General features: G+C 29.5%; 56 protein-coding genes (2 of these 56 cut by a window edge). 28 read left to right on the top strand and 28 right to left on the bottom strand.

The window, feature by feature from the left end:
* The 3 genes from ABNT14_RS06445 to ABNT14_RS06435 form a co-directional block, all read left to right on the top strand.
* Positions 1-326: the 3' portion of an LptF/LptG family permease gene (locus tag ABNT14_RS06445; protein ID WP_101901533.1), read on the top strand. It extends 760 nt beyond the left edge of the window; 326 of the gene's 1,086 nt are visible here — the last part of the coding sequence; its start codon lies off the left edge, out of view; its stop codon occupies positions 324-326.
* The gene (locus tag ABNT14_RS06440; RefSeq protein WP_101901535.1) at positions 313-1,212 is read left to right on the top strand and encodes a DMT family transporter; all 900 of its coding nucleotides are present in this window, start codon (positions 313-315) and stop codon (positions 1,210-1,212) included. Before ABNT14_RS06445 ends, ABNT14_RS06440 begins: the two co-directional genes overlap by 14 nt.
* A 90-nt stretch (positions 1,213-1,302) precedes the next feature.
* The gene (locus tag ABNT14_RS06435; RefSeq protein ID WP_101901536.1) at positions 1,303-2,259 is read left to right on the top strand and encodes an acetyl-CoA carboxylase carboxyltransferase subunit alpha; all 957 of its coding nucleotides are present in this window, start codon (positions 1,303-1,305) and stop codon (positions 2,257-2,259) included.
* 74 nt (positions 2,260-2,333) lie between these two features.
* Here ABNT14_RS06435 and ABNT14_RS06430 read toward each other — a convergent pair whose 3' ends face one another.
* Positions 2,334-2,966, bottom strand: coding sequence for a 7-carboxy-7-deazaguanine synthase QueE (locus ABNT14_RS06430; RefSeq protein WP_180947666.1), 633 nt, complete (start codon positions 2,964-2,966; stop codon positions 2,334-2,336).
* Between the two features lie 119 nt (positions 2,967-3,085).
* On the opposite strand from ABNT14_RS06430, the gene ABNT14_RS06425 reads away from it, so the two are divergent.
* Positions 3,086-3,646, top strand: a complete 561-nt coding sequence (locus tag ABNT14_RS06425) for a hypothetical protein (RefSeq protein WP_101901538.1) — start codon at positions 3,086-3,088, stop codon at positions 3,644-3,646.
* A gap of 59 nt (positions 3,647-3,705) precedes the next feature.
* Here the strand turns inward: ABNT14_RS06425 and ABNT14_RS06420 are convergent, their stop codons facing one another.
* Both ABNT14_RS06420 and ABNT14_RS06415 read right to left on the bottom strand, forming a co-directional pair.
* Complete coding sequence (locus ABNT14_RS06420; protein ID WP_101901540.1) at positions 3,706-4,383, bottom strand: ZIP family metal transporter; 678 nt, start codon at positions 4,381-4,383, stop codon at positions 3,706-3,708.
* A 1-nt stretch (position 4,384) separates the two neighbouring features.
* Complete coding sequence (locus tag ABNT14_RS06415) at positions 4,385-5,110, bottom strand: class I SAM-dependent methyltransferase (RefSeq protein ID WP_101901541.1); 726 nt, start codon at positions 5,108-5,110, stop codon at positions 4,385-4,387.
* A 112-nt stretch (positions 5,111-5,222) separates the two neighbouring features.
* Between ABNT14_RS06415 and ABNT14_RS06410 the strand changes: the two genes are divergently transcribed.
* The gene (locus ABNT14_RS06410) at positions 5,223-6,401 is read left to right on the top strand and encodes a THUMP domain-containing class I SAM-dependent RNA methyltransferase (RefSeq protein ID WP_101901543.1); all 1,179 of its coding nucleotides are present in this window, start codon (positions 5,223-5,225) and stop codon (positions 6,399-6,401) included.
* A 45-nt stretch (positions 6,402-6,446) separates the two neighbouring features.
* Here ABNT14_RS06410 and ABNT14_RS06405 read toward each other — a convergent pair whose 3' ends face one another.
* The 5 genes from ABNT14_RS06405 to ABNT14_RS06385 form a co-directional block, all read right to left on the bottom strand.
* Entirely contained in the window at positions 6,447-7,025 is a 579-nt protein-coding gene (locus tag ABNT14_RS06405; RefSeq protein WP_101931004.1) for an NAD(P)H-dependent oxidoreductase, read from the bottom strand.
* A gap of 101 nt (positions 7,026-7,126) precedes the next feature.
* Positions 7,127-7,402, bottom strand: a complete 276-nt coding sequence (locus tag ABNT14_RS06400) for an HU family DNA-binding protein (protein WP_101901545.1) — start codon at positions 7,400-7,402, stop codon at positions 7,127-7,129.
* 183 nt (positions 7,403-7,585) lie between these two features.
* On the bottom strand, positions 7,586-8,530 hold the full coding sequence (fmt, locus tag ABNT14_RS06395) for a methionyl-tRNA formyltransferase (protein ID WP_200809362.1): 945 nt from the start codon (positions 8,528-8,530) through the stop codon (positions 7,586-7,588).
* A 24-nt stretch (positions 8,531-8,554) separates the two neighbouring features.
* On the bottom strand, positions 8,555-10,441 hold the full coding sequence (locus ABNT14_RS06390) for a RecQ family ATP-dependent DNA helicase (protein WP_101901547.1): 1,887 nt from the start codon (positions 10,439-10,441) through the stop codon (positions 8,555-8,557).
* Positions 10,442-10,444: 3 nt separating this feature from the next.
* Positions 10,445-10,975, bottom strand: a complete 531-nt coding sequence (locus ABNT14_RS06385) for an AAA family ATPase (RefSeq protein WP_101901549.1) — start codon at positions 10,973-10,975, stop codon at positions 10,445-10,447.
* Positions 10,976-11,086: 111 nt separating this feature from the next.
* On the opposite strand from ABNT14_RS06385, the gene ABNT14_RS06380 reads away from it, so the two are divergent.
* The 5 genes from ABNT14_RS06380 (at position 11,087) to ABNT14_RS06360 (ending at position 15,180) form a co-directional block, all read left to right on the top strand.
* Entirely contained in the window at positions 11,087-11,368 is a 282-nt protein-coding gene (locus ABNT14_RS06380) for a DUF493 family protein (RefSeq protein WP_101901551.1), read from the top strand.
* Positions 11,369-11,489: 121 nt separating this feature from the next.
* Entirely contained in the window at positions 11,490-12,341 is an 852-nt protein-coding gene (locus ABNT14_RS06375; protein WP_101901553.1) for a hypothetical protein, read from the top strand.
* Positions 12,304-13,683, top strand: a complete 1,380-nt coding sequence (locus ABNT14_RS06370) for a peptidylprolyl isomerase (RefSeq protein ID WP_234984966.1) — start codon at positions 12,304-12,306, stop codon at positions 13,681-13,683. Before ABNT14_RS06375 ends, ABNT14_RS06370 begins: the two co-directional genes overlap by 38 nt.
* Before the next feature lie 107 nt (positions 13,684-13,790).
* A complete protein-coding gene (locus ABNT14_RS06365) occupies positions 13,791-14,744 on the top strand; it encodes an AAA family ATPase (protein ID WP_101901555.1) in 954 nt (317 codons plus the stop codon).
* Between the two features lies 1 nt (position 14,745).
* The gene (locus ABNT14_RS06360) at positions 14,746-15,180 is read left to right on the top strand and encodes a nuclear transport factor 2 family protein (RefSeq protein WP_101901557.1); all 435 of its coding nucleotides are present in this window, start codon (positions 14,746-14,748) and stop codon (positions 15,178-15,180) included.
* Positions 15,181-15,260: 80 nt separating this feature from the next.
* On the opposite strand, the gene ABNT14_RS06355 is transcribed toward ABNT14_RS06360, so the two are convergent.
* The 4 genes from ABNT14_RS06355 to ABNT14_RS06340 all read right to left on the bottom strand — a co-directional run bounded on the left by ABNT14_RS06355 (position 15,261) and on the right by ABNT14_RS06340 (position 19,909).
* Positions 15,261-17,486 (bottom strand): M1 family metallopeptidase, encoded by a 2,226-nt coding sequence (locus tag ABNT14_RS06355; RefSeq protein ID WP_101901559.1) that lies wholly within the window; start codon positions 17,484-17,486, stop codon positions 15,261-15,263.
* A gap of 214 nt (positions 17,487-17,700) precedes the next feature.
* Positions 17,701-18,204 carry a DUF6702 family protein gene (locus ABNT14_RS06350; RefSeq protein WP_101901561.1) on the bottom strand — a complete coding sequence of 168 codons (504 nt, stop codon included), beginning with the start codon at positions 18,202-18,204 and terminating at the stop codon, positions 17,701-17,703.
* A 62-nt stretch (positions 18,205-18,266) separates the two neighbouring features.
* A complete protein-coding gene (locus ABNT14_RS06345; RefSeq protein WP_101901562.1) occupies positions 18,267-19,079 on the bottom strand; it encodes a carboxypeptidase-like regulatory domain-containing protein in 813 nt (270 codons plus the stop codon).
* The gene (locus ABNT14_RS06340; protein WP_348719325.1) at positions 19,076-19,909 is read right to left on the bottom strand and encodes a carboxypeptidase-like regulatory domain-containing protein; all 834 of its coding nucleotides are present in this window, start codon (positions 19,907-19,909) and stop codon (positions 19,076-19,078) included. Before ABNT14_RS06340 ends, ABNT14_RS06345 begins: the two co-directional genes overlap by 4 nt.
* 126 nt (positions 19,910-20,035) lie before the next feature.
* Here ABNT14_RS06340 and pepE point away from each other — a divergent pair, with 126 nt between their 5' ends.
* From pepE to ABNT14_RS06315, 5 genes are all read left to right on the top strand, one after another.
* Positions 20,036-20,749, top strand: a complete 714-nt coding sequence (pepE, locus tag ABNT14_RS06335) for a dipeptidase PepE (protein ID WP_101901566.1) — start codon at positions 20,036-20,038, stop codon at positions 20,747-20,749.
* A 39-nt stretch (positions 20,750-20,788) separates the two neighbouring features.
* Positions 20,789-21,343, top strand: a complete 555-nt coding sequence (locus ABNT14_RS06330) for an RNA polymerase sigma factor (RefSeq protein ID WP_101901567.1) — start codon at positions 20,789-20,791, stop codon at positions 21,341-21,343.
* Complete coding sequence (locus tag ABNT14_RS06325; RefSeq protein ID WP_101901569.1) at positions 21,340-21,624, top strand: hypothetical protein; 285 nt, start codon at positions 21,340-21,342, stop codon at positions 21,622-21,624. The genes ABNT14_RS06330 and ABNT14_RS06325 overlap by 4 nt, the downstream gene beginning before the upstream one ends.
* A gap of 85 nt (positions 21,625-21,709) precedes the next feature.
* Entirely contained in the window at positions 21,710-22,768 is a 1,059-nt protein-coding gene (gene msrB, locus ABNT14_RS06320) for a peptide-methionine (R)-S-oxide reductase MsrB (protein ID WP_101901570.1), read from the top strand.
* A 594-nt stretch (positions 22,769-23,362) separates the two neighbouring features.
* The gene (locus ABNT14_RS06315) at positions 23,363-25,090 is read left to right on the top strand and encodes a thiol-activated cytolysin family protein (RefSeq protein ID WP_101901572.1); all 1,728 of its coding nucleotides are present in this window, start codon (positions 23,363-23,365) and stop codon (positions 25,088-25,090) included.
* A 70-nt stretch (positions 25,091-25,160) separates the two neighbouring features.
* On the opposite strand, the gene folD is transcribed toward ABNT14_RS06315, so the two are convergent.
* The 4 genes from folD to ABNT14_RS06295 all read right to left on the bottom strand — a co-directional run bounded on the left by folD (position 25,161) and on the right by ABNT14_RS06295 (position 28,617).
* On the bottom strand, positions 25,161-26,036 hold the full coding sequence (gene folD, locus ABNT14_RS06310) for a bifunctional methylenetetrahydrofolate dehydrogenase/methenyltetrahydrofolate cyclohydrolase FolD (protein ID WP_101901574.1): 876 nt from the start codon (positions 26,034-26,036) through the stop codon (positions 25,161-25,163).
* Between the two features lie 81 nt (positions 26,037-26,117).
* The gene (gene ffh / locus ABNT14_RS06305) at positions 26,118-27,446 is read right to left on the bottom strand and encodes a signal recognition particle protein (protein WP_101901575.1); all 1,329 of its coding nucleotides are present in this window, start codon (positions 27,444-27,446) and stop codon (positions 26,118-26,120) included.
* A 175-nt stretch (positions 27,447-27,621) separates the two neighbouring features.
* Positions 27,622-27,975 carry a hypothetical protein gene (locus tag ABNT14_RS06300; RefSeq protein ID WP_101901577.1) on the bottom strand — a complete coding sequence of 118 codons (354 nt, stop codon included), beginning with the start codon at positions 27,973-27,975 and terminating at the stop codon, positions 27,622-27,624.
* A 75-nt stretch (positions 27,976-28,050) separates the two neighbouring features.
* Positions 28,051-28,617, bottom strand: a complete 567-nt coding sequence (locus tag ABNT14_RS06295) for an RNA polymerase sigma factor (RefSeq protein ID WP_101901579.1) — start codon at positions 28,615-28,617, stop codon at positions 28,051-28,053.
* Between the two features lie 164 nt (positions 28,618-28,781).
* Here ABNT14_RS06295 and ychF point away from each other — a divergent pair, with 164 nt between their 5' ends.
* The 6 genes from ychF (at position 28,782) to ABNT14_RS06265 (ending at position 34,242) form a co-directional block, all read left to right on the top strand.
* A complete protein-coding gene (gene ychF / locus ABNT14_RS06290; protein ID WP_101901580.1) occupies positions 28,782-29,873 on the top strand; it encodes a redox-regulated ATPase YchF in 1,092 nt (363 codons plus the stop codon).
* Positions 29,874-30,059: 186 nt separating this feature from the next.
* Positions 30,060-30,731, top strand: coding sequence for a DUF2461 domain-containing protein (locus ABNT14_RS06285; RefSeq protein WP_101901582.1), 672 nt, complete (start codon positions 30,060-30,062; stop codon positions 30,729-30,731).
* Between the two features lie 499 nt (positions 30,732-31,230).
* Complete coding sequence (locus ABNT14_RS06280; RefSeq protein WP_101901584.1) at positions 31,231-31,623, top strand: acyl-CoA thioesterase; 393 nt, start codon at positions 31,231-31,233, stop codon at positions 31,621-31,623.
* Positions 31,624-31,652: 29 nt separating this feature from the next.
* A complete protein-coding gene (locus ABNT14_RS06275; RefSeq protein ID WP_101901586.1) occupies positions 31,653-32,771 on the top strand; it encodes a DEAD/DEAH box helicase in 1,119 nt (372 codons plus the stop codon).
* A 12-nt stretch (positions 32,772-32,783) separates the two neighbouring features.
* Positions 32,784-33,410, top strand: a complete 627-nt coding sequence (locus ABNT14_RS06270) for a trimeric intracellular cation channel family protein (RefSeq protein WP_101901587.1) — start codon at positions 32,784-32,786, stop codon at positions 33,408-33,410.
* A gap of 46 nt (positions 33,411-33,456) precedes the next feature.
* Positions 33,457-34,242, top strand: coding sequence for a LysM peptidoglycan-binding domain-containing protein (locus tag ABNT14_RS06265; protein WP_101931015.1), 786 nt, complete (start codon positions 33,457-33,459; stop codon positions 34,240-34,242).
* A 76-nt stretch (positions 34,243-34,318) separates the two neighbouring features.
* On the opposite strand, the gene ABNT14_RS06260 is transcribed toward ABNT14_RS06265, so the two are convergent.
* The gene (locus ABNT14_RS06260) at positions 34,319-35,530 is read right to left on the bottom strand and encodes an RsmB/NOP family class I SAM-dependent RNA methyltransferase (protein WP_101901590.1); all 1,212 of its coding nucleotides are present in this window, start codon (positions 35,528-35,530) and stop codon (positions 34,319-34,321) included.
* A gap of 89 nt (positions 35,531-35,619) precedes the next feature.
* Here ABNT14_RS06260 and ABNT14_RS06255 point away from each other — a divergent pair, with 89 nt between their 5' ends.
* Together ABNT14_RS06255 and ABNT14_RS06250 are read left to right on the top strand one after the other, a co-directional pair.
* Positions 35,620-36,414, top strand: coding sequence for an SH3 domain-containing protein (locus ABNT14_RS06255; protein WP_101901592.1), 795 nt, complete (start codon positions 35,620-35,622; stop codon positions 36,412-36,414).
* Between the two features lie 10 nt (positions 36,415-36,424).
* Complete coding sequence (locus ABNT14_RS06250; protein ID WP_101901594.1) at positions 36,425-39,001, top strand: DEAD/DEAH box helicase; 2,577 nt, start codon at positions 36,425-36,427, stop codon at positions 38,999-39,001.
* A gap of 72 nt (positions 39,002-39,073) precedes the next feature.
* On the opposite strand, the gene ABNT14_RS06245 is transcribed toward ABNT14_RS06250, so the two are convergent.
* From ABNT14_RS06245 to ABNT14_RS06225, 5 genes are all read right to left on the bottom strand, one after another.
* A complete protein-coding gene (locus ABNT14_RS06245) occupies positions 39,074-39,922 on the bottom strand; it encodes a DUF7281 domain-containing protein (protein WP_101901596.1) in 849 nt (282 codons plus the stop codon).
* Between the two features lie 11 nt (positions 39,923-39,933).
* The gene (locus ABNT14_RS06240; protein ID WP_101901598.1) at positions 39,934-43,668 is read right to left on the bottom strand and encodes an ATP-binding protein; all 3,735 of its coding nucleotides are present in this window, start codon (positions 43,666-43,668) and stop codon (positions 39,934-39,936) included.
* On the bottom strand, positions 43,652-44,233 hold the full coding sequence (locus ABNT14_RS06235) for a condensin complex protein MksE (RefSeq protein WP_101901600.1): 582 nt from the start codon (positions 44,231-44,233) through the stop codon (positions 43,652-43,654). The genes ABNT14_RS06240 and ABNT14_RS06235 overlap by 17 nt, the downstream gene beginning before the upstream one ends.
* A gap of 45 nt (positions 44,234-44,278) precedes the next feature.
* On the bottom strand, positions 44,279-45,475 hold the full coding sequence (locus tag ABNT14_RS06230; protein ID WP_101901721.1) for a hypothetical protein: 1,197 nt from the start codon (positions 45,473-45,475) through the stop codon (positions 44,279-44,281).
* 615 nt (positions 45,476-46,090) lie between these two features.
* Positions 46,091-46,450 (bottom strand): hypothetical protein, encoded by a 360-nt coding sequence (locus tag ABNT14_RS06225; protein ID WP_101901602.1) that lies wholly within the window; start codon positions 46,448-46,450, stop codon positions 46,091-46,093.
* A gap of 131 nt (positions 46,451-46,581) precedes the next feature.
* Here ABNT14_RS06225 and ABNT14_RS06220 point away from each other — a divergent pair, with 131 nt between their 5' ends.
* Positions 46,582-47,259 (top strand): class I SAM-dependent methyltransferase, encoded by a 678-nt coding sequence (locus ABNT14_RS06220; protein WP_101901604.1) that lies wholly within the window; start codon positions 46,582-46,584, stop codon positions 47,257-47,259.
* 190 nt (positions 47,260-47,449) lie between these two features.
* Here ABNT14_RS06220 and ABNT14_RS06215 read toward each other — a convergent pair whose 3' ends face one another.
* Positions 47,450-48,739 (bottom strand): exo-beta-N-acetylmuramidase NamZ family protein, encoded by a 1,290-nt coding sequence (locus ABNT14_RS06215; protein ID WP_214985912.1) that lies wholly within the window; start codon positions 48,737-48,739, stop codon positions 47,450-47,452.
* Positions 48,740-48,879: 140 nt separating this feature from the next.
* Between ABNT14_RS06215 and ABNT14_RS06210 the strand changes: the two genes are divergently transcribed.
* From ABNT14_RS06210 to ABNT14_RS06200, 3 genes are all read left to right on the top strand, one after another.
* Positions 48,880-50,115, top strand: coding sequence for an ABC transporter permease (locus ABNT14_RS06210; RefSeq protein ID WP_101901606.1), 1,236 nt, complete (start codon positions 48,880-48,882; stop codon positions 50,113-50,115).
* Positions 50,116-50,473: 358 nt separating this feature from the next.
* Complete coding sequence (locus ABNT14_RS06205; protein ID WP_101901608.1) at positions 50,474-51,097, top strand: hypothetical protein; 624 nt, start codon at positions 50,474-50,476, stop codon at positions 51,095-51,097.
* Positions 51,098-51,349: 252 nt separating this feature from the next.
* The gene (locus ABNT14_RS06200; RefSeq protein WP_101901610.1) at positions 51,350-52,708 is read left to right on the top strand and encodes a pyridoxal-phosphate dependent enzyme; all 1,359 of its coding nucleotides are present in this window, start codon (positions 51,350-51,352) and stop codon (positions 52,706-52,708) included.
* 244 nt (positions 52,709-52,952) lie between these two features.
* On the opposite strand, the gene lipA is transcribed toward ABNT14_RS06200, so the two are convergent.
* The 4 genes from lipA to ABNT14_RS06180 form a co-directional block, all read right to left on the bottom strand.
* A complete protein-coding gene (gene lipA, locus ABNT14_RS06195) occupies positions 52,953-53,822 on the bottom strand; it encodes a lipoyl synthase (RefSeq protein ID WP_101901612.1) in 870 nt (289 codons plus the stop codon).
* Positions 53,823-53,873: 51 nt separating this feature from the next.
* Positions 53,874-55,094 (bottom strand): Nramp family divalent metal transporter, encoded by a 1,221-nt coding sequence (locus tag ABNT14_RS06190; protein ID WP_101901613.1) that lies wholly within the window; start codon positions 55,092-55,094, stop codon positions 53,874-53,876.
* 78 nt (positions 55,095-55,172) lie between these two features.
* The gene (locus ABNT14_RS06185) at positions 55,173-55,736 is read right to left on the bottom strand and encodes an RNA polymerase sigma factor (protein ID WP_101901615.1); all 564 of its coding nucleotides are present in this window, start codon (positions 55,734-55,736) and stop codon (positions 55,173-55,175) included.
* 84 nt (positions 55,737-55,820) lie between these two features.
* Positions 55,821-56,027: a membrane or secreted protein gene (locus tag ABNT14_RS06180; RefSeq protein WP_101901617.1), complete on the bottom strand. Its 207-nt coding sequence runs from the start codon at positions 56,025-56,027 to the stop codon at positions 55,821-55,823.
* A gap of 131 nt (positions 56,028-56,158) precedes the next feature.
* Between ABNT14_RS06180 and aqpZ the strand changes: the two genes are divergently transcribed.
* Complete coding sequence (gene aqpZ / locus ABNT14_RS06175; RefSeq protein ID WP_101901619.1) at positions 56,159-56,845, top strand: aquaporin Z; 687 nt, start codon at positions 56,159-56,161, stop codon at positions 56,843-56,845.
* Positions 56,846-57,186: 341 nt separating this feature from the next.
* Here aqpZ and murB read toward each other — a convergent pair whose 3' ends face one another.
* On the bottom strand, positions 57,187-57,671 hold the 3' end of the coding sequence (gene murB / locus ABNT14_RS06170) for a UDP-N-acetylmuramate dehydrogenase (protein WP_101901621.1). Its footprint extends 523 nt past the window's final position; only the last 485 of its 1,008 coding nucleotides appear in the window; its start codon lies off the right edge, out of view; the stop codon is at positions 57,187-57,189.

Genomic DNA, 57,671 nt, shown 5'->3' with positions numbered 1-57,671 from the left:
TAATAGAATTTATAGAAATGTCTAAAAATAGAGGTATTAAAAACTTAAATATGTATTTGGTTGAACTGTATAAACGTACCAGTTTACCAATAGCCTGTTATATTTTAACCTTAATTGCGGTAGGCTTGGCATACAAGAAAACTCGAGGAGGAATAGGGGCTAATTTAGCATTAGGTATTTCGTTAATGTTTCTTTATGTATTCTTTTTAAAGGTCGCAGAGGTACTAGGAGCAGTGGCAGGAGCAAACGCCTTACTAAATGTGTGGGTACCAAATATGGTTTTTGGTGCGTATTCACTTTATTTATATTTGAATGGAAGAAAATAAGTTAAAAAACTATCTTCATTTACACTTCATTGTATTTATTTGGGGTTTTACCGCCATACTTGGTGCGTTAATTTCAATAGATTCAATACCCTTAGTTTGGTATCGAATGTGTTTGGCGGTGGTTTTTATAGCTATTTATTTTTTTTTTCAGAACATATCCTTTAAAGTTGATAAAAAAGGACTTTTAAAATTTGCTATTTCAGGCGTAATTATTGCCGTTCATTGGGTTACTTTTTTTGAAGCTATAAAGGTTTCAAATGTATCAGTAGCCTTAGTAACTATGAGTACAGGCGCTTTTTTTGCAGCACTGATTGAACCCTTATTTTTTAAAAGAAAAATAGCAATTCTTGAAATTGTATTAGGCTTATTAATTATAGGTGGTTTATACCTAATTTTTAATTTTGAAAGTCAATATACCTTAGGAATTATATACGCCTTGATATCTGCTTTCTTATCGGCATTATTTGCGGTTTTAAATGGCATTTTTATCAAAAAATATGAAGCAAATATTATTTCATTTTATCAATTATTATTTGGAGCTTTAGCCATCACTTTATATTTGATTTTTACCCAGGAATTTACTATTGATTTTTTTCAGATACCAACAAACGACTGGCTGTATTTAATACTTTTAAGTAGTGTTTGCACGGCGTATGCCTTTATTGCATCGGTAAAAGTGATGAAATATATAACGCCTTATACGGTGATGTTAACCATAAATTTAGAACCTGTTTACGCTATTATTTTAGCCTTAATAATATTTGGTGAAAAAGAACAAATGAGTGCTGCTTTTTATTACGGAGCAGTGGTTATTTTACTAATTGTTTTAGCCAACGGAATTTTAAAAAACAGGAGTGAAGTAAAAAAGAAACTCACTAAAAAATAATCTTTTTAAAAAAAGTAAAAAGCTAAAAATTACAATTTTTTAGTATGTTTGCTTTTACAAACAACAAAAAATATAATCAAACTATATATAATGGAATATTTAGATTTTGAACTACCTATAAAAGAACTAGAAGATCAGTTAGCAAAATGTATTGCTTTAGGAGAAGAAAGCGATGTTGATGTTACAGAAACGTCTAATAAGATTGAACTAAAATTAGCAGAAACTAAAAAAGAGATATATAAAAATATAACCCCTTGGCAGCGTGTACAATTATCACGCCATCCTAATCGTCCTTATACCTTAGATTATATTAAGGCTATTTGTGGCGATACTTTTATGGAATTACACGGTGACCGTAATGTTAAAGATGATAAAGCGATGATTGGTGGTTTAGGTAAAATAGGCGATCAGTCGTTTATGTTTATTGGTCAGCAAAAAGGATATAACACCAAAACACGTCAGTATCGTAATTTTGGTATGGCAAACCCTGAAGGATATCGTAAAGCGTTGCGTTTAATGAAAATGGCAGAGAAATTTGGTATTCCTGTAGTTACTTTAGTAGATACTCCAGGAGCATATCCTGGTTTAGAAGCTGAAGAACGTGGGCAAGGAGAGGCTATTGCTCGTAATATTTTAGAAATGACACGTTTAAAAGTGCCTGTTATTACCATTGTTATTGGTGAAGGAGCCTCAGGAGGTGCCGTAGGTATTGGTGTAGGAAATAGGGTTTATATGATGGAAAATACTTGGTACACGGTAATTTCACCAGAATCATGTTCTTCTATTTTATGGCGTAGTTGGGAGTATAAGCAAAAAGCTGCCGAAGCGTTAAAGTTAACAGGAGAAGACATGAAGCGATTAGAATTAATCGACGGAATTATTGAAGAACCATTAGGAGGAGCACACGTAAATAGAGAAGGTACTTTTAAAGCTGTACAAGCACAAATAGTAAGTGCTTTTGATGAATTAAAAGATTTAAGCGAAGCAGAATTAATTACCCAACGTATGGAAAAATACGAAGATATGGGAGTTTATAATGAGAAATAAAAATCTGTTTTTTAGTTATTATAATAAAAAAGCAACCTATTAAGGTTGCTTTTTTTATTGTTTTTATTAATTATTTAAGGAATGTTTAAAAATTTATGCGTTTGTAACGAAATACGCCATTTTGGATTTTTCATTACATAATCAATAATTAACGGAGTCATTGCTTCTTTTTTACTCCATTCAGGCTGTAAAAATAATTGGCATTTTTTTCCAACCTTATCAGCTTGTTCTTCCGCAAATTTAAAATCATTCTTATTATGAATAATCATTTTTAACTCATCGGCTTCTTTGTAGCATTGTTTTGTAGGTAATTTTGTTTTTTTAGGAGATAAGCAAAACCAATCCCAAACCCCCGAAAAAGCATAGGCTCCTGAGGTTTCGATATGTGTTTTCATGCCCTGATCCTGTAGTTGTTTTGTAATATAATCTAAACTCCACATTAAAGGCTCACCACCAGTAATTACTACGGTTTTAGCTAGTTTTTTAGCGTTTGAAACAATAATATCGGTTTTGGTTGGCGGATGCAAATTAGCATCCCAACTTTCTTTAACGTCGCACCAGTGGCAACCCACATCACAACCTCCGATTCTAATAAAATAAGCCGCAGTACCTGTGTGCGATCCTTCTCCTTGAATAGTATAAAATTCCTCCATTAATGGAAGCATTTGTCCTTTATCAATTAACTCTTGTACTTCTTTTTTCAACATAAGGATGCAAAGATAGTTAACATTAAAATTTTATGGATCATTTTTGTTACTTTTACGTTATTTATCAATAAAAAAATAAGGAAACCTAACTTTTAACTTTAAAAATTAACAAAAACTAGATGAAAAGTATAATCAAACCATTAATAATCGCTTTAATATCAGTAATATTTATACAGTGCGAAAATAATAAATATGATATTTCTAAAGGAAAAGTAGGTGAATTAACCACCAAAACAACCATGAAAGAGGTAGATGAAATTTTTAAAAATGATTCTATCGTAAAAGTTTTAAGCGAAGGAGCAAAGGGAAGCGACTTTTTTCAAGAAGATGATAAATATTTAATTTTTGAAAAAGGCGGGAAGCATTTATTAACAATTGTACCAAAAGAACAGTTAGATTCAGTATCAACAATTAAAAGTATTGAGGTTTTTGATAAACGATTTAAAACCGCTACTGACCTAAATGTAAATTCATCTTTTCAAGAAATTAATGCAAATAATACTATTAGTAAAGTAGAATCTTCATTTTTATCAGTAACCTTATTTATTGATGATTTAAACGCTACAATTTCTTTAGATAAGGAAGATTTAGGTTTAAAAGATTTTAGTACTCAAAAAGTAAGTATTGAACAAATACCTGATTTAGCAAAAATTAAATCATTTACAATCTGGTTTAATTAAAAACATAAAAAGTAGAGATGCGATTTATCGCATCTCTACTTTTATATATGAAATCAGAATTAAAGTGTAAAAATAGTAAGTAAAACACCTAAAATAATTGCTGTAAATTTCTTTATGTTAAATTTATGATTCTCAGAACTTTCAAAAAGTATGATAGTTGAAATATGAAGAAAAACCCCAATAATTAAAGCGGTAATTTCTGTGTGATAATCGCTAAAAACAGCTACTTTATCAGAAACTAAAACACCTAAAGGGCTCATAAAAGCAAAAATACTTAAAAAGAAAATAATTGTTTTTTTACTATAATTTGTTTGTAATAAAAAAGTTGTTAAAACAATAGCAATCGGAATTTTATGTACAATAATTGCCCCAAGTAAATTATCGCCAGCATGATGTATCGGCAAACCTTCCGAAAATGCGTGAATACATAAACTAATAAACAACAACCACGGAAATTGTGATTTATCGGAATGTACATGAATATGCCCATGTTCTGCTCCTTTTGAAAAAGATTCCAATATCGATTGAATAACAATTCCAACCAAAATTAAAATTCCAATTTTTTTAGCATTGTGCGTGTGCATATAAACCTCGGGAAGTAAATGTAAAATAGTTACCGACAATAAATAAGCACCACTAAAGGCAAGTAATAATCGAACGTGTTTATTGTTTGGTTTTAATATTAAAACGAGTAAAGCGCCAATTAAAACGGCAATAATTAATAATATATAACTCATGCTATTCTCCAATCAAAATTAATCTATCCGAAGTGTTTTTATCAAATTTATTTAAAGCATAATCACCAAAAACATGCTTTAATTTTAAGCCAGCTTCTTTAAAATACAGTTCCATTTTATCAAGGGTTAAAAATTTTACCTGCTCGGTGTAGTGGTGTTGTTTTTTATCAGCAATAAAAGAAATATGTTTTAAAATAAAACCATCTTTAATTTCTCTTTTAATATTGAATTCAATGCCATCAATGGTTTTTACCTCTGCACTAACCAATGATTTTTTTACTTTTTCAACATTTAAAAAGTCTAAAACGAATACACCTTGCTTCTTTAAGCCATTTTTAACACTTTTTAAAATAGCAATATCTTGCATGTCGTCATCAAAATAGCCAAAACTGGTAAATAAATTAAAAATAGCGTCGTATTTGTGTTCTAGAGTATCACGCATATCCCAAACTTCAAAATTGAGTGTTTCATTTTCAAACTGTTTGGCGTATTCAATACTATTTTTACTTAAATCACCACCTGTTACTTTGTAATTAAGCGAGTTTAAATAAACCGAATGTCGTCCTTTACCACAAGCTAAATCAGCAATATGGCTTGTTTTAGGGAGTTGTAAAAATGTTGTTATATTGCGCATAAAAAACTGTGCATCGGCATCGTTTCTGTGCTTGTATAATGTGTGATAATAAGTTGTGTCGAACCAAGAAGTAAACCAGTCTGTTGTTTTCATAAGTATAAAGTCTGCAAAAATACATAAATCTTATGTTTTTTAGATTGAAACAAGAAAAGATTCCTATCAACCCAAAATTAGCTGTACTTTTGTACCGAAATTTTACAATTATATGGAGAAAGATTTTAAAATGACTGCCGTTACAATGGCAGGTTTAGAAGGTGTACTAGCAGATGAACTAAGAAAGCTTGGTGCCCAAGACGTTAAAGAAGGAATACGTAATGTTTCTTTTAAAGGAGACACAGGGTTTATGTACAAAGCAAATATTGCGTTGCGTACAGCAATTCGTATTTTAAAACCAATTAAAAAAAGTAAAATTTTTGATGAGGAAGATTTATACGAGGCAATTCAGCGTGTAAAATGGGATAAATATATTGATGTTGATGGAACTTTTGCTATTGGAGCAGTTGTAAATTCTAGGAATTTTACAACAAATTCACATTATATTAGTTTAAAATCGAAAGATGCGATTGCTGATTATTTTGTGAATAAATATAAAAAGCGTCCGAATGTAGATTTAAAACATCCTGATGTTAAAATTCACATACATATTCATAACGAATGGTTAACAATTTCGTTAGATTCTTCTGGTGATTCATTACACAAAAGAGGATATAGAAGTGCTACCAATATTGCGCCAATAAACGAGGTTTTAGCAGCAGGATTAGTATTGTTATCGGGGTATAAAGGTGATGAAAACTTTATTGACCCAATGTGTGGTTCGGGGACTATTTTAATTGAAGCAGCAATGATTGCTAATAACATTCCTGCAAATATTAATCGTAAGCATTTTGCTTTTGAAAACTGGAAAGATTACGATGAAGATTTATATTTTGTAATTCAAGATGCTTTGTTGAAAAAAATTACAAGTTCTCATTTTAAAATAATGGGGTTTGACAAAGCACCTTCAGCAGTTACCAAAGCAAAACAGAACGTTATTAATGCCAATTTAGAAGAATTTATAGGAATTCACCACGTAAACTTTTTCAATTCTAAGAAAGAGGTATTTGGAAACACTACTATTTTATTTAATCCTCCTTATGGAGAACGTTTAAATATTGATACAGAGGAGTTTTATAAGAAAATTGGAGATACTTTAAAGCATAATTATCCAGGCTCAATGGCATGGTTAATTACTTCAGATATACAAGCATTAAAACATGTTGGTTTACGAACTTCAAAAAGAATACCGCTTAAAAATGCCGATTTAGATTGTCGTTTTGTAAAGTACGAACTTTATGAAGGAAGTAAAAGAATTAAAAATGATTTTGATTCTGAAAGAGAAGCTTAATATTATATAATAAATAAAATCCGAAGTAATTTTACTTCGGATTTTTTATTTTAGATTTTCACCTAACAGGGTTATTTTTTCTAGCCATTTTTTTCTAAACGAAATACTTGCATTTTTAATGGGTGAAATATAGGTTATTTTAACAGGGCTAATACCACAAAATTCTAAAGTTCCTTTTTTAAATTGACGTAGTGCAGGGCTTTTCATCACTAAAAAATCATACCATCGAGGCGTATCGGTTGTAATAATTATTCTTGCCGATTTTCCTTTTAACAATTTTTCAGGAAATGGTTTTCCTTCTATAGGTTGATAGGTAATACCAGGCAAAAATGTACGGTCAATAAATCCTTTCATAATAGCAGGAGCGCCTTGCCACCACATCGGGAATATCCATACGATATGGCTTGCTTTTTTTATTTTATCAATAGCGATTAATAAATCGGGCTCTAGTTCGGTTCTTTTACGATATCCAAAGGCTAAATTCGGGTTAAAATCTAAATCTGCAATATTAATTTGAGATAAAACCGCCGTTGTTTTACTAGCACCTTTTAAATAAGCTTCTGATAATGCGTAATTATAACTCTGTTTATCTGGGTGTCCGTTAATAATTAAAACATGTTTCATGATCATTGTTTTAGAATAATACTAAAGTATAAAAATCAATAACAAAAAAAACAGCATTTAGTTGCCTAAATGCTGTTTTAAAATATATTTAAGAAAAATTCTTAGTTGTTTACAGAATCGCTTAAACCAGCACCTGCCTTAAATTTCACTACATTTTTAGCAGCAATTTGAATTTCTTTTCCTGTTTGAGGGTTTCTACCAGTTCTAGCAGCTCTTTCAGAAACAGACCAAGTTCCCCATCCAACTAAAGCAACTTTTTCTCCAGCTTTTAAAGAAGTAGTAACGTTAGAAGTTAAAGAGTCTAATGCAAGTTTAGCAGAAGCTTTAGAAATTCCTGCATCAGCAGCCATTGCATCAATTAAATCTGATTTGTTCATAATTTTAATATTTTTAAAAATTAATTTTTGTTTTTCGCTTAATAGCTCAACAAATATAGTAGGAATGCAGTTCCTTGCAAGTTTTTAGAGTAAAAAAACAGTCGATTGTTAATAACATTCCTTAAATTGTTAATAACCCTACTTATTTTTCGTTAAAAATGGCTAAAGCCTATGTATAAAGGCTTACAGCGCTTTTGCATCTTCAGAAAATTGAAAACCATTTAATAAACTTTTAGCATCCATTAATTTTTTACCTGAAATTTTAATTTCATTAATAATAAGATACCCATCTTTTACAGCAATTTTTAATTCTTTTTTAGAAGAAACAAGAGTTCCATTGGCTAAATTATGCTCGGCAAATTCTTTTGTTGTTCCGTATATTTTAGTTAAAATTTCAGTATCGCCATTTTTTATGTTTGTCCAAGCGGCAGGATATGGGTTTAATCCACGGATATGATTGTAAATATCATTTAAAGATTTAGACCAATCTATTTTACAGTTATCAGGAAACAGTTTATGTGCGGGCTTTTCTTCTAATTCGGGTTGTTTTGTAGTAGGAACATTTCCTGTGGCAATTAAATCTAGGGTTTCAGCAACTAAACCAGCACCTAAATTCATCAATCGGTCATGTAGCTGTCCAACAATTTCATCATCTTTAATAGCTACCGATTTTTGTAAAATAACTTCACCTGTATCTATTTTATCATCAATAAAAAAAGTAGTAACACCTGTGGTTGTTTCGCCATTAATAATAGCCCAATTAATAGGAGCGGCGCCACGATAATCAGGTAATAAAGAAGCGTGTAGGTTAAAAGTACCAAATTCAGGCATTGCCCAAACTGTTTTTGGCAACATTCTAAAAGCAACGACAATCTGTAAATTAGCATTCCATTTTTTTAAATCAGCCTGAAAGGCTTCATCTTTTAAATTTGTAGGCTGTAAAATAGGAAGCTCTTGAGAAAGTGCATATTTTTTAACAGCAGATTGGTTTAGTTTACGACCTCTACCAGCAGGTTTATCTGCTGCAGTAATTACGCCAACTACATTATAATCATTTTCGATAAGGTGTTTTAAAATGGTTACCGCAAAATCAGGCGTTCCCATAAAAACGATGCGTAAATCTCTCATTTATAGTCAAGTTTATAGTGAAAATTATAGTAAAAAATATTTGTTGTTAGTAACGCTAATTTTTTCTTCGGATAAAAGCGTTCGTAAAAGTATTAAAATGTTAGCTTCTTTTTCATACAGCGCTGTAGCTATTTCATTAACAGTTAAAGCATCTTTTTTGTTTAATAAGTTTATAATTTGCTTCGGATTAATATAAAACGTTTGTTTATGTTGCAGACAAACATCGCAAATACCACACTTATTGGTTGCGTCTTCATTAAAATAATTTAATAGTTGTACGCTTCTGCAAAGGTCATTATTTTTTAAAAAATGAATTAAATCTTGCTGTTTTTTCTTTTTCTGAACTAAATACAGCTCAATATTTTTTAAAACTCTGTTAATTGTTTTATCATCTTCTCTTGGCTGTAAGAAAAATAATTCAGAATTATCACTTGCTTTTTTATATTCAAGTATATTTTTTTCAAGCATTCGTTCTAATTCTTTAATAACTTGCTCAGAGGTAATACCTATTTTTTTGGCGATATAAAATTCATTAATTTTTACAGGGTTTTCAAAAACTCCGCCGTATAAACGCAAAAGCGTTTGTACGAATTTTTTTGCTGATGGATTTTGTTGCAAATATAAAACTACCTGTTTGCTTGAAACGATAAAATAAATGCTTGATTTCTTTTGAAAATTAGTATTTAATTCAATAATGCCATTGCTATTTAATATTTGTAAAATAGTATATGTTTTAGTGGCAGTAAATGTATATTTTGTACAAAATTCTAGAAAATTAAAATCGAAAGGTGTTTCAATCAGTTCGCCTTTTGTAATTTGAAAATGCTGATATAATTTTCGATGAACCAATTTTATATCAGCAATATTAGGAAGTGATTTTTTTAATAAATCAGTGCTTTTTTTGATGTCATTCAGATTGTTTAAAACCACTGAAAAAGCTTTGTTTCCGTCACGCCCGCCACGTCCAGCTTCTTGAATATAATTTTCGATAGATCCAGGAAGGTTTAAGTGAATTACCACCCGAACATTTGGCTTGTCTATTCCCATTCCAAAGGCATTTGTGGCAACTATAATGGGTGTTTTTTCGGTCATCCAATTATCAAAAGCACGTTCTTTTTCTTGAATTGTTAAGCCTGCATGATAAAAAGAACTCTTAAATCCTTTTGCATTTAAATAGTTGGCAATATTTTTTGTTTTGGCTCTTGAGTTTACATAAATAATTGCCGAGCCTTTTGTTTTGGTAAAAATCTGATTTAGTTTGCGAAGTTTATCATCGGTTTGAAAAATTTGATAGGCTAAATTTTTTCGGTAAAATGATTTTTTGAAAATTTTAGGGGTATCAAGTTTTAACGAAACAATAATATCGTTCACCACTTTTTTAGTTGCCGTTGCTGTTAAGGCGATAAAAGGAACTTTTGGTTGTAGTTCTTTTAAAATAGCAATATTTTGATACGAAGGACGAAAATCGTGTCCCCATTCTGAAATACAATGCGCCTCATCAATGGCAATTAAATTAACATCTAGTTGTTTTATCTTTTCTTGAATAAAACGCGACTGTAAACGTTCGGGAGAAATGTATAAAAATTTCATTTTTCCGAAGCGAATATTGTCAAAAAGTGTAATTATTTCGTTTTGAGAACTTCCTGAAGGAATTATTGTAGCTTTTATACCTTTGTTAACAAGGCTATCTACCTGGTCTTGCATTAGGGCAATTAGTGGCGAAATAACAATGCAAACCCCATCGTTAATTAATGCAGGAATTTGAAAACAGATAGATTTTCCACCGCCCGTAGGTAACAAGGCGATGGTATCTTTGCTGTTTAAAACAGCCGTTATAATTTCTTGTTGAGGTGTTCTGAAAGATTTATGCTTCCAGTAATGCGTTAATATTTCTATCGATTTTTCATACATTTTTTAAATCGATTGTAAAATAAAATCGCAGCGTTCTTTTACAGTTCCAAAAGGAACAGTTATAATTTCATAACCAATTTCTAGGTATGATTTTTTTAAAAATTCATCAATCTCGACTGCTTGTTCAAAGGTTTCATATCTTTCATTATCAGATTTATAAATACTTTTCCATGGTGGGCACATAAATACTTTAGTATATAAATACTGACCACTTTTTTGTTTGAAAATAGGCGGATATTCACTTCCTAAATAATTCATGTACGCATGCACATCTGGTATTCCTCTGTCAAAAAAAATGACATCTGCATCATTCTTTTCAGCATCTAAATATTGTTGTTCTCTACCTTGTAGTAGCATTTCACTAAAAAGCAAAGGTTGTTCTAAAAACAATTGCTCTATTCCTTCTTTTTTGGCCCTTAGCGTTACTTCTCTCGAAATTTCAGGCATACAATTATAACCGAGATTTATAAACTCGTTTAAAATTGAAGACTTGCCTGTACCAGGACCACCTATTAAAACTATTTTTTGTTGCATGGTGCAAAAATATAAGTTTCAATTTATAAATGTAATAAATAGTGTAATTTTGTGCCATATCATTTTTAAATGATGAAAAATTAATTTTAAAAACTATAAAAGTTAAGTATTATGTCAGATAGAGAAGCATTCTATATTAAATTGAAAGGACAATTAGAAGACACAACAACATTTCCGAATAAATATTTATTCAAATTTATTGTACCTACAGATGAAAATCAGGCTGAAGAAGTAAAAGAAGTATTTAATAAAGGCGGTGCAGTAATTAAAACGAAACAGTCAAAGACAGGTAAGTATAACAGTCTTTCTATTTTTTTAAATGTTGAAAGTGCCGAAGAGGTAATAGCTTATTATAAAAAAGCAGACATAATTAAAGGTATAATTTCATTATAATATAAAAAAATAAGCGTTTAAGAATTTAAGGCAATAAATTGTTGCAAATCGTAAAATAAGTAAAAATAAAAGTAAGTGTATTTAAGTGAGTTTTAAAAAATATATAATCAGTAAAAAAATAATGCTATTTTTTTTTATAGCTTTATTTATTGTTTCTTGTGATTTTATTAGTTTAAAAACAAAAAAGGCATCACAAGAGTATAAACCTATAGCAACGGTTTACAATAAAAATATTTATAAAAAAGATATTGAAGAGTTATTACCAAAAGATATAAACCCTAAAGATAGTGTTGTTATGGCACGAGGGTTTATTTATTCATGGGCAAAAGAACAACTATTACTCGCTAAGGCAGAAGAAAATATATCGGAACTAAATAGTAAAAAAATAGCCATTTTAGTTCATAATTATAAAAATAGCCTATATATAAATGGATATAAAGAGCGTTTAATAAAACAACAGTTAGATACTGTTGTAGCTATGAATGAAATAGAATCGTACTATTATAAAAATAAAGATAATTTTAAATTAGATGAAGAAATTTTACAGTTTGAATATATTAACTTCGGAAAAGATTTTTTAGATAAATCAGAAGTTATTAAAAATTTTAAATCATCAAAACAAGCAGACCGAGAAGAATTAGAGCGTTATTTGTTAAACTTTAAATCATATCGATTACAAGACTCAACGTGGGTGCCTTTTTCATATTTACCTAAAATAATACCTCCTTTTCAGTTGCAAACTAAGCAAAGTTTGTTAAAAATTTCAAAATACATACAAAAAGAAGATAGTTTAGGAGTATATTTGGTGGCTGTAAAAAAGAGGTTGCCAAAAAATGCGAGTGCCCCTTTAATATTTGTAAGTCCTAGGATTAAGCAAATAATTTTACACAAAAGAAAATTAGAATTAATTAGAGAGATAGAAAAAACCTTGATAAATGATGCAATTCAAAATAAAAACTTTAAAGAATACTAGTCTATTATTTACCTTTTTCTTGGTAGGTTTAGGAACTGTAAATGCACAACAAAACAAAGTTGATGGTGTGGCTGTCGTTGTTGGTAAAAACATTGTTTTAGATTCTGATATTGATAAATTTAAACAAGAAGTTGAGGTTAGAAGTGAAGGGAAGATAAAAATTTCTAACTGTGAAATGTTAGAGGAATTAATGCAACAAAAATTATTAGCTCACCATGGAGTTATTGATAGTGTTGTCGTTGCTCAATCAGATGTTGATAGTAAAGTAGCCCGAAGTATTTCTTATTTTACCAACCAATACGGAAGTGAAGAAAAGGTAATTAAAGCCTATGGTTTTAACGATATAGAAGACCTTAAAAAAGAATTAGCTAGGGTACAAAAAGAAAATATTCTTATTGAAAAGGAGCAGTTAAAGATTACTGAAAAAGTAGATGTAACTCCAGAAGAAATACGTGTTTATTTTAAAGGATTAAATGATAAAAATGAATTGCCAGAAATTCCTGCGCAAGTATCCATAGCGCAATTAGTTTTAAATGCAGAACCAACACCGCAAGAAATAGAACGCGTTATTAATAAGCTTAATGAAATTAAAAAGCAAGTTGAAAACGGTGCTAGTTTTAAATTAAAAGCAATTATAAATTCTGAAGACCCAAGTGCTGCTCAAAACAGCGGAAACATGGGGGTTATTACCAAAGAAACTAACTTTGTAAAAGAATTTAAAGAAGTAGCTTTTTCATTAGAAGAAGGACAAATATCAGCACCTTTTAAATCACCTTTTGGATATCATATTATTTTACTAAATAAAATAAGAGGTAACGGACGTGAGGTTTCTCATATATTACTACAGCCAGAAATTGCTGATGAAAAATTAAAAGAAACAAAACAAGCTATTCAAAATATTGTAAAAGATATTAAAGAAAAGAAAATAACTTTTGAAGATGCTGTGAAAAAATATTCAGAAGAAGAAGAAACTAAAAACAATGGCGGGTTATTAATTAATCCATATACACAAGAAACTACTTTTGAATTAACTAGAATGGCACCAGAATTATTTGGTAGAATTAGCGAGCTTAATCAAGGAGATTTATCAGATATTCATTATGATGAAACTCGTGAGGGTAAAAAAATGTATAAAGTGATTTTATTAAAAACAAAAACACAAACACATAAAGCAAATCTAGTAGATGACTATGTAAAACTACAAGAATTTGCCTTGGCGAAGAAAAAAGAAGAAAAAATTACCAAGTGGTCTAAAGAAAAAATACAAGAAACCTATATCAAATTATCAGGTGATTATAAAAAGTGTGTCTTTAAAAAAGATTGGAAAAAAGAACATAAATAATCCCTATTAATTTTAGTAAAACAAGAATCCCGCCTTTAGCGGGATTCTTGTTTTTTAATAGTTTCTAAAACACTATTTTTGAAATACGTAAATTAAAAATTTATTCTATGTCAGATGTAGCCGCTGTAAATAATTTAGTTAAAAAATTCAGTCAATTACAACAAGAAATAGGTAAGGTTATCGTTGGGCAGCAAACCGCTGTTGATTATACGCTATTATCTGTTTTTTGTGGAGGTCATTCTCTTTTAATAGGTGTGCCAGGATTGGCAAAAACACTGTTAGTAAATACCATATCGGAAGTATTGGGTTTACAGTTTAGTCGTATTCAGTTTACACCCGATTTAATGCCTTCGGATATTTTAGGAAGCGAAATTTTAGATGAAAACCGTCAGTTTAAATTTATAAAAGGACCTATTTTTTCTAATATTATTTTAGCTGATGAAATTAACCGTACACCGCCTAAAACTCAAGCAGCTTTATTAGAGGCAATGCAAGAAAAATCAGTAACTATTTCTGGAAATCACTATAAATTAGACCTGCCATTTTTTGTGTTAGCCACCCAAAACCCGATAGAGCAAGAAGGAACATACCCGTTGCCAGAAGCCCAACTAGATAGGTTTATGTTTTCTATTCATTTAGAATATCCTACATTTGAAGAAGAGGTTCAGGTGGTAAAAAATACCACATCAACAAATAAACCAACCGTAAATTCGATTCTTTCTTCTCAAGAAATTATTGAAATGCAACACTTAATTCGAAAAATTCCAGTAGCCGATAATGTTATTGAATATGCCGTTGGTTTGGTGGCTAAAACACGCCCGAAATCGGAAAAAGCAATGCCATTAGTTAAAAAATATATCGATTGGGGAGCAGGACCAAGAGCTTCACAAAATTTAATATTAGCCGCTAAAGCATACGCAGCTATAAAAGGTAAGTTTTCGCCCGATATTGAAGATGTTCAAGCAGTTTCAGTACCAATATTATCGCACAGAATTGTTAAAAATTACAAAGCCGAAGCCGAAGGAATTACTATTGAACAAATTATAAAATCATTATTTTAAGATGAAAAAAGTACTTATAGCAACACTGTTATTACTGATTAGTTTTTCTTGTAAAAAGGAAGTGTCAGAAAAAGTAGAAAAAAAAGCAATTTTAGCCGTTATGAAAGCCCAAGAAACCGCTTGGTCAAACCATAATTTAGAAGGCTATATGCAGGGTTATTGGAAAAGTGATTCTCTAAAATTTTACGGCAGTAACGGGCTTACTTATGGGTGGAACAAAACCCTATCGAACTATAAAAAAGGCTATCCAACAAAAGCGCATTCAGGAGTTTTAAAATTTAAAGTAAATGATATTTCAAAAATAGCCAACGGTGCTTATTTTGTAATGGGCGAATACCATTTAACCCGAAAAGTAGGGAATGCCAAGGGTGTTTTTATGATTATTTTTAAGAAGATAAAAAATCAATGGAAAATTATAGCAGATACTTCTTGTTAATAAATTAGCTATTTATAAAATTAAAAACCCGCTTTAAAAGCGGGTTTTTAATTTTATAATATTTAAGAAAAATATCAAAATTATTTTTTAGCCTTATTTTTAAAGCGGTTAAATTTACTTGTTTTTTTCTTAGGCCAGCTGTTATTTGTAGTGTCAATATCAGCAGTCTCTAAATCAGGATCTATTACAAAGCTTTTTATTTCTTTATCCGAAGAAAAAACACGGAATGCTTTTTGATCATTATTCATCCAAATTTGAGCAGGAAAAGTTTCTCTTTTTTTACTGCCATCAGCGTATGTTAATTCGATAATAATTGGCATTGGTAAACCTCCTGGCTTTTCAAATTCAACCTGATACATATACTTTGGTAATGCTTTTAAACGTGCTTTTTTATCGGCAGATAAACTATTAATATAGTTTTCTACTTCCGATGAATTTGCAGTTTTTTTATCGGTAGTTAAAAAAACTAATTTACCTAAGCCTGCAAAGTAAGAAGGATATTTTTCTTGTAGTTTTTTCGTTTTTTCGTTTGGTTTGTTTGATAAAAACAACGATTTTACTTCTTTTATTGCAATATCAGTATAATCTGTTGAATAAAACCAACCTCTCCAAAACCAGTCTAAATCCATACCAGAAGCGTCTTCCATAGTTCTAAAGAAATCAGCAGGCGTAGGGTGTTTAAACATCCATCTTTTAGCGTAGGTTCTAAAAGCATAATCAAATAATTCAGGTCCCATAATGGTATGACGTAACATATATAAACCAGCGGCAGGCTTTGTATAAGCGTTTGGACCGAAGTTTTTTACGTAATCACCCTGCGACATAATTGGCGATAATCTGCTTTGATCTAAACTCATATAACGCACAATGTCTTTGGGTAAATTACCCGTATTGAAGTTTGGGTCGTAGTCTAATTCGGCTAAGGTTTCAACAAAAGAATTTAAACCTTCGTCCATCCAAGTCCATTGACGTTCATCAGAATTTACAATCATCGGGAAAAAGTTATGCCCAACTTCGTGGGTAATAACACCAATCATTCCGTTTTTAACTCTATCAGAATAGGTTCCGTCGGCATTAGGACGTCCGTAGTTAAAACAAATCATCGGGTATTCCATTCCTTGTTTTTTTGCATGAACAGAAATTGCTTTTGAATACGGATAATCAAAAGTCATTTTAGAATACTCTTCTAAAGTATTGGCCACAACTCTTGTTGAATGTTGCTCCCATAAAGGGTTTCCTTCTTTTGGATACAAAGAAACCGCCATAATATTTTTACCATTTATTTTTACAGCCATGGCATCCCAAATATATTTTCTTGAAGAAGCAAAAGCGTAATCACGTACGTTATTTGCCTTAAAGTGCCATGTTTTTGTTTTGGTAGATCTTCCTTTTTCGTTTGCTTCCGCTTCTTTTTGGGTAACAATAAAAACAGGGTTTTTATACGATTTTCTAGCCTTTGTAAAACGCTTACGTTGTTCTTTGGTTAGCACCTCTTTTTCATTTTGTAATTGACCAGTAGCATCTACAATATGATCGGCAGGAACGGTTAATTTAACGTCGTAATCGCCAAATTCTAGTGCCCATTCACTACGGCCCCAAAATTGCATGTTTTGCCAACCTTCAACGTTGTCATAAACCGCTAAACGAGGAAAAAATTGCGCAATAGTATAGTTTTTGTTTCCGTCAGGAAATAATTCAAAACCAGAACGCCCACCGTCATCAACAGAATTATTAATTAGGTAGTTCCATTTTATTTTAAAAGTAAAAACTTCGCCCGATTTTAATGCTTTTGGTAAATTAATACGCATCATTGTACGATTAATAGTGTATGATAAATCATTGCCATTTTCATTTTTTACTTCTTCTATTTTGAATCCAAAATCTTTAGAAATTTCTAAGTTTTTTGCTACAAATTTTTCAGGAGTTTGAAAAATACTTGCTCTTTTAGACTCCGAAAGCGGACTTTTAGAATCTGGAGCACGCATATTTTGATCTAATTGCACCCATAAATAGTCTAAATTATCTTTAGAATTGTTATGGTAGGTAATTGTTTGATCGCCATATAATTTATTAGCAGCTTCGTCTAAATGTAAGTTCATTACATAGTCAACTTTTTGCTGGGTATATTGATGTCCAGGAGCTCCTGATGCTGTGTGTTGGTCGTTTGGTGTAGCTAATACGTTTTTTAATTGACGAAATTTGTTCTGATCAATATGACCTTTTTGAGGCTCTTTATTTGTTGTTTGTGCAAATAGTGATGCAGATACAAAAAGAGCTGAAAATAGTAGTGTAGAATATTTTTTCATTTTCTTTTTTTAAATTATTAAATTTTAAATTATCGCGGTAAGTTACTGAAATTTGAGTAGTAGGAAAATTAGTTTTAAAACTTTAACAAACCTTTTATAGCCTGTTTAATTTGTATATAAAAGATGATTATTTGTTTTTTATCCGTATAAAATATTTAGATTATTAAAATCAAGCTATAAATAACTAAATTTAAGTCAAATACTAAAAATAATCTTAAAATTTTAATAAGCCTTTATTGTTTTTTTTATCTAAAAATAAACTTTTACGTTCTTTTTTTACAGAAGCTTTTATTAAATTTTGTTGTTCAGGAAAATACTTAACTAACATGTTATTTTCTATTTCAATAGTATTTATACTTGTTATATGTTCTGTTTCTAAATAAAAATATACAATATCACCATCGTATTCTTTACCAATAAAATTATAAGTAACCTGTTTTTTGTTAATTTTAATCTTAAAATTTTTTGTTAAATAGTTAACAAAAAGCGAGTCAACATTTTTTAACTCATTGTTTGATGTTAATTGTAAATCGACATTATAATCTTTGTTTATAGCTGTTTCTATGTCGTCCATAAAAACATTCATAATCATTTGTACTGATTTTGTTTCTTCTTGATAGCTAATTTCAGTTAATGAAATATAGTATTTATGAAGGCTAAAAGCGAGTAGTGGAAGGATAAAAAAAAGCAGGCTTATTTTTATGATATTTTTATTCATGTATCTTTTTAAGTTTATTTTTTGATGTTTTTATACTGATAAATGCGCCAAATTACTCTTTTTTACTCTTTGTAATCGTTTAAGTTTAATTTTTTAAATTTTTCGGCCTTCTTTTTTAAAAATAAAATCATATTTATTTCGCCAGCGTGATAGGTTTCTTCAAATTTTTCATCCGAAGTACAATAATAAATAAATTTATAAATGTCTGTTTTTTTTATCTTGTATTCTTGTACAATAGCCGCCGAATAGTTGTTTTTTATCTTATTTACTTTTACCTCTAAACTTTCGATGGCTTTTAGTTTTTTAAGCTTTTTTATTCTGCCAGAAGCGGTGTTTATAATGTAGTCTAACGAAATTACATTCGCCAAACCAAAGGTAAAAGGCTTACTTCCTCCCATAGCTGTTTGCAGCGTTCTTTCGGCGGGTGTTAGTTGTTTAGAGCCCGCATAAGGCAGGTTTAATGTTGTCGCATTTATTTGAGCTGTTGTTTTTATATTTTTAATATCGGAGGATAAAAAGCCTAGCAAATCATTTTTTTTAAGTGTTATTTCATCTAGTTCATAGGCTTGTTTATGTAGTTTAAAGCTGTTTTTTTGAATCCCGAAATGATTTGTTTTCACTTTAATATGGATTGATTTATAGCCAACAAACGATATTTTTAAAGAATCATTTACTTTAGCTAAAATTCTAAACTCCCCCGATTGATTGCTAAAAGTTCCTTGTTTTGTGGTTAAATTGATGATGTGCGCATTATAAATAGTGGTAATTTTATCGTTCACGCTTCCGTATAAAAATTTTCGAGGTATTTGTTGTTTTTGCGCCTGTATTTTTAAACAAAAAAGTACTAAAAACAAGATATAAACGATTTTTTTCATTCTGCTGAATTTAAAATTATTAAATAATTGTCACTTTGTTGTTGAAGTATTTTAAGCATTTCTAAAATCCTGCCTTTTTTGTATAATTCTTCAATACCTAAATAATTGCAATAATTTAAAAAGTGATGGTATTTTTCTTTGGGGATTTTCAACTCGATAAAAAAGAATTTTTCACCAAATTCCGATAGCAATATTTTAGGGAAATGCTCTTTAAATTGAATTTCTTTTCGAAGTCTTCTTTTTTCGGCGGCATATTGGTCAATTCCTGCTCCTGATTTAGTAGAAACACCTTCAAACCTTGCTGTAGGATCAACTTGCTTTCTCATGTCAGGCGCTTTGATACGCGCTGTTGCATCAATTTTTGAAATAACAATTTGGTTAAAATCAATCATTGAAAAATCTACTGCTTTTTTTGATTTTATCGCCTCAAAATTTGTAGGGATTTCTTTTAAATCGCTAAATAAACGCCCTTTTAATTGATGTCTTTTTAAGGTAACTTCGTCTAGTTCAAAAGTTTCTTTACTTAAAATAAAGCTGTTTTTTTGAATCCCAAAATGATTTGCGCTCACTTTAATACGGATTGATTTATAACCAACAAACGATATTTTTAAAGAATCATTTACGCTTGCTAAAACTCTAAATTCACCAGCTTGGTTGGTAAAAGTTCCTTGTTTTGTGGTTAAATTGATGATGTGCGCATTATATAGGTTTCCAATAGCATCTTTAAGGTTTCCGTATAAAAATTTTCGAACTGTTTTTTGCTGTTCTTGAGAAACAGCAACTTTAATAACACTAAAAAGGAATAAAATTAACAGGTATTTTTTTTTCATATATCTTTTTGAACACTGGTTATTTTTATCTTTAAAAATCATCAAAAACACTTCATATTACAAATAAACTACCTAATTGTCTTAAAAATGTTGTAATGCTATGGTAAATTTTTGTTAATTTGACTTATGAAAAACATGATAATAGCAAGCACATCGACTGTTCACGCAAGTGGATACCTAGAATATATAACACCAGCCCTTATTAATTTATTTAAAGATACCGATACTATTTTATTTATTCCTTACGCACGCCCTGGTGGAATTACTTATGACCAATATACCGATATTGCCAAAAAATATTTTGCAAAGCTTGATAAAAAAGTAAAAGGAATCCATGAATTTGAAAATCCGAAGGAAGCTTTAAAAGCAGCAAAAGGAATTTTTACAGGAGGAGGAAATACCTTTGAATTGGTAAATCAATTATATAAAAACGATATAATTGATACTTTAAAAAATGTTGTAGAAAAGGGAACAGCTTATTTAGGAACCAGCGCAGGAAGTAATATTTGTGGCGTAACAATGATGAATACCAACGATATGCCTATTGTATATCCGCCGAGTTTTAATACCTTAAATTTGATTCCTTTTAATATTAATGCTCATTATTTAGATCCTCTGAAAAACTCAACTCATATGGGCGAAACTCGTGAAACTCGTATCAAAGAATACCATGTTTTTAATGAAACACCCGTTTTAGGATTGAGAGAAGGAAGCTGGTTAGCGGTAATAGGAAATGAAATTATTTTAAAAGGAAATTTATCAGCACGCTTGTTTCAAAAAGATAAAGAACCAATAGAATTAAATACAAACACAAAGATTCATAGAATGAATTTATTTTAATAAATCACTTTTTATTCATTTTAGATGTGTACTTTAAATATGAAAGATAAAGAAATAGTAATTAACCAATGGGTAGATCTTTATTCAGAACCATTACTTAAAAGAGCTATATTTTTACTAGAAAATAGAGATGATGCGAAAGATTTAGTACAAGAAGTTTTTGTTTCTGCAGTACAAGCGTATCATCATTTTAAAGAAGAAAGTACTCCACTTACTTGGTTACAAACTATTCTTAAAAATAAAGTTGCCGATTTTTATCGAAAAAAATATCGTAATACTAAAAGCATTAATATAGTAAATTTTTTTGATTCGAAAACAGGTTCTTGGACAGATAATTCAATTCTTAATGATTGGGATCAAAATTTAAATGAACAAGAAAATCAAAATTCACTACATAGTACATTAGATAAATGTATTGAAGATTTACCTGCTCAATGGTTACTTGTTGTAAAACTTTATTATTTAAAAGAAAAAAAGAACAATGAGGTTTGCAGTGAATTGAATATTTCCCTAAATAACTTGTGGAAAATACTTCAACGAAGTCGTATGCAATTAAGGAAATGTATAGAATTAAATTGGTTTGAAAAATTATGAAAACAACGATTAATAAGTTAATTCATTTTATTATTAAGCCATGTGAAAAAATTCCAATTTTAATAGAAAAACAAAATACAGGAAATCTTTCATTTATCAATGAAAAATGGCTTAGTTTTCATTTATACGTATGTATATCATGTGCTTCTTATAAACGTAAATTTGAAAAAATAGATTCTCTTCTATCAAAAAAAATGATAGAAGAGAATAAAAAAATAAAAATAAATAAATCTGATATACAGGAGTTTAAGGGTTTAATTAAAAATAAAATAAATATTTAATTTTATTTTTTGTCAGTATTTATAAAATTTTTCGACTATATATATAAAGGTCACCAAAGTATCTTTTTTGTAAAAATTAATAAATATGAAAAAAATAAATTTTTTAATGTTTTTGTTTGCATTTACTGTAATTACACAGTGTTTAAATGCTCAAGTATCAGAAAAAATAATGATAAAAAATAAGGAAATTTATCTCGCAGGAGGTTGTTTTTGGGGAATAGAGCATTTTTTACAACAAATCGGAGGTGTTATAAATACCGAGGTTGGGTATGCTAATGGAAAAATTATAAATCCGACTTATAAAATTATATCTACTACGGAAACAGGTTTTGTGGAAACAGTGAAAGTAGAATATAATCCAGCTCAAATTACATTAAAAAAACTTTTAAAATTATTTTTTAAAATTATTGATCCAACAAAACTTAATCAACAAGGAAATGATATAGGTACACAGTATCGAACAGGTATATATTATACTGAAAAAATAGATGAAGCTATTGTAAAGTTAACTTTAAACGAACTTACTAAATTATATGATAACCCTATTGTGGTAGAATCTAATATATTACAAAATTATTATCGAGCAGAACAGTATCATCAAAAGTATTTAGATAAAAATCCTTCAGGATATTGTCATATTCCTAAATTCTTTTTTCAAATGGCGAAAGAGGCTAATCGAATATCAGATTCAAACAATCAGATTTATAAAAAACAAAGTGATACAGCGCTTAAAAATAAATTAAGTAATTTACAATACGAAGTAACACAAAAAAATGCTACAGAAGTGCCCTTTAAAAATGAATATTGGAATGAATTTAGAGAGGGGATTTATGTAGATATTACAACAGGTGAACCATTATTTATATCTACGGATAAATTTGAGTCTGGTTGTGGATGGCCAAGTTTTTCAAAACCTTTAAGTAAATCATCAGTTTATGAGAAAACAGATAAAACATTAGGTATGCTTCGTACTGAAATACGTAGTAAAACAGGAAATTCTCACTTAGGACATGTATTTAATGATGGCCCTGCTGATAAAGGAGGTTTAAGATATTGTATTAATAGTGCCTCTTTACGTTTTATTTCTAAAGAAGAAATGAAAAGAGGGAAGTATAAAAAATTTCTTTATCTGTTAGATAAATAAATAGAGACTTGTTTTGTGTAGGTTACTCATCATCTGTTAATAAAAATAAAGAGTGAGTTATCTAAACGAAAAATAATTATAATTATTAAGTATTTATGATTAAAAAATAGTTACAAAATTGTTATTAAATAAAATTTACCAGCCGTTTTATTCTATAAAAATTGTAAAATTAAACTCTTATAATTTTGATATTAAGGGATTTTTATAATTTCACTATATGTATCTACTTGAATATGAGTGTTTTCATTTTTGTTATAATTTATAATGATTATTAATAGTTTATTAATGATGAAAGTGTAAATTGCCAGTATGTAATTTAACCTTAATATGATATACTAGTCATTTGTAATTAATGGTCTTTTTACTAGAAATAAGAGATGGCATATCCCCCGAGTGCAATCGAACTGCGTGACAAATTACTTTTGTAATATGTCATTATAGCTGTTTAAAATCCTATATTTATATTTCATAATAAGAGATATGAAAATAAGGAGTGACTTCTTTGGTGTGATACTGTTCAAAAAACAATCGGTTAATCTGATTTGTTTCCTTATTTTAAATAAATTATAATTAACACATAAATATATTTTAAAAATGAAGAAATATAGAGGGTTTACAGTACTTGCATTATGTTTAACTATGCTAGTATCTTGTAATGAAGAAGAGACTTTTGATGGTAAAAATTTAAAAGCATCTAAAAGTCAATTTTTAAATGAAGATATTCCAGATGGAATTAGTAATTTAGTGATTAAAGATATTACCAAATACAATAGAGGTTTAAGATCTGAGGTTGAAACAAATTGTGAAGAGAAAGAAGTAAGTTTTGATAAAACAGATTCAGATTTTTTTCTAATTAATCCAAATGGAAGCTTGTTATGGCCAGGTAACTTAGTCGGAGCAAGGTCTATTCAAGATGGATCACCAACATCTGTTCCATTTTATGGTAGAGATAGAAATTCAATTGAGATAGGTTTAGATGTTATTTCAGGTACATCTGCATCTACATCTACAATTATTCCGAACCCAACACCCGGTTCTGTGAGAAATGAGTTGAATAGAATTTTAGGAAACTACTATGATTCAGGAGCTCGTTTTCCAGCAGCATTTGAAGTATCTATAGAAAGAGTTCATAACTCAAGTGATTTACAATTTGCTTTAAAAGCTGGTTACTCAGGTTCAGGAGTTGATGTTGCTGGTCAATTAGGAATTAATTTTAGTGATAAAAAAACACGTTATGTAGTTTCATTAAAACAACGTTTTTTTACTGCAACAGTAACGCCTAAGGCTGAATTAATAGGTGATAGAGGATGGTTTAATAATAGTGTAACTCCTGAAAATCTTACTAATTATGTAACTGATTATAAGGAAAATGTTTCAAATGTTAATATGAATCCAGCTTCTTATATCGAATCTATAACATATGGTAGATTATTTTCTTTGATTTATGAATCTTCAGAGAGTGCTAAAGATGTCTCGGCTGCATTAAATTTTGCATATAAAGGCGCTATAGGTTCTGTTAAAGCTGATGTTTCTACAAAATATAATCAAACATTACAGAATACTACAGTAAAAGTAAAGCAAATTGGTGGAGATGCACAACCAGGAATAACTGCAGGTTTAAGTGCGGTATCGGGTGATTTGAAAGCTATAAATACTTTCTTAAAAGAAGGAGCAAATGTATCTAGAACAAATCCAGGATATCCTATTTCGTATAAAGTAAATTACGTATCTAATAACTCTCCTTTTAAGGTTGTAAGCAATGTTAAGTATGTGCAAAGAGATTGTGAACTTGTAAGTAGAAAAAAAGTACGATTTAACCCATTAACTGTTTCTACTAATTATTGGGGGTACGATCATGGTACTTCTGGTTTAGAATTATTTGGAAAATTAAGTGTACAAAAATTTAATAAAGCTACAAATAGTTGGTATAGTATAGGATCTTCTATTAATTGGGGGTTTAGTAATGAGCACGTAGTAAGGGATTTTTACAAATTTGATACCACAAAAAATATTTGGAATCGCAGTAAATTTATTGATTTTGATGTAGATCAAGTAAATGGTGAGCGATTTAGACTAGTATCTGTTGCTGGTGAAGCTGATGATCATTATGTAGTTCAAGAAGATGGAGGTACTGCTGCTATTATATATGAGTATAATGCAGAAAAAAAAGAATGGATAGGTTATGATAGCCGTAATAAATTAATTTCTGTACCAAAAAATAACAATGGTAATTCATTTGAATTTTTAAATGCTATTGATGGGTACTACGGTGGAGAATATGATAAAATATCTTTGAAATATAGTATCTATTTTTTGAATTAACAATAATAATAGTTTTAAAAAAAGGAGGTCAATTTGACCTCCTTTTTATTTATATAATTTGTTTTTTATTTTATGAATTTCTATGACAAGCTAACAAGGTGTTTTTTAATAACATTGCAATAGTCATAGGGCCAACTCCGCCAGGAACAGGCGTTATAAATGCTGATTTTTTTGAAACTTCATCAAAAGCAACATCACCAACCAAACGGAAACCATTCTTTTTAGACGAATCGGCAACACGGGTAATACCTACATCAATTACCGTTACATCTTCTTTTACCATATCTGCCTTTAAAAATTCGGGTATTCCTAAAGCTGCAATAATAATATCAGCCTGTAAGGTAATTTCTTTTAAATTTTTAGTTCTACTATGTGTTAAAGTAACAGTCGCATTTCCAACAGTTCTTTTTTGAGATAATAAAATACTCATTGGGCTACCAACAATATGGCTACGTCCAATAACCACTACATGTTTACCCGAAGTTTCTACCTTATATCGGTCTAATAATTCTAAAATTCCGAAAGGAGTTGCTGAAATAAAAGTAGGTAAATTTAATGCCATTTTACCAACATTTGTTGGGTGAAAACCATCAACATCTTTGTCGGGATTTATTGCCATTAATATTTTTTGTTCATTAATATGATCGGGTAGAGGTAATTGCACTATAAAACCATCAATATCATTATCAATGTTTAAAATAGCAATTTCATTTAATAATTCTTCCTCTGTGATATCTTGCGATAACCGAATTAAAGAAGATTCAAAACCGACACGATCACAGGCTTTTACCTTTGCATTAACATATGTTAAACTTGCACCATCGTTACCAACTATAATAGCAGCTAAATGAGGTGTTTTTTTATCCTGATTTTTTAAATCTAATACATCAATAGCAATTTCTTCTTTAATATCTGCTGATGTTTTCTTACCGTCTAGTAAAATCATTTTGTAGGGTGTTGTTGTTAATAATTATATCTAAATAAAAAGAGAAGCCACGGCTTCTCTTTTTAATATATTTTATTTTAATTATTTCATGTTTTGCATCATTTGCATCATCTTTTTTCCGCCGCCACCTTGCATCATTTTCATCATTTTACTCATTTGGTTAAACTGCTTCATCAATTGGTTTATTTCTTGAATTGATGTTCCAGAACCTTTTGCAATTCGTTTTTTACGACTCGCATTAATAGTTGAAGGAGTACTTCTTTCTAGCGGAGTCATTGATTGAATAATTGCTTCAATCCCTGTAAAAGCGCCTTCATCAATTTCAACATCTTTTAAGGCTTTACCCGCCCCAGGAATCATTCCAACTAAATCTTTCATGCTACCCATCTTTTTGATTTGTTGAATTTGACTTAAAAAGTCATCAAAACCAAATTGATCTTTTGCAATTTTTTTCTGAAGTTTTCTAGCTTCGTCTTCATCGTATTGTTCTTGGGCACGTTCTACTAATGAGATAACATCTCCCATTCCTAAAATACGATCTGCCATACGATCGGGGTGAAAAATATCAATAGCATCCATCTTTTCACCAGTACCGATAAACTTAATCGGTTTATTTACTACCGATTTTATTGATAAAGCAGCTCCACCACGAGTATCACCATCTAATTTTGTTAGTACAACACCATCAAAATTTAAAATATCGTTAAAGGCTTTTGCGGTATTTACAGCATCTTGCCCTGTCATAGAATCGACAACAAATAAAGTTTCCTGCGGATTAATAGCTTTATGAATGTTTGAAATTTCATCCATCATTTCTGTATCAACAGCTAAACGACCAGCGGTATCAATAATTACTACATTTTTCCCTGTTGCTTTTGCATGCTTAATAGCATTTTGAGAAATTTCAACTGGGTTTTTATTGTCAACCTCGGCATAAACTTCTACACCAATTTGCTCACCAACAACTTGTAACTGATTAATAGCCGCAGGACGATACACATCACAACCAACTAATAATACTTCTTTCGATTTTTTATTTTTCAAGAAGTTTGCTAATTTACCTGAAAAAGTAGTTTTACCAGACCCTTGTAAACCAGACATTAGGATAACGCTCATTGAACCTCCTAAATTAATACCAACAGTGTCGCCACCCATTAAATCGGTCAATTCATCTTTAACTAATTTAACCATTAATTGTCCTGGGTTTAACGTAGTTAATACGTCTTGTCCTATGGCTTTTTGCTGTACTCTTTTAGTAAATTCTTTGGCGATTTTAAAGTTAACATCGGCATCTAATAAAGCTCTACGAACTTCTTTTAGAGTTTCAGCAACGTTAACTTCGGTAATCTTTCCGTGTCCTTTAAGCGTGTGTAACGCTTTATCTAACTTTTCACTTAAATTATTAAACATGTATCGGCATCATTTTTAGAGCTACAAATATAATAATTTAGTTGTAAGGACTGTGGTTTTTTAAGAGCAGTTTGTTTGATTTTGTTCAATTTGTTGCTTTTTTTTAATTAAAATAGCATTTATAGCGAATCTTGTTTTAATTTCTATTTTTTTAGAGGCAAAGGCTTGTGGTAATTTAATAAAAGAGTAAAAATATTATTAAACTTATCAAAAACGTAGCACTAAAAATACCAACCCACAATAGTTTATTAACAGTAGTATTTTTATTAGTTTTCTGTTGTTTTTCTAAAATTTTAGCTTCAAAAGTATTCCAAGCAAGGTTTATTTGTTTGGAATCAATAGGGTTTTCTTTAAATTGAAGCCCTATAATAATTGCTTTAGCTTCTTGGGCGAATTCTTTTTTATCGATATTATTACTTAACCAATACTCCCAAAAAGAAACATCGCTTAGGTTTGAATTTAAAGCCCAATTTTTAAAGGAAGTATCTTTTAAAAAATCAGCAATGTTATGGTATGTTTTGTGTGTCATTTTGCAAGTGCCAAACAGAAGTATACTATTAAAAGTAATTTACTAAAAATATATACTCTTTTTAAGACTGCAAATTTAGGCATTAAATAATTGTAAAATTAAAACATCTTCACGCAATCGTTTTATAGCTTTATGAATATGATTAAGTACACTTTGGTAGTTAATCTCCATAATTTCGGCTATTTCAGGTGTTTTTAGGTTGCAATTATATTTTAAATACAACACTTCTCGTTGTTTTTTAGAAAGTTTATTTAACGAAGCTGTTAAATTTTTATTTCTAAAAGCTATTGATTCTTGATTTGTAAGAAACTCTTCAGGTGTAAAGTGAATATCAACAATAGGCTGGTTTATATCTCCAAGAAGTTTGTTTTTTTGATTTTTTTGAATAATTTTAATTAAAAAACGTCGGTAAGAAACAAATAGATAAGGCGTAATTTTGGTTAAATCGCTTAAGTTTTCACGATGTTCATATACATACATAAAAAAATCTTGAAGTGAGTCTTCGGTAATTATTTTATTTCTTGAAATTTTTAAACCGTATTTAAATAAAGGCTCGTAATAGTTTTTAAAAAGTGCTTCAAAAGCAATTAAATCACCTTCTTTTAATGATTTCCATAAAATTTCGTCAGATAGTTTTTTCATAAAGAAGGGTTGATATTTAGGTTAATACGTTTTAAATGTAGTGAAAAATATTTTAATCATTTTTCATTCTTTTTTTAAAAAAGTTAATAGAGCTTTAAATAAATCCTTAAAATTGAAAGCAAACAAGTATATTTGCAAACGCAAATTTTCAATAAAAAGATAGAATGAAAGCTGGAATTGTAGGATTACCAAACGTAGGAAAATCAACATTATTTAACTGTTTATCAAACGCAAAAGCGCAAAGTGCTAACTTTCCGTTTTGTACGATAGAACCTAATATTGGTGTAGTAAATGTGCCAGACCCACGAATTCAGGTTTTAGAAGGTATGGTAAACCCAGAGAGAGTAATGCCTGCAACTGTAGAAATTGTAGATATTGCTGGTTTAGTAAAAGGAGCAAGTAAAGGAGAAGGTTTAGGAAACCAATTTTTAGCAAATATTAGAGAAACAGATGCAATTATTCACGTATTACGTTGTTTTGATAATGAAAATATTATTCACGTTGATGCTTCTATTGATCCTATTAGAGACAAAGAAACCATTGATATTGAGTTACAATTAAAAGATTTAGAAACTGTTCAAAAACGTTTAGAGCGTGTAAAAAGAACGGCTAAAACTGGTAATAAAGAAGCGCAAATAGAATTAGAGGTTTTATTAAAAATTGAAGAAACTTTATTACAAGGAGTATCAGTAAGAGCCATCGATTTTTCAGAAAAAGACCAAGAAATTGTAACAGGATTACAATTTATTACGGCAAAACCAGTGTTATACGTTTGTAATGTTGATGAAGGATCGGCAGTAAACGGAAACGATTATGTAGCCAAAGTAAGAGAAGCAGTAAAAGACGAAAACGCACAAGTAATTGTCTTAGCTGTAGGTACCGAAGCTGATATTACCGAGTTAGACGACTACGAAGAACGTGAAATGTTTTTAGCCGATATCGGTTTAAAAGAAGCAGGAGCATCGGTTTTAATTAGAGCCGCTTACAGGTTATTAAACCTACAAACTTATTTTACTGTAGGAGTAAAAGAGGTGCGTGCTTGGACCATTAATATTGGCGATACTGCACCACAAGCAGCAGGTGTTATTCATACCGATTTCGAAAAAGGATTTATTAGAGCTGAGGTTACAAAATACAACGACTACATTACTTTAGGTGGTGAGCAAAAAGTAAAAGAAGCAGGGAAATTAGGGGTTGAAGGAAAGGAATATATTGTACAAGATGGCGATATTATGAACTTCAGATTTAACGTTTAATTTTTTAATTTTTAAAATAATAATTAGGGCGTTCGGGCGGGCTTTCACTACTCGCTTTTTTTAAATAGAAAAAATTTAAAAAAGAGCTCAAACAAGCCGTTCAATCCCTAACGCAAAACCAGAACGCTGTAGATTATTCTACAGCGTTTTTTTGTATCTTATCAAAATAAAATAGCGTTAATAAATATGCAAGTAGATAAATCAATATTTCAATATTTAGAAAATTTAAAACAAAATAACAATAGAGATTGGTTTACCGATCAAAAACCACGTTTTGTTGAGGTTCAAAAAAGCGTAAAAGAGTTTTATGGAAAAGTAGGCGAAAACCTAGAAATACACGATGTTATTGATAACTTTAAATTATTCCGAATTTATAGAGATGTTCGTTTTTCAAAAGATAAAACGCCGTATAAAACACATTTTTCAGGGTCATTTTCACGAAAAGGAAGTCATTTAAGAGGTGGTTATTATTTACAAATTGAACCAGGAAACAGTTTTCTAGCCGGTGGATTTTGGCAGCCTAATAAAGAAGATTTACTACGTATTAGAAAAGAAATTGAACTCGATGCTTCTGAGTTTAGAGAAATTTTAGAGAATCCTGAGTTTGTGAAAAATTTCGGAACTAAATTTGAAGGCGATGAAGTAAAAACCGTGCCAAGAGGTTTTGATAAAAATCATCCTGATATTGATTTATTGCGTAAAAAAGGATTTATCGCTGTGCGTAATTTTAGCGACAAAGAAGTGTTCTCTAATAATTTTTTATCAGAAATTGATATTTCTTATAAAGCTTTACGACCTTTTTTTAATTTGATGAGCGAGGTATTAACAACCAATTTAAACGGTGAAAGTTTACTTTAAAATCCTCAAAAGAAACAGACCTCACAGGTTTTTAAAACCCGTGAGGTCTAGGAGCTTGTTTAAATTTTTTCTACGATTTTTTTTTGATAATTTTTGTCAATTCGAGTGATTTTAATAACTAAAAAGAATTAAAAGTATCGAGAATTTTTATGCTAAAAAAGTTCTCGATATAATTTTTTTGAAGAATAAAAAATAACTCGAACTGACAGGTTGTTTTGAGTTTTTATAATAGAATGTAAGAATTTAAACAGAATTTAAAAGAGTTACAGGTTACAATCAAAAGAATCGAATGGTTTGAAATTAGTACAAATGCCTAGCCCCGATTGAAGCTTTGTTTGAGCTCTTTTTTGTTTTTTTCAAACAAAAAAAGCGAGTGCGGAAAGCGGGAAATTGCTTCAAAAAAAAATAATTTGCCTCGGTTATAATGTTACTGAAATAAAAATGTAATTAGAAAGAAAATTAAGTGGTATTTTAAGTAACATTCATGTAGTTTTGTTATATGAATTTTTATGAAAAAAAATATACTGTTACCACAAACGAAATTGATGAGTATCAGCACGTAAACAATGTGGTGTATGTACAGTGGATGCAAGAAGTATCTGCCGCACACTGGTTATTGCTAATAAAAGATATTGCTAAACCTGATTATGTTTGGTTTGTAATTCGTCATGAAATTGATTACAAAAAACAAGCAGTTCTAGGCGATGAAATAAGTGTAAAAACATGGGTTGGTAAAACCGAAGGAATCCGTTCTGTTCGTCATTTTGAAATACACAAAGGCACTGATTTATTAGTAAAATCGGAAACGACCTTTTGTTTATTAGACGCAAAAACTAAAAAACCAAAAAGAATAACTAAAGAAGTTACAAACGTACTTTTAAAAAAAAAATAAGCAATATATTTGCACATTATATATAGAAAATGACAACATTTAAAGGGTTAGGAGTACAAAAACAATACGTTGAAGGACTGAAGGAATTAGGGATTACAAAACCTACTGAAGTGCAAGAAGCGGCAATACCATATTTATTGAAAAATAATGCTGATTTTATTGGGTTAGCACAAACAGGAACGGGTAAAACTGCGGCTTATGGACTGCCTGTTTTACATAAAATTGACGCTTCAAAAGATACAGTTCAGGCTTTAATTTTATCACCAACAAGAGAATTGGTACAGCAAATAAAAAAACAATTATTTAAGTTTACAAAATATGTAGATGATAAAATTTTTGTAGAAGCTGTTTATGGTGGTGAAAAAATAGACCGTCAAATAAATAACTTAAAAAGAACGACCCACGTAATTGTAGCTACTCCAGGGCGTTTAATCGATTTGATTGAAAGAGGTGAAGTAAATTTAAAAGATATCAATACTTTGGTACTTGACGAGGCAGATGAAATGCTAAGTATGGGGTTTAAGTTAGACTTAAATCGTATTTTAAAATACACTTCAGGTACTAGAAAAACATGGTTATTTTCGGCAACAATGCCCGATGAAATTAGAAATATCATCAAAAAATACATGGATTCATCGGCAAAACAAGTGGAGGTGAATAAAAATTCGTTGGTAAATGCTAATATTACGCATCAGTTTATACAAACGACTATTCCTGAAAAAGTAGATGTAATTGTAAAATTTTTAGAAAAAAAACCTTCAGAAAGAGGCATCATTTTTGCTAGAACAAAAGCAGGTGTGCAAAAATTAACAAAATTGTTACAAGATGATGGTTTTTCGGTTGCCGCTTTAGAAGGTGATATGCAGCAAAGAGATCGTGAAAAGGTAATGCGAGCTTTTAAAAACGAGAGTCTTCAAATTTTAGTTTCTACAGATGTTGCCGCAAGAGGTATTGATGTACGAGATTTAGGTTTTGTAGTACACCACCAATTACCAGAACAATTAGAATATTACACACACCGAAGCGGAAGAACTGCCCGAGCAGGAAAAAAAGGTGTTTCTTTAGTATTGATTTTAAATAACGAAAGAAATAATATTAAAGAGGTAGAAAGAACTTTGCAGATAAAGTTTTCAGAAATTAATATTTAATTAGTATTTTCAGTGGATATTATTTACGCCCTTGATATTGCAGGAACATTTGCTTTTGCCATTAGTGGTGCTTTGGTGGCAATGAAAAAACAATTTGATGTATTTGGTGTTGTTATTATCGCCTTTGTTACCGCTGTGGGTGGTGGTATGATTCGAGATGTTTTAATTAACGCACACCCCATAAATTGGATTAGCGACCTTAATTATATTTGGACAATTTTAACTGCCGTTGGTTTTACTTTTTTATTTAGAAGTAAAATAGCGCCACTACGTAAAACCATGTTTTTATTTGATACTATTGGAATTAGTGTGTTTACTTTATTGGGTTTAGAAAAAGGTTTATCGTATGATTTACATCCTTTTGTAGCCTTGGTTATGGGAATGGTTTCTGCTGTTTTTGGAGGTGTTCTTAGAGATGTACTCACCCGAAAAGTTCCTTTAATATTTAAAAAAGAAATATACGCATCCGCTTGCTTGGCAGGTGGAGTGGTATATCTTATTTTAGAAGAATTTAATATAAATAAAGACCTTCAGTTTGTAATACCAACACTGGTTGTGTTTTTAATACGATCAATTGTAGTAAAATATAAATTAGAATTACCAAAGATAAAATCCGATGCTTTGGGTGAATTGGGTTAGTTTTATAGAAAAAAAGATATTTTATCAAAATTTAAAAAAAAACGAGATGAAGAAAGAATTTAGTTTAGTGTTTTTATTGTTTATAAGTATAACTGTTTTTTCACAAGAAAAAAAATTACCAGCAGGATGGGATATTATTAGTTTAGATAATAAAACAGCCTATATGAATTTAATTACAGGAAGTATTTCTAAAAAATATCCTACAAAAGCCGCGGTAAAACCTTCGGGAAAGCTAGCCTTTGACCCAACAATTAGCCATAAGGTAAAAAAAGGAGAAACATTAAGTACTATTTCAAGAAAATATGATGTAAAACTATCCAGGTTATACCGATTAAATAGCATGACTAATTTTGATACCTTAAAAATAGGGCAAGAAGTTGTAATTGGTTATGGGCAAAGTAAGGCGGAAAAAACTGCTTTTTTTAAGAAAGTAAACTCTAAAACTCAAATAAAAACCACGCCTAAACCTTTAGATAAACCAATTGCTAAAAATAAAGTAATAATAGCAAACAAAGCTAAGGCTAAAGCTGAAACAAAAACTAAAACGAGTTCTAAAGATACCCCTAAAACTAAAACGGCTTTAAATAAAGAATATGCAAAACGTTTTGCGCTTATTGTAGAAAAAGATCCTGTTGTTGAAAAGAAAGTTATAGCAAAAAAAGTAGCTGTTGTTACAGGTAAAAAAGCGGTAGTTAAATATCATACTGTTACAGCAACAGAAACTTTATACGGAATAGCTTCTAAATATAAAATAGCTGTAAAAAAATTAAAAGAATTAAATAATATTAAAAATAATACGATTGCTATTGGACAAAAGTTGAAAATAAAATAATAATTCTTTATACATTAAAAAAAGCTCGAAACTTTAAAGTTTCGAGCTTTTTTAATATATGAAATGTCGCAAAAAATTATTTTCTTACTAATTGAGCCATGTAAAAACCATCAAATCCAAATTCATGGGCTAATACTTTATGGTCTTTTACAAAGGTAAAATCTTTTCCATCTTCCGAGGCTAAAAACAGTTCAACTTGTTCTTGATTTTCTGAAGGCAACACAGAACAGGTAGCATATACTAATTTACCACCTGGTTTAACCATCCTAGAATATCTTTGTAAAACATCTTGCTGAATTTCTTTGATATTATCAATAAATTCAGGCTGTAATTTCCATTTACTATCAGGGTTTCTACGTAAAACACCCAAACCAGAACAAGGAGCATCAATTAAAACTCTATCGGCTTTTCCGTATAATTTTTTAATTACTTTGGTAGAATCAATTACTTTTAAATTGATATTACTAACACCGTTTCTACGAGCTCTAATTTTTAACTTTCTCAATTTACTTTCGTAAATATCCATGGCAACAATTTGCCCTTTATTTTTCATTAATGCCGCTAAATGTAATGTTTTACCTCCAGCACCCGCACAGGTATCAATAACTTTCATTCCTGGAGCAACATCTAAATAAGCCGCTACTAATTGCGAAGAAGCATCTTGAACTTCAAAAAATCCTTTGTGAAATGCTTCTGTTTTAAAAACATTGGCACGTTCTACTAAACGCAAGGCATCATCACAACCGTTTACAAACTCCGTTTCGATACCTTCTTGTTGTAAATCTTTTTGTAAATGTTCTTTTGTTACGTTTAATGTATTGGTACGTAAAATAACATCGGCACGTTTGTTTAATGCCGCCATTTCTTTTGTCCAAACAGTTTCACCTAATTCTTTGATTCCTAATTCATCAATCCAATCAGGAATAGATTCTCTGTATTTTCTAATTTGAGAAAGTTCATCGAAACGTCCTTTGATTCGTCTTGTAGGCGTTTCTTCAATCTGATTCCAGTCTGGTAATTTAATTCCTTTTAATACACACCAAACTACTAGCAAACGCCATAAATCTGGTCGTGAATATGGAGTTTTCACATCTGCAATTTCGGCGTATAAACGCTTCCATCGTACGATGTCATAAATAGTTTCGGCAACAAATTTTCTATCACGTGCGCCCCATCTTTTATCTCTTTTTAATGCCTTTTCAACAGCTTTATCGGCATATACGTCATCATTAAAAACGTCACGTAAACTGTCAATAACTGCGTAAACTAAATTTCTATGTAATCTCATTTGGTGAATTTATGGGTGCAAAGATAGTGGATTTTAATGGTTTTTTGTACTTTCGTTTTGAGTAAAAAATCATGCTAAAAAAGTAATAAATGAAACAATTGATACTAACTTTAATACTGTTTTTAGCTGTTTTTTTTAATGTAACAGCTCAAGAAAACATATTTGGAAAAGAAAATGAATTTCCAGCGAATGAAATAAGATATGTTTTTGGTGATAATGTAAAATTAAGAGAAGCTTCAGATGTAAATTCTAAAGTGATTTTATTATTAAAAATAGGTGCTGAAATTACTGTTTTAGAAAAAACAGCTAATTTTTTATTTTATAATGGAATTAACAGTTATTGGTATAAAGTAGCATATAAAAATTCAACAGGTTTTATTTTAGGTGGGCTTATTTCTTTAGATAAAAAAGAAGTTGATAATTCTAAATATTTACTTTCTTTGAAAAAAGAAAATTCAGCATATTATATAATAGTAAGAGTTGTTAATGAAGATAAACCGTATTTAGAAAATTCATCTTTATTAGGGGTTGAACAGGGTTTTTCAATGAAAACTTTTGATAGTCAGGGTGTAACGTCGATAGAAAATATGGCTTATATTGATTTTATAGTAGAATCATGTGGTTTTAACGGCGGAGGTTATTATTTGTTTAATGATGGAAGCACATTAAAAAAAGCAATAGAATTAACTCAAATAGGAGATGGAGGAAATTGGTTTGGAGAGGAATTAATTTTTCCAAGAAATAAAAATGGTAAGGATGGAGTAATTTTATATGAAAAAGAAATAGGAGAGATTTTAGACGAAAAAACAAACCATACCAAAATAATTATAGAAAAAAAAGAGTTAGTTTGGAAAGGAAAAACATTTATTCAAAATAAAGATTAGTTAGTATTTAATGAATTTAAATCATCCGATAACATATATAAAAGGCGTTAGTGTAGCTAGAGCAGAATTATTATTTACTGAATTAGGGATAAAAACTTGTAATGAATTATTACATCTTTTTCCGTTTCGTTATATTGATAAAACCCAGTTTTATCCGATTAATCAATTAGTACAAAACGCTGCTGAGGTTCAAATAGTTGGTAAAATAACAGCCGTTAAAGAAATTGAACAAAAACGAGGAAGTAGGCTAGTGGCAACTTTTTCTGACGGCACAGGTTTTTTAGATTTGGTGTGGTTTAAAGGTGCTAAATGGATAAAAAACAGCTTAAAAACCGATGTTCCGTATGTGATTTATGGAAAATTAAATTGGTATAACGGTCGGGCAAATATGCCACATCCTGAAATGGAAACTTTAAAAGAGTATAAAAGTAAGCTTCAAACGGCGATGCAACCTGTATATCCATCGACAGAAAAATTAGCAAATAAAGGAATTACCAATAAAATTTTGCGTGGTTTTATTCAAGAACTTTTCAAAGAAATAATTCAGCAAATAGAAGAAACATTACCTGATTATGTATCCGAAGAAAATAATTTATTAGCTAAAAAAGAAGCCTTATTAAATATTCACTTTCCTAAGAATCAAGAATTATTAGCAAAAGCACAATATCGCTTAAAATTTGAAGAATTATTTTTTATTCAAATTCAATTATTACAGAAAAAACGCATCCGAAAATCAAAAATAAAAGGTGCTGTTTTTGAAAAAATAGGCGAGAATTTCACCGATTTTTACACTAATAAATTACCTTTTGAATTAACAAATGCTCAAAAAAGAGTGTTAAAAGAAATCAGAATAGATGTGGGTTCAGGAAAACACATGAATCGTTTATTGCAAGGCGATGTGGGGTCAGGAAAAACAATTGTAGCGTTGTTAAGTATGTTAATTGCAATTGATAACGGCTATCAGGCAACAATTATGGCGCCAACTGAAATTTTAGCGATTCAGCATTATAACGGAATTACGGAGCTTTTAGAAGGAACAACGATAAAAGTTGAATTATTAACAGGTTCAACCCGAATTAGAAAAAGACGTGAAATTCATACAGGTTTAGAAGATAAATCAATACATATTTTGGTAGGAACACACGCTGTTTTAGAAGATAAAGTATTATTTAAAAATTTAGGAATCGCTATTATTGATGAGCAACATCGCTTTGGGGTAGCACAGCGTTCTAAATTATGGCAGAAAAATCAACCGCCTGTAATTCTGAATGAAAAAGGTAGAAATATTCATCAAAAATATAAGGATGAAAATTCAGATTCGTATCAATTAATTAAAGAAATTGCCTTTAAACGAAAAAACAGAACATCGAAAGCAGAAAGAGCTTTGTGGGAAGTTTTAAAAAATAAACAAACGGGTTTTAAATTCCGAAGATATTATCTTATTGAAGATTTTTTAATTGATTTTATCTGCCTAGAAAAAAAACTGATTATAGAGGTTATAGGAAAATATCACACGACCGAAAAACAGCAAGAAGCCATGAATTTGCGTACCGAAATTCTAACTGCATTCGGTTATAAAGTGGTTCGGTTAGATGAAAATCAAATTTTAAATTCGCCTGAAAATAGCTTAAAAAATAACCTTGAAAATAATTTTGAAAATATACTAGATAAAACAATAAAAAGAATCATTGCAACTTTAAATAGTTTGCCTACCGTTGCAGTAAAAAAATCAATTCCACCACACGTTTTGGTGATGACAGCAACACCAATTCCACGAACTTTAGCCATGTCGGTTTATGGTGATTTAGATATTTCTGTAATTGATGAATTACCGCCAGGGCGTAAGGAAATTAAAACGGTGCATCGGTATGATAGTAATCGTTTATCGGTTTTTAAATTTTTGAAAGATGAGATAAACAAAGGGCGACAGGCGTATGTGGTGTATCCGTTAATTGAAGAATCGGAAGCGATGGATTATAAAGATTTAATGGACGGCTACGAAAGTATTTCGAGAGATTTTCCATCGTCAAAATATCAAATAAGTATCGTTCACGGAAAAATGAAACCTGCCGATAAAGAATTTGAAATGAATCGTTTTATAAAAGGCGAAACTCAAATAATGGTAGCAACAACGGTAATTGAAGTTGGCGTAAATGTACCAAATGCCTCGGTAATGGTTATTGAAAGTGCCGAGCGTTTTGGCTTGAGTCAATTGCATCAATTGCGAGGTAGAGTAGGGCGTGGAGCTTCGCAAAGTTATTGTATTTTATTATCGAGTTTTAAATTGTCATCCGATAGTAAAACCCGTTTACAAACCATGGTCGATACCACCGATGGTTTTAAAATTGCTGAGGTAGATTTAAAACTTCGAGGTCCTGGAAATATTATGGGAACGCAACAAAGTGGTGTATTAAACCTAAAAATTGCCGATGTGGTAAAAGATACGGCAATCCTACAAAAAGCCCGTCAAACCGCAATCGCTGTTTTAGAAAATGATGCAACTTTTTCGAAACATGAAAATGCAAATCTATTGAAAGTCTATACGCAATTACAAAAATCAAACGGGCTTTGGAGTAATATTAGTTAGTTTTTTTAAAAATTAAAATTTAGGAATTAATAATAATGGCAATAGGTTAAAGCCCCTTGTTGAGGTGTTTTTTTAAAGAATATAAAATTCTTGGTCTAAACCTTTTTTTTCGATATTAATAATTTGAATAAGTTTTAATAATTCATTTTCTTGAATATTTTTTATATCAAAATTCATTTTTTGAATATTATATCGGTCTCTATTTCCGTTTTCGTGTATTGCTTTTTGAATGTTTTTAGGAATAAAAAATGTTGCTTTTTCAGTAAGATGTTTTTTATACTCATTGATATAAATTCCAATACCTGCAATATCAAAATCGCCAAAATGCAGGTAATTATTAGGAATAGATTGCATCCATTTTATAAAATCTTTATTTTGATTTTGTGGATAGCGAGAAATAAAAAGAGCATTTATATCTTTAAATAAATATTTTTGCTCGTGAATATGTCTAAAATTTCTAGAATTTTCAACACCAATAATAATCGTGTTTTTAGGTATTTTAAAAGTTTCAAAATCAGAGATAAAAATAAAACTTCCAATTGTTGGATGTATAATGAATTCTTGATTATTTAATTTGGCTTTAATAGGCGTGTAACTATTGATTAAAAAACCTTTAAAAGCTCTTTCTTTTGAGTTTTTTGAATCCGTAGTAATTTTAACAAAATCGGCACGAGTTGTATTTTCGTTTTCTGAAGCCGAAATATAATTTTCTAAATCATTAATTTCTAATTGATTTGAAATATAGGTGATTAATGCTTTTTCATTTTTAAGGTGTATTGTTTTATGATGTTTTCCCTTTGTCCATAGAATATTTTCAGCAATTAAATCGTCGATTAATTTACTTTTAGCAGAACTTGCAGTCACTTTTTCACCAGCAATTAGCCGTATTAGTATTTTTGCTGTTTTAAGAGCTAATTTCATTTTTTATATTATTAATTAAGAACTTTTGCGGTTACTTTTACTAATTGTGTAATTTTTGTGATGTATTTTTTACGGTCAGTTTTTGATTGTTCTTTAGATAATCGATAGGTATATTTATAATTGGTAGCGTTTTGACTTGTTGGCGAGCCGTTAATTAACAAGATATTTCTTTGATTGGCAAAGCCTAAAATTCCTTTTATATTATTTGGATGTAATCGACCAATTTCGTCCATCATACAATGCAATTTAAAGCTTTCATCTTTTTTAGACGCATTGTTTTTAAACACATTTAAAAGAGAAATATTAATCATTGCTTTTGCTAAAACATCTGTTCCTTCACTTCCTACGTTCGATAATTTTTCAACCCAACCAGAATCATTATCATTTTCAACAATTCTGAATTGTAAATCAAAAGATTCTGAAAGTGTTAAACTTGATTTTTTTGATTTATTGATTTCTTTGACTAATAGTTTTAATAAATCGATGGCTTTATTGTTTTTATTTCCCGATTCGTTTGTTGTAAATAAATTTTCTATGCCTAATAAATCACTATTTTCATCATTAAAATTTTTGATTTCAATTAATAATTTTACAATAGGATTCGAACTTTCTTGAGTTCTCATTTCCATGTTTTTGATAGCTTCAACAAAGTTTTTAGTTCTAAAATCAGTATTTATTTTTCGGATAGTTTTTTCAATTTCGGCTTCTTTCGATATAATTTCTTTGGTATCTCTAGCGATTTGCTCAACAATACTGGCAAAGTGTTCATTCACTCGTTTTTCAAATTCTTTTATTTTATCTTCGTTTATAAATTCTTTTAATGTGATTGCAAAATCATAAAATTCAGTATCTTCATTAAGATTTATTTTAAATTTAAAAATATTTTGTTCTTCAAAATTCCCTGTAAATAAATTGATATTTTGTTTTAAATCGTTAAGTTTCTGAATACTTCCGTAATATTTTTGAGTTAATTCTTCTATAATTAAAACGGCTGAAATACCTGTTTTAGAAGTGTTTGTTTCTGTATTGTTTTTTTGAATTTCTTTTGAAAAATAATCTTCTATACTTGAAAAAGCATCTGTTGTTTTAAAATCTTTGAAAGCTTCTAGATCAGTATTAAATTCTTTTATTTTAGCATCAATAATTTGAACTTCTTCTTGTTGATGTTTAACTTTTTTATCAAATTTATGTTGTTCAATTTTTTGTTCTTTTACTAAAGAATCTTGTTTTTTTACGAAATCAGCTTTTGATATTTTAAATTCGGGAACTTTATCAAAAAGTTCTCGTTTATCTTTTTGATATTCGATTACCGATGTTTCATTTTCTTTGATAAAAGTTAATTTTTTTTCAATTTCCGATACTCTTTTTTCAATTTCTGATACTCTTTTATTGTCTGCTCCTTTGGTTTCTAGTTCCGAATTTTGTTGTTTTTCAAGTTCTTTAATTCTGTTGTCGGAGGTTGTTTTTTCTTTTGAAATCGAATTTTTATATTTTTGAATAGCTGTGTTTTTTATATTTTCAATGCTATCTATTTCGGTCTTTTTTTTATTGTTTTTGGTCGATATTTCACGAGCAATTGCTTTTTCGATGCGTTCTAAATTTGTGGTAAACGTATCTTTTTCGCTATAAATTTTATCTAAAGACTCTTCTTTTTCTTGGAGAATTTTTGTTTTTTCTGAAGCAGATTTTTCTATCCACTCATCTAGCGTAATTTTATTCGTTTTTAACTTTTGATTATTTTTAGAAATTATGTATTCATTTTCTGAGATAGAATCATTTAAAATACTTAATTTTTTCCTAAATTTTATTTTCAGATTCTTTAAATCGTTGTTTTTTTCTTCGTTAATTTTATCAATTTCATTTTGAATATCGACATTTTTTTGTGTTAAGTTTTCTATTTCTTGCTGATATTCTTCAACTGTTTTAATGCGATTATCAATAGCATTTAAATTCAGTTCAATGCCAAAAAAATTAGTGGTATTTTCATCTAACTTCTTGGTTAATTCTAGTTTTTTGGGGTTTAAATTGGTTTGAAAAAGTACATTTTTTTCGTCAATGACTTTTCCAATGGTATTTTCCCAGTTAGGAATGGTATCATTTAGCCAACCATATAAAGACGATTTATTTTCTTTCAGATTGTTTTGAATCTGTGTAATTTCAGTTGAATTTTTTTGTTGATTTTCTTGTTTTTTTTCAAGAATATTTTTGACTTTTTCGTTAATTTTTACTTCTTCTAATTCCCATTCTTTACGAACAATTTTTATTTCTTTATTAGCGTTAGAAATTTCAGTTTTAGCATCTGAAATTTCTTTTTTTAATGTAGTTTTTACGTTTTTGCAATTTTTTATTTCATCGTCAAAGAAAATTTTATGTTTTAATTCGGCTTTTTTTCTTTTGATGTTATTTTCATTATCGATAAGCAATTTTAGTTCATTATTGTTTTTTGTAATTTCTTCTTGATTCGCTAATTTTATTTTAGCGATTACATCATTATAAAAAGTATCAATTGCCAATTTTTCATCTGAAAAAGTACTTTCAGCCTTGTTAATTTCGGCATTTTTATCATTTTCAAATTCTTTATATTGATTTTTATTTTGTGAAATTAAATTTTTATACTTTTCTGTTATTCCTGAAAATTGGGATGTTAAAAGTTGTTTTTCATTTATTTTGGCTTCTTTTTCATTTGTCAGCGTATCTTTTTGGGCAACTTTTTCAATTAAGGTATAAATATTTTGATTTTCGTATTTTATTAATTTTTGTTTGGCTTCTTTTATTTTTTGGTCAAGAACTTTTATGTCAGAAATTATATTTTGTTCTCTTTTTTTGTGTACATTTTTTAAATTTTCGGTTTTATCCGATAAAATACTCAGCGTATTTTTTTCGTTCGATAAACTAACAAATAAATTAGGGTTTTCATTTTTAATATATTGCAATCTATTGGCTAAATTGACGGTTAATTTTAGTGTATCTTTTTTTAAATAATTTAGTGTTTGATACGTGTTAATAATTTTATCTGCTTGATTTCTAATCGTTATTTCACCTTTTCTATTTTTTTTAAACCAAAGATTAATATCCTTTATTTGGGTTTCAAAATCTTTTAAATGAGTTTTGGAATAATTTTCAATATCTATTTTAAATTCATTTTCGCTAATAGAACTAATAATCGTATCTTTAATATCTTTGGCTTCTAAATTAGCGTTTAGCAGTACGTTTTGTATGGTTCTAGGGATATTTTGATATTGTTTGCTATCCATCAAAGCATACTGTTTAAATTCAGAATTTAAACTTTTATTGTCGCCATATAATATTTTTCGATATTCCTCATAGCTCGATATTATTTTAGTGTAATGAATATCTTTCCCGAAATTACGTCTAATTCCTTCCCAATTTTCAGCTTTTCCATTTTGGTCGATAAAAAGTGTTCTTTTATATTCCGATTTAAAAAAACGAAACGCCACTTTTCCATTTACTTTATATGCTAAAATAGAAAAAGGAATGTTGTCTTTTATCACTTCATAAATAATGTAAGAGTTCTGATATTCAAAATAATAATCATCAAAACGTTTCTTTTTACTAGGGATTCCTAATTTATTTTTGTTGGCGTTATAGAAAAATAAAATAGCACGTAAAAGCGTACTTTTTCCAACTCCTTGCGTTCCTATTAAATGTACATTTCCGTTGAGCCCTATTTCTGCATATTTTACAGAGGCACTATTTATAAAAATTATTTTATTCAGGTATTTCATTTTCAGTTTCTTGAGGAATATTAATACTATCGATAAGGTCTTTTAAATAGTGGAAAGAAGTAAGAACTTTATAAGTTTCTGTCAATTCATTTTCGAGACTTATATAGTTATCTTTTACTAATTTGTCGATTATTTTTTTAATGCTATCCAGTGTTTTTATTTCCTTATTTTCCTTACCGATTCCTTTTAAGTTTTTCAATTTATTTTTTAAATCGGCGTTATTTTTTAATTGACTATCAATTTCTGATGCTGTAAATCGAACACCGACATCAAAAGAAGAATCGTAGGTTTTAAAGAAATCTAAAATATCAATCCATTCAAAGGCTTTGTTTATTTTCCGTTCTAAATCAATGTTTTTTTCACCAGGACGACTAAAATAAAAATAGTCATCGCCTTGTTCTAAAATGTAATTTATAGGATAAAAATACTCGTATAATTGCTCAAAAGTTTCTTCATCGTCTAAAATTTTATACAATGTTTTTATTTTTTCATTCGGGCTATTTGAACTTATAAAGTGTCCTTTTCTTAGTGTTTCAAAAATAGTAGCGGTGTGTTTTGATAGCATTTTTTAGTCTTTTTTTTAGTCTTTTTTTTGAATTTTTATTTTTCTCTATTTCGGATAAATTAAAGCATATTCAATCCCATTATTTTTTTGATATTCATTTTCGAATTTTAACTCTAATTCAAATTGTGAAGCTACTTGACAAAAAATAGTAACACGCTCGTTAAAATCAACTTCTTTTAAAAAATCGTAATTAAGAATGAAATTAAAAAGATTATCGCTTGTTCCTACAAATTCATTTCGTATTTCCTCTAAATTTATCATCACTTCTTGTTCGATACTATTTTCTAAATATTCATCAGAAATACTATCGGCAATTAGCGGTTTATAATGTAGTTTATCGAGGTTTTTGCTTGCAATTTTTTTAATAATCGTAAAAGCATTTTCATCATCTCTTAAAAAATCAATCGATAAATTTAGCGGTTCTGAAATACGTTTTTCAAAAATTACGTCATTTTTAAGGGAAAAATTTTTTTGAATATCGGTTTCCGATTTAATTCGAAATTGGTCTTTTAAATATTTTATTTTTCGTAATTTTTCTAAAAACTCGCCTTGATGTTTTATTTGATTTAAGAAATTAATTATCTGTTTTTGAATTGCAATAAGATTGTGAGAACAGTCACTTAAATTATATTTTAAATCGATAAGAATCTGATTTAATTCTTCGTCTTTTGCTTGTTCAAAAAACGTAATTTCTTCTGTATTGATTAAGCTTAATGTTTTGTCAATTAATTTTTTAATAGTGTCTCTTTTTTCATCGAGGCTTTTTAATTTTAATTTTTTGACTTTATAATTAGGTTCATTTTTAAAGGTATTTTCGATATTTCGTCGTATATCGATTACATTTCGTAGCGTGATATTGCCTATTTTACGAAAGGTTTTTTTGATGAATTTTAGATGATTATTTTTTTGTTTTTCATTCTTTACTTCAAGATAATAAATTATTCGTTCTTTTATTTCTGTAATATTTTCATCAATAAAAGAAACATTTATTTCTTCATTAACTTCTAGTATTTTTTCAAAAAAATCAAGAAATACATCATCTATTTCTAAACAATTATCATTCTCTCGAAGTACCGATAATTCTAAAAGGGAATTAATTTTCGATTCATCATTATCAACAATATCTAAAGCGTAACTTTTTTTATAATGAAGCAATTTTCGTTTACTAAACATTTCAGAAAGCAATTTTTCTTCTCGATAAAGAATAGATACTAATTCTTTTATATTCTTAAAAGTATTCATAAACCAAATTTTTTTCAGCAATTTAAACATCGCCAAATTTCATACTTGGCGATGTTCTATAAAAATACAAAAAAATCAAGATTAAATACTTGAAATATAGTTTGATGTTAGTTTAATTTTTATTTTAAACCAAATTATCATTATGTTGAAATAAATCCTATTTAAATTATTATCTATTTTTTAAATATTATGTAGTTTGATATAAATTAAAGATAAACAAGAAAAAAGGGATAATCCAAATACTAATATTTTGTTTTTTTTTAATTAAAAAAAATATCGAAAATAGAAGTATTAAAAAAGTATTTATTATTAAAAAAAAGAATGTTTCTATAGATATCATAACATGAGGGTGTACAAGAGGAGTATCAAAAATATAATATAAAACGAAACATAATAGTTGTATAATAGAAAAAGCTACTGGAATTTTGTTTTTATTTAAAATCATTAGTTTTTGGATATATTATTTTGATAATTTTAATTTATTGAACATCTGTAAATATTAAAGATAAACAAGTAAAATGATTATTTGTCTAATTTTATCAAAATCAGATATACCTATATTTTCTCGTTCATCAATATTTTAGGTATATTTCTAAATAAAATGATTTAATAAAGTTACTTCAATTTATTAATCAAAGTAGGAAACTTCTTATAAACATAAATATGTTTGGATGTTTTTCTATCGTAACCACCTTTTAGGTCTTTATCCAATAAACCTTTATTATGAAAATGAGTTTCTAAGGCCAATGATAGTCGAACAGATTTCATATTCCACGTTTTCCAATACAGACATTGTATATTATTTTTATTTTTGTGTTCTCTTTTTCGTCTGCTAGGATCGTTGGTAATTCCTACGTACCATCTTGCGTTTTTTGTAATTAAAAAAGAATTTTTACGCATCCATTTTTTAATTTCTTTTTGAACTTTATTGTAAGTTTTGGTTTTACTTGCGGATGCTATATTTGCGTCTTTCATTTATTTTAATAAATAATTTTTATAATTTTAAAAGAGGATAAAGATACAATTCTATTATTTTCTATTATTTTTGAAGCTTAATTTATCCTCAATAATAATCGCTTTAATTTATTATAAATAATAATCTATAAATGAATAATTTAACGACAAATCCTAAACCTCCAAAAACTCCATGGCCAACAAAAGAGGCAATGCAACAGGTTTATGAACTGAATTTATGGGGAAATAACAACAGCGCTTTTTATTCGGGAGCGGGTTCACACCAGGCTGAAATTGTAGCGCCTTATTTATCGGTGGTAAGTTCATTTTTAAAATCTTTTGAAACACCATTAATAGTTTGCGATTTAGGCTGTGGCGATTTTAATATCGGAAAAGAATTAGTAACACATACAAAGCAATATATTGCGGCAGATATTGTGCCAGAACTCATAACATATAACACCGAAAAATTTAAAAATCCGAATTTAACTTTTCAAACCTTAGATATCGCAAAAGATACCTTACCAACTGCCGATTGCATAATTTTAAGGCAAGTTTTACAACATTTATCGAACGATGAAGTACAAAAAGTGCTAACTAAATTAGCCGATTTTAAATACGTTATTTTAACCGAACATTTACCAAACGGAGAGTTTATTCCAAATAAAGATATTATTTCAGGGCAGGGGATTCGACTTAAAAAGAAAAGCGGATTAAATATTTTAAAAGCTCCTTTTAATTTTCAAATGAAAGAGAAAAAAGAGCTTTTATCGGTTGTTTTAGAAGATAAAAAAGGCATAATTGTAACGACACTTTACACTATTTTTTAAGTGATTTTTATGCTTTTATTTTGTGTCGTTATGCTGAATTTTTTCAGCATCGCATCAGAGTAGAACTACGGCAAATCAGGATGAGAATCTGAAATAAATACATATTGACAGGTTCGATTTGATACTCTTTTTAACAAGGGGTTTCAACCCCTTTCTTTTATCCTTGCCTTTCTTAGTTTAATTTTAAATGCTATTTATAAATCAAATATTTCGCTCTAATTTTCTTAAATTCAAACAAGTCTTTTTCCCATGATTTTTTAATCTCTTTTTCTGATAAACCTTGTTGAATTTGTTGCTGTAATTTTTTTGTTCCAGCAAGTTTGGTAAAAAACACGGTGAAAAAAGATTTTTTAGGCGATTCTTTATAGGCTTTTATCAGCCAAGATAAGTTTAAGCCCGAAAGTTTTGGCTGTTTTTGCAAGTTTTCACCATAGCATAATTTCCCTTTATACTTTGGGTATTTTGAACCATCGTTAGCTTTTGGGGTAAAACTAAAGGCCGTTTTTTTCAAATAAGGCGCACCATAAATTTGAAACTGCTTGTTAGTTCCTCTACCTGCCGAAACCGTTGTACCTTCAAAAAAACAAAGGCTAGGGTATAGGTTTATAGAAATTTCATTGGGTAAATTAGGCGATGGTTTTATCGGTAAATTATAACTTGTATTATGCGTATAATTTTCTAAAGGAATTACGGTTAAATCACATTTTAGACTAGATTTTACATTTCCTGAAGTGTTTTTAAGCCAATTTTCGCCATTTATCATTTTTCCATACTCGCCAATTGTCATTCCATAAACCACGGGAACAGGGTGCATTCCTACAAAACTTGTATGCGTCATTTGCAAAACAGGACCATCAATATAATGAGCGTTAGGGTTGGGTCTATCCAAAATAATTACAGGGATATTTGCCTGGGCACAGGCCTCCATTACATAATGCAATGACGATATATAGGTGTAAAAACGAGCGCCAACATCTTGAATATCAAAAACTACAGCATCGATATTTTTTAATTGCGCTTGCGAGGGCTTTTTATTTTTTCCGTACAACGAAATAATCGGTAATTGCGTTTTAGTATCAACGCCGTCAATAACCGTTTCGCCAGCATCTGCTTTACCACGAAAACCATGTTCGGGTGCAAAAACTTTTTGCACGTTGATGTTTTTATAATCGTGTAAATAATCAACTAAATGATATTGTACTGTTTTTAACCCCATTGTATTAGGAGCTACTTCGGCACGTTGTAAAACATTTAAAACAGAAGTTTGATTGGCTACAATAGCGATATTTTTTCCTTTTAATTTATGTAGATATAAATTGGTTCTATCAGCGCCAATTTTTAAAGGAAGTGTTGTTTTTGTAGGGGTTGTAGTTGCTGTTGCTACCTTTTTAGGCATTGATTTCTGTTGCTGAGCGCAAGAAGAAAATTGAAAACTAAAACAGATTAATAATAATAAAAAGTAACTAAAATTGTTTTTCATGTAAATATCTTTAAAAAAGATAAAATTACTACTTAAAAACCTTTTACGAATAAAAACCACTAAAAATTTAATTGCTACTAAGCATCGCCTAAAATTAAGCAATAATTAAGTACTTTTGAGTCTCTAAAAAAATATAACTTTTGAATTTCGAATTATTTATCGCCAAACGAATTATTGCAGGAAAAGAACGTGAAAGCAGTATTTCATCGCCTATTATTAAAATTGCGACTATTGCTATTGCTTTAGGTATTGTAATTATGTTAATTTCCGTAGCAATCGCATCAGGTTTTCAGAAAAAAATCAGCGATAAAATGACGGGCTTTAAAGGGCATATTCAAATTGTAAATTACGATACCAATAACTCAGATATTTCTACCGTACCGATTTCTAAAACCCAAGATTTTTATCCGAAGTTTACACATATTCAAGGCATTAAAAACGTGCAAGTTTTTGCCAATATCGGCGGAATTATAAGAACCCCAACCGATTTTGAAGCCATTGTTTTTAAAGGTGTTTCTTCCGATTATGATTTTTCATTTTTCAAAGAATATTTAGTCGAAGGACGCTTGCCAAATTTTGAGTTGCCTCGAAACAAAGAAATACTAATTTCTCAGGCAATTGCCAGCAGGTTAAATTTGAAATTAAACGACACCATTCAAACCCTTTTTAGCGCTACCAAAAGCAAGCTGAAATATAAAATGCGAAAGCCAATTATTGTAGGGATTTACAATACAGGTTTTGCCCAATTTGATAAAACTATGCTACTTGGCGATATCCGAGAAGTTCGACAAATTAACCGTTGGACAGCCGATCAAATAGGCGGTTTTGAAGTTTTAATTGATAATTTTGAGGAGTTAACCCAAAAAGGAAACGAGATTTATAGCAACATCGGATCTACCTTAAACAGCATGACGATTGTAGAAAATTACCCATTAATTTTTGATTGGATTAAACTTTTTGATAATAACGTATGGTTTATCATTGGAATTATGATTTTAATAGCCGGAATTAATATGATAACCGCCTTGCTGGTTTTAATATTAGAGCGTGTACAAATGGTTGGTATTTTAAAAGCCTTAGGAAGCAGTAATTGGAGCATTCAAAAAATATTTTTATACAACGCCTCTTATTTAATTTTAAAAGGACTTTTTTGGGGTAATTTAATAGGGATATCGCTGTTATTAATTCAAAAATACTTTAAAATAATCGAGCTAAACCCCGCAACCTATGCAGTGGCAACCGTACCTGTTGATATCAGTATTTTAGCGATTATCACACTAAGTTTAGGAACGCTATTTTTATGTTTTTTAATGCTGATAATCCCTTCATATATTATCACAAAAATAGCCCCATCAAAAGCCATAAAATTTGCGTAAATAATTATTTTTAGACTTTTTTTTTGGAGCTATTTCCCGCTTTCCGCACTCGCTTTTTTTGAAGAAAAATCAAAAAAGAGCTCAAACAAATGCTACAATCGGGGCTAGGGATTTTTAGGGAATTTACAGCTATTAGTTTCCTTGTAAAAATCAATCAAAATTATCTATACTATGAGCCTGTTTAAATTTCATCTAAAAAAGTTTTGTAAGATAAAAATAAGAAATCGAATCCGTCAAACTGAATTTATTTCAGTTTCGCATCCTAATTTATCATAGTTTTTAGCTTTTTTTTGATAATTCTTGTCAATTCGAGTGATTTTAATGACTAAAAGGAATTTGGAGGGAAAAAACACTCGAAATGACAGTTTATTTAATTTTTAAACATGCTCTATATATCAAAAATTTTATTACCATCTTTTTTATAGCAATTTTATTATTGTTTTCATGTGATTTGAAAAAAGAAAATATTAAAGATTTAGATGTGATTAATGATGTTTTTTCCGATTTATTTATTAATGATTATTCATTTGAAGGCTTTAGAGATTATAAACAGAGAATTTATACTGAAGATGAATTAGAAAAGATTGGTTTTGATAGTCTTTATGTTGAATATAAGAAAAATAGAAAAATAAAAAAGACACTAAATGTTTTTATAAATGAGACATTAACTTCTGTCAACAATAAGACACTAGAGTTAGTTTTGAACATAGATGATTATGATTTGAAATCTAAAGAAGAAATTAATTTTAATCCGACACAAGAGATTAAACTTTCAAAAAATATATCTTTTTCTTCTTATGATAGTGCTACAGTAGCTAGATATGTGTTTTCAAGAGTTTACATCAATAAAAGAAAAAATAAAGCATTTTTTGTGTTAAAATTTGATTGTTTAGATGGTTGTTATAGTGAGCACATAATTTATTTATCTAGAAAAGACAATAAATGGTCTTTTGATAGAGATCAAACTCTTTTAGCAGTTTAGTACTAAGTCAGGCGTATATAAGCAAGCGATAACAATAGTAAAAATATAAAGTCATAACCTTAAAATGTTATGGTTTTTTAAATTTTAAAAATAAGCGACTACTTTTAGTATGATTGATAATCTGAGGTGTTAAAAGCAGAAAATATAGTAATTATATTACGATTTTTCTTGCTATTAATAACAAATACTAAACAAATAGGATACTTGTAAAACGTTTAAAAAAAATTACCTTTGCCTTTGTAAAACGAAGAAATGAAATACGCAAAAAATATTTTAGAAACTATTGGAAACACGCCATTAGTTCAGTTAAATTCTGTAACCAAAGAAATCGATGCTTTAGTTTTAGCCAAAGTAGAAACCTTTAATCCAGGGAACTCTATTAAAGATAGAATGGCAGTAAAAATGATTGAAGATGCTGAGGCAGACGGTCGTTTAAAACCAGGAGGAACTATTATTGAAGGAACTTCAGGAAATACAGGAATGGGATTGGCTTTAGCGGCAATTATAAAAGGCTATAAATGTATTTTTGTACTTTCTGATAAGCAGTCTAAAGAAAAAATGGATATTTTACGTGCCGTTGGTGCACAGGTTATTGTTTGCCCAACAAATGTAGAGCCAGAAGACCCTCGTTCATATTATTCAGTTTCTAAGCGATTAGGAGCAGAAACGCCAAACTCATGGTATGTAAATCAATATGATAATCCATCGAATGCTTTAACACATTACGAGCAAACAGGACCTGAAATTTGGGAACAAACTGATGGTAAAATTACACATTTAGTAGTTGGAGTAGGAACAGGAGGAACTATTTCAGGAACATCAAAGTATTTAAAAGAGCAAAACCCGAATATAAAAGTTTGGGGAATTGATACCTACGGCTCTGTGTTTAAGAAATTTCACGAAACAGGTGTTTTTGATGAAAATGAAATTTATCCATATATCACCGAAGGAATTGGAGAAGATATTTTGCCTAAAAACGTAGATTTTTCTGTAATCGATGGTTTTACCAAAGTTACCGATAAAGATGCAGCCGTTTATACCCGTAAAATAGCCAAAGAAGAAGGGATTTTTGTTGGGAATTCAGCAGGATCAGCAATAAAAGGAATGTTACAATTAAAAGAACATTTCAAAAAAGACGATGTAGTAGTTGTTATTTTTCATGACCACGGAAGTAGATACGTAGGGAAAATGTTTAATGACGATTGGATGCGTGAACGTGGTTATTTAGATAAAGAAGTAACTACCGCTGAAGATTTAATTAAAGGACACCTTGATAAAGCTTTAGTAAGCGTTCAAACCGAAGAATTAGTGTCGCATGCTATTGAAAGAATGCGTGCATTTAAAATTTCACAAATCCCGGTAAGAGATGCCAATGGTTTTGTAGGTTCTATTGACGAAGCAGATTTATTACACCGTTATATTGCCGATAAAAACATTGCCGATACGCCAATAAAAGATATAATGGGCGCTATGTATCCTATGGTAAAGTTAGACGCTTCAATTGATGCTGTTTCTAAGTTAATTACAAAAGAAAATCAAGCAGTTTTAGTTGATTTAGGAAATGGAAAACACCATATTATTACCAAGTACGATATTATAAATGCTATTTAATATTTTTTATTTAAAAGTAAAAATAATTAAAAAGCCCACTCATAAGAGTGGGCTTTTTTAAATTAATTCAAATAATTTAAATTATGAAAAACAGTTTACAAAGCTGTTTTAAAGCATTTATTAACTAAAGGCACTGCAAAATTAAAACTTAAACAATTGGTGTTGCTTAAAAATAAATTATTTGACATTTTTTTAACGCTATTGACTTGTTTAAGGGGTTAAAACGTTAATAAATTCTTAATTATTATTGAGCATGTTTATGTGCTTTGTAAGACGAACGGACCAAAGCACCACTTTCTACATACATAAAGCCCATTTCTAAACCTAAAGTTTCGTATTTTTTAAATTGATCGGGGGTAATAAATTGCTTAACAGGTAAGTGTTTTTTACTAGGCTGTAAGTACTGCCCAATAGTAATAATATCTAAACCAACAGCACGTAAATCTTTCATGGTTTGAATAACTTCCTCTTCCTTTTCGCCTAAACCAAGCATAATTCCCGATTTAGTACGCATTCCTTTTTCTTTCAAGTATTTTAACACCCCTAAACTTCTATCGTATTTTGCTTGAATACGAACTTCACGTGTTAACCTGCGTACAGTTTCCATATTATGCGAAACTACTTCAGGAGCAACTTCAATAATACGATCAATTAGTTTTTCGTTTCCTTGAAAATCAGGAAGTAATGTTTCAATGGTTGTTTTAGGATTTGCTCTACGCACTGCATTTACAGTTTCTGCCCAAATAATAGAACCACCATCTTTTAAATCGTCTCTATCTACTGATGTTAAAACGGCATGCTTAATTTTCATTAACTTAATAGAACGGGCTACTTTTTCGGGTTCATCCCATTCTACGGTTTCAGGTCTTCCTGTTTTTACTCCACAGAAACCACATGAACGGGTACAAATATTTCCTAAAATCATAAAGGTAGCAGTTCCTTCTCCCCAACATTCTCCCATGTTTGGGCAGCTTCCACTGGTACAAATGGTATTTAATTTATATTTGTCTACTAAACCTCTTAAGTCGGTATATTTTTTCCCAACAGGAAGCTTTACACGCAACCATTTTGGTTTTTTTACTCTTTCTGGTACTATTACTGATTCGTTTGCCATTTCAATAAAAATTCGATAAAAAATTGAATAGCAAATTTACAAAGAAAAGAGTTATAAATTGATTAAAAACCAAAGACTAAATCCGATTAAAAAAATAATACCAGCAATACTTAAAATCCGCAGGGCTAATTTTGGTTGATTTTTTTTAGGGGTATGTTTTCCTGTTATCAACACGTAATTTAAAATAGCGTAAAAAGGAGCTGTTAAAAACGATAAAATAGTAGCTATTTTAACTAAAAAACTCATATCGGTTAAAAAATAGTTTAGAATAATAAAAGTACCAAAGGCTAAAAAAAATATCCAAAAAGAATAATTTAGCTTATTTTTTTTAACAAATAATAAATTAGAAGCCTTGGTCATTGCTCTTGGAGAAGCGTCTAAGGTTGTTAAAGTTGTACTAAACATGGTGGTAAATGTGGTTATTCCTATAAATAAATAAGAAAAATCACCTAAATTTTCGGTGTATAAATTGATTAATTGCAGAGCAAAATGATTTCCTTTGTTTGAAAAAGATTCTCCAGATTGATACATCACTAATGCACCAAGTACAACAAAACAAACCCCTAAAAAGAAGGTTGCTATGTAACTTACATTAAAATCAAAAACAGCATATTTGGGTTTTATTTTTTTGAAGGTAGCTTTGCTTTTTTCTACAGACCAGAGAGAGTGCCAAATAGAAACATCTAAAGGCGCAGGCATCCATCCTAAAAAAGCAATTAAAAAGGTAATTTGTGCTGTTCCACTAGGTAGTATTTGCTGAAAATTAAATCCTTTTTTGGTGCTAAAAAGAGCTGCTATTACCGCTACAATGGTACTTATTGTTAAAATAATGATGAGGTATTTCATTAAGTTATCAAGTAATTTACACTTCCCGAAGTTTAATATAACAATACTAATTCCTAAAATAATAACAGTCCAAATAACCAAATCATTTGTAAATCCAAAAATACTAGATGCTAAGCTGGCTGTAACAATAGTAACTGCTGCCTGAATGGTAAACATGGTTACAAAATTTAAAATAAAATATGTAATTAATACATTTTTACCTAATTTTTTATAGCCATCTAGTAGCGTTTCACCTGTAGCGTTAGCATATCGAGGTCCAAATTGAAAGAAAGGGTACTTAAAAAAGGATACAGTTAATAAAGCCCAAAGTAGTCCGAAACCAAAATCGGCACCCGCTCTTGTAGCTTGTACTAAATGAGATACGCTTATTGCTGCACCAGTAAATAACAAGCCAGGACCAAGTATTTTTGATAGTGATTTTTTCATAAAAAGGGGAGCTGAAAAAAGTTTAAAATAAGATATGTCTTTCAAGTAATTGGTTTTTAAAACTTGAAGCAGTGTAAGTTAAGATTTTTTGATTATTTCTGCTAATAATTTTTTAGCTCTTAATAATTTAATTTTAACATTATTCATTGGTTCTCCAATTTTATCTGAAATTTCTTTGTAGCTTAATTCTTGAAAAAACCGCAGATTAATAATTTCCTGATATTTTGGTTTCAATTTCTTAATATCTCTTAAAAGTTTGGCTAAGTTTTGTTCGGTAATAAGCGTGTCTTCAGCCGATGGTGTGTTGTCTATAATTCTAAATGCGGCCTCCTGTTGTTCTTTAGAAGTGTTTAAAGAAATTACACTGTTTTTTTTTCTTAAAGAATCAACATATACATTTTTAGAAATAGCAATTAGCCATGTTTTAAATTGATACTCTTCATTAAATGTATCAATTTTATCAAAAGCTTTAGAAAAAGTCCGAATGGTAATATCTTCAGCGTCGTTATCATTTTTTATTCTAGCCAATTGATAACTATATACATTTCCCCAAAATGTATCTAACAAAAAATTAAAAGAAATTTGATTTCCTTTTTTAGCTAGTTGAATATGTTGAAGTACTTCTTCTTTAGGTATTTCCAAAAGGTGTGTTTGTAGTGTATAGTAATAAAAAATAAAGCTATTAAAACAGATGATTTTTACTATAAGAAAAAGAAATATTATTTGTTATTTTTCATGTTCATTGTCGGTGCAAGAATCAAATTGATCAGGTGTTTTTCCACAAAAACCACAAGATTCACCACTTTCGTTTAGAACAGGATTTTGACTCGCACAAGTACCAGCAAATTCACCGTCTTTTTTTGCCCAAATTTTTATAGCAATCCCAGCAAAAGCAATAGCTAATAGTCCGATAGTAATAAAAATTAACTTCATAATATTAAATTTTGTTATGCAAAGATACGAACTTCCTTTTCTATAAAATTATTTTATTGTAAATTTATAGCGGTGATTTTTCATTTTTTTGAGAATCATAAAAAATAATTGTTTAATTTAATTTTTAATATATGAAAAAGTATTTAGCAGAATCATTTGGAACATTTTGGTTAGTTTTTGGTGGTTGTGGTAGTGCCATTTTTGCTGCTGGTTTCCCTGAATTAGGTATTGGTTTTATGGGGGTATCTTTAGCCTTTGGTTTAACAGTTTTAACTATGGCGTATGCTGTTGGGCATATTTCGGGAGGGCATTTTAACCCTGCAGTATCATTAGGTTTATGGGCAGGAGGTAAATTTTCAGCAAAAGAATTAGTGCCTTATATTGTTTCTCAATTAGTAGGTGCAATTTTAGCTGCGGGTGCTTTGTTTTTAATTGTTTCAGGAAAATCAGGTTTTGAATCTATCGGCGGTTTTGCTGCTAACGGCTATGGCGAATTATCGCCAGCAGGTTATAATATGACATCGGCTTTTGTTACTGAATTTTTATTAACCATGTTTTTCTTATTGATAATTTTAGGAAGCACTAACGACAGAGCGCCTAAAGGTTTTGCTCCAATTGCTATTGGTTTAGGCTTAACATTAATCCATTTAATCAGTATTCCAATCACTAACACTTCGGTAAATCCTGCACGTTCTATGAGTCAGGCTTTATTTGCAGGAGGCGGTTATTTAGCACAATCTTGGTTGTTTTGGGTTGCACCAATTGCAGGAGCAATTGTTGCAGGATTTATTCATAAAGCATTATTTGACAAAGCGTAAAAATGTTCTGTTTCTATACAAAAGCACCTTTTTTAGGTGTTTTTTTGTTTTTAAATTATTTTTTTTGAAGCAATTTCCCGCTTTACGCACTCGCTTTTTTTTGAAGAAAAATCAAAAAAAGAGCTCAAACAAATGCTTCAATCGGGGCTAGAAATTTTTCCTTACTTATAAAATTGTACTAAAAACTTAAATTTTATTCAAAAATAGTTTTATAGAAAAATCGAATCCGTCAAACTGAATTTATTTCAGTTTCGCATCCTGATTTGCCATAGTTCTTCATTTTATGTGATTCTGAAATAAATTCAGAATGACCTTTATATCTTAAAAAAAATAAAAATATTTTAAATAATATTTACTTCAATTTCTAAATCAATAGAAAATGTATCTTTAATATTTTTTTGAATTTTTTGTGCTAGTTCGTAAATTTCCATACCTGTTGTATTTCCATAATTAACAAGTACTAAAGCTTGTTTTTCATGTACGCCACAAGCACCAAAACGTTTTCCTTTAAAACCACATTGTTCAATTAACCATCCCGCAGGAACTTTTACTTCTGTTTTTGAAATTTCGTAATGAGGCATTAAAGGAAACTGATTTAGAAGTGTTTCAAAATGGTTTTTTGAAATTACAGGATTTTTAAAAAAACTACCGCTATTTCCAATTTTTTTAGGATCTGGTAATTTTGATTTTCGAATAGCAATAATAGCATCCGAAACATTTTTTATAGTTGGATTTACAATATTTTTTGATGTAAACTCCGCTTCAATAGCACCGTAAGAAGTGTTTAGTTTGTGTTCTTTTTTACTAAGTTTAAAGCAAACTGAGG

This window comes from Tenacibaculum dicentrarchi (assembly GCF_964036635.1).
Taxonomy (GTDB): domain Bacteria; phylum Bacteroidota; class Bacteroidia; order Flavobacteriales; family Flavobacteriaceae; genus Polaribacter; species Polaribacter dicentrarchi.
The sequence above is the reverse complement of the archived record's forward strand: the minus strand, read 5'-3'. Positions and strand labels throughout refer to the sequence as shown.

Coding starts and splice junctions, on each gene's coding strand:
- ABNT14_RS06440 (WP_101901535.1), top strand. CDS start 313: ATGGAAGAAAATAAGTTAAAAAACTATCTTCATTTACACTTCATTGTA.
- ABNT14_RS06435 (WP_101901536.1), top strand. CDS start 1,303: ATGGAATATTTAGATTTTGAACTACCTATAAAAGAACTAGAAGATCAG.
- ABNT14_RS06430 (WP_180947666.1), bottom strand. CDS start 2,966: ATGTTGAAAAAAGAAGTACAAGAGTTAATTGATAAAGGACAAATGCTT.
- ABNT14_RS06425 (WP_101901538.1), top strand. CDS start 3,086: ATGAAAAGTATAATCAAACCATTAATAATCGCTTTAATATCAGTAATA.
- ABNT14_RS06420 (WP_101901540.1), bottom strand. CDS start 4,383: ATGAGTTATATATTATTAATTATTGCCGTTTTAATTGGCGCTTTACTC.
- ABNT14_RS06415 (WP_101901541.1), bottom strand. CDS start 5,110: ATGAAAACAACAGACTGGTTTACTTCTTGGTTCGACACAACTTATTAT.
- ABNT14_RS06410 (WP_101901543.1), top strand. CDS start 5,223: ATGGAGAAAGATTTTAAAATGACTGCCGTTACAATGGCAGGTTTAGAA.
- ABNT14_RS06405 (WP_101931004.1), bottom strand. CDS start 7,025: ATGAAACATGTTTTAATTATTAACGGACACCCAGATAAACAGAGTTAT.
- ABNT14_RS06400 (WP_101901545.1), bottom strand. CDS start 7,402: ATGAACAAATCAGATTTAATTGATGCAATGGCTGCTGATGCAGGAATT.
- fmt (WP_200809362.1), bottom strand. CDS start 8,530: ATGAGAGATTTACGCATCGTTTTTATGGGAACGCCTGATTTTGCGGTA.
- ABNT14_RS06390 (WP_101901547.1), bottom strand. CDS start 10,441: ATGTATGAAAAATCGATAGAAATATTAACGCATTACTGGAAGCATAAA.
- ABNT14_RS06385 (WP_101901549.1), bottom strand. CDS start 10,975: ATGCAACAAAAAATAGTTTTAATAGGTGGTCCTGGTACAGGCAAGTCT.
- ABNT14_RS06380 (WP_101901551.1), top strand. CDS start 11,087: ATGTCAGATAGAGAAGCATTCTATATTAAATTGAAAGGACAATTAGAA.
- ABNT14_RS06375 (WP_101901553.1), top strand. CDS start 11,490: ATGCTATTTTTTTTTATAGCTTTATTTATTGTTTCTTGTGATTTTATT.
- ABNT14_RS06370 (WP_234984966.1), top strand. CDS start 12,304: ATGATGCAATTCAAAATAAAAACTTTAAAGAATACTAGTCTATTATTT.
- ABNT14_RS06365 (WP_101901555.1), top strand. CDS start 13,791: ATGTCAGATGTAGCCGCTGTAAATAATTTAGTTAAAAAATTCAGTCAA.
- ABNT14_RS06360 (WP_101901557.1), top strand. CDS start 14,746: ATGAAAAAAGTACTTATAGCAACACTGTTATTACTGATTAGTTTTTCT.
- ABNT14_RS06355 (WP_101901559.1), bottom strand. CDS start 17,486: ATGAAAAAATATTCTACACTACTATTTTCAGCTCTTTTTGTATCTGCA.
- ABNT14_RS06350 (WP_101901561.1), bottom strand. CDS start 18,204: ATGAATAAAAATATCATAAAAATAAGCCTGCTTTTTTTTATCCTTCCA.
- ABNT14_RS06345 (WP_101901562.1), bottom strand. CDS start 19,079: ATGAAAAAAATCGTTTATATCTTGTTTTTAGTACTTTTTTGTTTAAAA.
- ABNT14_RS06340 (WP_348719325.1), bottom strand. CDS start 19,909: ATGAAAAAAAAATACCTGTTAATTTTATTCCTTTTTAGTGTTATTAAA.
- pepE (WP_101901566.1), top strand. CDS start 20,036: ATGAAAAACATGATAATAGCAAGCACATCGACTGTTCACGCAAGTGGA.
- ABNT14_RS06330 (WP_101901567.1), top strand. CDS start 20,789: ATGAAAGATAAAGAAATAGTAATTAACCAATGGGTAGATCTTTATTCA.
- ABNT14_RS06325 (WP_101901569.1), top strand. CDS start 21,340: ATGAAAACAACGATTAATAAGTTAATTCATTTTATTATTAAGCCATGT.
- msrB (WP_101901570.1), top strand. CDS start 21,710: ATGAAAAAAATAAATTTTTTAATGTTTTTGTTTGCATTTACTGTAATT.
- ABNT14_RS06315 (WP_101901572.1), top strand. CDS start 23,363: ATGAAGAAATATAGAGGGTTTACAGTACTTGCATTATGTTTAACTATG.
- folD (WP_101901574.1), bottom strand. CDS start 26,036: ATGATTTTACTAGACGGTAAGAAAACATCAGCAGATATTAAAGAAGAA.
- ffh (WP_101901575.1), bottom strand. CDS start 27,446: ATGTTTAATAATTTAAGTGAAAAGTTAGATAAAGCGTTACACACGCTT.
- ABNT14_RS06300 (WP_101901577.1), bottom strand. CDS start 27,975: ATGACACACAAAACATACCATAACATTGCTGATTTTTTAAAAGATACT.
- ABNT14_RS06295 (WP_101901579.1), bottom strand. CDS start 28,617: ATGAAAAAACTATCTGACGAAATTTTATGGAAATCATTAAAAGAAGGT.
- ychF (WP_101901580.1), top strand. CDS start 28,782: ATGAAAGCTGGAATTGTAGGATTACCAAACGTAGGAAAATCAACATTA.
- ABNT14_RS06285 (WP_101901582.1), top strand. CDS start 30,060: ATGCAAGTAGATAAATCAATATTTCAATATTTAGAAAATTTAAAACAA.
- ABNT14_RS06280 (WP_101901584.1), top strand. CDS start 31,231: ATGAATTTTTATGAAAAAAAATATACTGTTACCACAAACGAAATTGAT.
- ABNT14_RS06275 (WP_101901586.1), top strand. CDS start 31,653: ATGACAACATTTAAAGGGTTAGGAGTACAAAAACAATACGTTGAAGGA.
- ABNT14_RS06265 (WP_101931015.1), top strand. CDS start 33,457: ATGAAGAAAGAATTTAGTTTAGTGTTTTTATTGTTTATAAGTATAACT.
- ABNT14_RS06260 (WP_101901590.1), bottom strand. CDS start 35,530: ATGAGATTACATAGAAATTTAGTTTACGCAGTTATTGACAGTTTACGT.
- ABNT14_RS06255 (WP_101901592.1), top strand. CDS start 35,620: ATGAAACAATTGATACTAACTTTAATACTGTTTTTAGCTGTTTTTTTT.
- ABNT14_RS06250 (WP_101901594.1), top strand. CDS start 36,425: ATGAATTTAAATCATCCGATAACATATATAAAAGGCGTTAGTGTAGCT.
- ABNT14_RS06245 (WP_101901596.1), bottom strand. CDS start 39,922: ATGAAATTAGCTCTTAAAACAGCAAAAATACTAATACGGCTAATTGCT.
- ABNT14_RS06240 (WP_101901598.1), bottom strand. CDS start 43,668: ATGAAATACCTGAATAAAATAATTTTTATAAATAGTGCCTCTGTAAAA.
- ABNT14_RS06235 (WP_101901600.1), bottom strand. CDS start 44,233: ATGCTATCAAAACACACCGCTACTATTTTTGAAACACTAAGAAAAGGA.
- ABNT14_RS06230 (WP_101901721.1), bottom strand. CDS start 45,475: ATGAATACTTTTAAGAATATAAAAGAATTAGTATCTATTCTTTATCGA.
- ABNT14_RS06225 (WP_101901602.1), bottom strand. CDS start 46,450: ATGAAAGACGCAAATATAGCATCCGCAAGTAAAACCAAAACTTACAAT.
- ABNT14_RS06220 (WP_101901604.1), top strand. CDS start 46,582: ATGAATAATTTAACGACAAATCCTAAACCTCCAAAAACTCCATGGCCA.
- ABNT14_RS06215 (WP_214985912.1), bottom strand. CDS start 48,739: ATGAAAAACAATTTTAGTTACTTTTTATTATTATTAATCTGTTTTAGT.
- ABNT14_RS06205 (WP_101901608.1), top strand. CDS start 50,474: ATGACAGTTTATTTAATTTTTAAACATGCTCTATATATCAAAAATTTT.
- ABNT14_RS06200 (WP_101901610.1), top strand. CDS start 51,350: ATGAAATACGCAAAAAATATTTTAGAAACTATTGGAAACACGCCATTA.
- lipA (WP_101901612.1), bottom strand. CDS start 53,822: ATGGCAAACGAATCAGTAATAGTACCAGAAAGAGTAAAAAAACCAAAA.
- ABNT14_RS06190 (WP_101901613.1), bottom strand. CDS start 55,094: ATGAAAAAATCACTATCAAAAATACTTGGTCCTGGCTTGTTATTTACT.
- ABNT14_RS06180 (WP_101901617.1), bottom strand. CDS start 56,027: ATGAAGTTAATTTTTATTACTATCGGACTATTAGCTATTGCTTTTGCT.
- aqpZ (WP_101901619.1), top strand. CDS start 56,159: ATGAAAAAGTATTTAGCAGAATCATTTGGAACATTTTGGTTAGTTTTT.